General features: G+C 71.5%; 39 protein-coding genes and 1 pseudogene (1 of these 40 running past the window's edge). 19 read left to right on the top strand and 21 right to left on the bottom strand.

Annotated features, from left to right (window positions below; genetic code table 11):
- The 3 genes in view from ACQEWB_RS19570 to ACQEWB_RS19560 are tightly spaced (at most 4 nt apart) and all read right to left on the bottom strand, a layout consistent with a single transcriptional unit that may run on beyond the window.
- Positions 1 to 721: the 5' portion of a DUF4350 domain-containing protein gene (locus tag ACQEWB_RS19570; RefSeq protein ID WP_432832692.1), read on the bottom strand. Its footprint begins 476 nt before the window's first position; 721 of the gene's 1,197 nt are visible here — the first part of the coding sequence; its start codon is at positions 719 to 721; its stop codon lies off the left edge, out of view.
- Positions 718 to 1,494, bottom strand: coding sequence for a DUF4129 domain-containing protein (locus ACQEWB_RS19565; protein ID WP_432832690.1), 777 nt, complete (start codon positions 1,492 to 1,494; stop codon positions 718 to 720). Before ACQEWB_RS19565 ends, ACQEWB_RS19570 begins: the two co-directional genes overlap by 4 nt.
- A 4-nt stretch (positions 1,495 to 1,498) precedes the next feature.
- A complete protein-coding gene (locus ACQEWB_RS19560) occupies positions 1,499 to 2,827 on the bottom strand; it encodes a glycerophosphoryl diester phosphodiesterase membrane domain-containing protein (RefSeq protein ID WP_432832688.1) in 1,329 nt (442 codons plus the stop codon).
- A 140-nt stretch (positions 2,828 to 2,967) separates the two neighbouring features.
- On the opposite strand from ACQEWB_RS19560, the gene mtnA reads away from it, so the two are divergent.
- From mtnA to ACQEWB_RS19525, 7 genes are all read left to right on the top strand, one after another.
- Positions 2,968 to 4,116 carry an S-methyl-5-thioribose-1-phosphate isomerase gene (gene mtnA, locus ACQEWB_RS19555; protein WP_432832686.1) on the top strand — a complete coding sequence of 383 codons (1,149 nt, stop codon included), beginning with the start codon at positions 2,968 to 2,970 and terminating at the stop codon, positions 4,114 to 4,116.
- 177 nt (positions 4,117 to 4,293) lie between these two features.
- A complete protein-coding gene (mtrA, locus tag ACQEWB_RS19550; protein ID WP_187284748.1) occupies positions 4,294 to 4,983 on the top strand; it encodes a two-component system response regulator MtrA in 690 nt (229 codons plus the stop codon).
- Position 4,984: 1 nt separating this feature from the next.
- Complete coding sequence (mtrB, locus tag ACQEWB_RS19545) at positions 4,985 to 7,054, top strand: MtrAB system histidine kinase MtrB (protein WP_432832683.1); 2,070 nt, start codon at positions 4,985 to 4,987, stop codon at positions 7,052 to 7,054.
- Positions 7,044 to 8,873 carry an LpqB family beta-propeller domain-containing protein gene (locus ACQEWB_RS19540; protein WP_432832681.1) on the top strand — a complete coding sequence of 610 codons (1,830 nt, stop codon included), beginning with the start codon at positions 7,044 to 7,046 and terminating at the stop codon, positions 8,871 to 8,873. Before mtrB ends, ACQEWB_RS19540 begins: the two co-directional genes overlap by 11 nt.
- A gap of 226 nt (positions 8,874 to 9,099) precedes the next feature.
- Positions 9,100 to 10,041 (top strand): ComF family protein, encoded by a 942-nt coding sequence (locus ACQEWB_RS19535; RefSeq protein WP_432832679.1) that lies wholly within the window; start codon positions 9,100 to 9,102, stop codon positions 10,039 to 10,041.
- 313 nt (positions 10,042 to 10,354) lie between these two features.
- Positions 10,355 to 11,047, top strand: a complete 693-nt coding sequence (gene hpf, locus ACQEWB_RS19530) for a ribosome hibernation-promoting factor, HPF/YfiA family (RefSeq protein ID WP_432832677.1) — start codon at positions 10,355 to 10,357, stop codon at positions 11,045 to 11,047.
- A 205-nt stretch (positions 11,048 to 11,252) separates the two neighbouring features.
- Complete coding sequence (locus tag ACQEWB_RS19525; RefSeq protein WP_432832675.1) at positions 11,253 to 11,999, top strand: response regulator; 747 nt, start codon at positions 11,253 to 11,255, stop codon at positions 11,997 to 11,999.
- Here ACQEWB_RS19525 and ACQEWB_RS19520 read toward each other — a convergent pair.
- Positions 11,996 to 13,180 (bottom strand): winged helix-turn-helix domain-containing protein, encoded by a 1,185-nt coding sequence (locus ACQEWB_RS19520; RefSeq protein ID WP_432832673.1) that lies wholly within the window; start codon positions 13,178 to 13,180, stop codon positions 11,996 to 11,998. The two genes, ACQEWB_RS19525 and ACQEWB_RS19520, sit on opposite strands and share 4 nt — an antisense overlap.
- 55 nt (positions 13,181 to 13,235) lie before the next feature.
- The gene (locus ACQEWB_RS19515) at positions 13,236 to 13,817 is read right to left on the bottom strand and encodes a GNAT family N-acetyltransferase (protein ID WP_432832671.1); all 582 of its coding nucleotides are present in this window, start codon (positions 13,815 to 13,817) and stop codon (positions 13,236 to 13,238) included.
- Between the two features lie 281 nt (positions 13,818 to 14,098).
- Between ACQEWB_RS19515 and secA the strand changes: the two genes are divergently transcribed.
- On the top strand, positions 14,099 to 16,942 hold the full coding sequence (gene secA / locus ACQEWB_RS19510; RefSeq protein ID WP_432832669.1) for a preprotein translocase subunit SecA: 2,844 nt from the start codon (positions 14,099 to 14,101) through the stop codon (positions 16,940 to 16,942).
- A 119-nt stretch (positions 16,943 to 17,061) separates the two neighbouring features.
- On the opposite strand, the gene ACQEWB_RS19505 is transcribed toward secA, so the two are convergent.
- Positions 17,062 to 17,682 carry an Rv3235 family protein gene (locus tag ACQEWB_RS19505; RefSeq protein WP_432832667.1) on the bottom strand — a complete coding sequence of 207 codons (621 nt, stop codon included), beginning with the start codon at positions 17,680 to 17,682 and terminating at the stop codon, positions 17,062 to 17,064.
- A 593-nt stretch (positions 17,683 to 18,275) separates the two neighbouring features.
- Between ACQEWB_RS19505 and ACQEWB_RS19500 the strand changes: the two genes are divergently transcribed.
- Positions 18,276 to 18,791, top strand: a complete 516-nt coding sequence (locus tag ACQEWB_RS19500) for a DUF6912 family protein (protein WP_432832665.1) — start codon at positions 18,276 to 18,278, stop codon at positions 18,789 to 18,791.
- Between the two features lie 87 nt (positions 18,792 to 18,878).
- Complete coding sequence (locus tag ACQEWB_RS19495; RefSeq protein ID WP_432832663.1) at positions 18,879 to 19,544, top strand: HAD family hydrolase; 666 nt, start codon at positions 18,879 to 18,881, stop codon at positions 19,542 to 19,544.
- An 8-nt stretch (positions 19,545 to 19,552) separates the two neighbouring features.
- Here ACQEWB_RS19495 and ACQEWB_RS19490 read toward each other — a convergent pair whose 3' ends face one another.
- Entirely contained in the window at positions 19,553 to 20,119 is a 567-nt protein-coding gene (locus tag ACQEWB_RS19490) for a DJ-1/PfpI family protein (RefSeq protein ID WP_432832661.1), read from the bottom strand.
- A 535-nt stretch (positions 20,120 to 20,654) separates the two neighbouring features.
- Here ACQEWB_RS19490 and ACQEWB_RS19485 point away from each other — a divergent pair.
- Positions 20,655 to 25,594, top strand: a pseudogene (locus ACQEWB_RS19485) (NAD-glutamate dehydrogenase).
- A gap of 86 nt (positions 25,595 to 25,680) precedes the next feature.
- Here ACQEWB_RS19485 and ACQEWB_RS19480 read toward each other — a convergent pair.
- Together ACQEWB_RS19480 and ACQEWB_RS19475 are read right to left on the bottom strand one after the other, a co-directional pair.
- Positions 25,681 to 26,568 (bottom strand): ABC transporter ATP-binding protein, encoded by an 888-nt coding sequence (locus ACQEWB_RS19480; protein WP_432832659.1) that lies wholly within the window; start codon positions 26,566 to 26,568, stop codon positions 25,681 to 25,683.
- On the bottom strand, positions 26,561 to 27,478 hold the full coding sequence (locus ACQEWB_RS19475) for an ABC transporter permease (protein ID WP_432832657.1): 918 nt from the start codon (positions 27,476 to 27,478) through the stop codon (positions 26,561 to 26,563). Before ACQEWB_RS19475 ends, ACQEWB_RS19480 begins: the two co-directional genes overlap by 8 nt.
- 193 nt (positions 27,479 to 27,671) lie before the next feature.
- Between ACQEWB_RS19475 and ACQEWB_RS19470 the strand changes: the two genes are divergently transcribed.
- Positions 27,672 to 28,298, top strand: a complete 627-nt coding sequence (locus ACQEWB_RS19470) for a TetR/AcrR family transcriptional regulator (protein WP_432832655.1) — start codon at positions 27,672 to 27,674, stop codon at positions 28,296 to 28,298.
- Between the two features lie 77 nt (positions 28,299 to 28,375).
- Positions 28,376 to 29,020: a response regulator transcription factor gene (locus ACQEWB_RS19465; RefSeq protein ID WP_432832653.1), complete on the top strand. Its 645-nt coding sequence runs from the start codon at positions 28,376 to 28,378 to the stop codon at positions 29,018 to 29,020.
- A gap of 18 nt (positions 29,021 to 29,038) precedes the next feature.
- Here ACQEWB_RS19465 and ACQEWB_RS19460 read toward each other — a convergent pair whose 3' ends face one another.
- The 3 genes from ACQEWB_RS19460 to ACQEWB_RS19450 form a co-directional block, all read right to left on the bottom strand.
- A complete protein-coding gene (locus ACQEWB_RS19460) occupies positions 29,039 to 29,722 on the bottom strand; it encodes a Crp/Fnr family transcriptional regulator (RefSeq protein ID WP_432832651.1) in 684 nt (227 codons plus the stop codon).
- Between the two features lie 305 nt (positions 29,723 to 30,027).
- Positions 30,028 to 31,008: a UDP-glucose 4-epimerase GalE gene (gene galE / locus ACQEWB_RS19455; RefSeq protein WP_432832649.1), complete on the bottom strand. Its 981-nt coding sequence runs from the start codon at positions 31,006 to 31,008 to the stop codon at positions 30,028 to 30,030.
- Positions 31,009 to 31,069: 61 nt separating this feature from the next.
- Positions 31,070 to 32,323 (bottom strand): glycosyltransferase family 87 protein, encoded by a 1,254-nt coding sequence (locus ACQEWB_RS19450; RefSeq protein WP_432832647.1) that lies wholly within the window; start codon positions 32,321 to 32,323, stop codon positions 31,070 to 31,072.
- Between the two features lie 92 nt (positions 32,324 to 32,415).
- On the opposite strand from ACQEWB_RS19450, the gene ACQEWB_RS19445 reads away from it, so the two are divergent.
- Positions 32,416 to 33,972: a glycosyltransferase family 39 protein gene (locus ACQEWB_RS19445; RefSeq protein ID WP_432832645.1), complete on the top strand. Its 1,557-nt coding sequence runs from the start codon at positions 32,416 to 32,418 to the stop codon at positions 33,970 to 33,972.
- Between the two features lie 34 nt (positions 33,973 to 34,006).
- On the opposite strand, the gene ACQEWB_RS19440 is transcribed toward ACQEWB_RS19445, so the two are convergent.
- Entirely contained in the window at positions 34,007 to 34,492 is a 486-nt protein-coding gene (locus tag ACQEWB_RS19440; RefSeq protein WP_432832643.1) for a MarR family winged helix-turn-helix transcriptional regulator, read from the bottom strand.
- A 131-nt stretch (positions 34,493 to 34,623) separates the two neighbouring features.
- Here ACQEWB_RS19440 and ACQEWB_RS19435 point away from each other — a divergent pair, with 131 nt between their 5' ends.
- Positions 34,624 to 35,037 carry an organic hydroperoxide resistance protein gene (locus tag ACQEWB_RS19435; protein WP_432832641.1) on the top strand — a complete coding sequence of 138 codons (414 nt, stop codon included), beginning with the start codon at positions 34,624 to 34,626 and terminating at the stop codon, positions 35,035 to 35,037.
- A 16-nt stretch (positions 35,038 to 35,053) separates the two neighbouring features.
- Here ACQEWB_RS19435 and ACQEWB_RS19430 read toward each other — a convergent pair whose 3' ends face one another.
- On the bottom strand, positions 35,054 to 36,613 hold the full coding sequence (locus tag ACQEWB_RS19430; RefSeq protein WP_432832639.1) for a hypothetical protein: 1,560 nt from the start codon (positions 36,611 to 36,613) through the stop codon (positions 35,054 to 35,056).
- A 118-nt stretch (positions 36,614 to 36,731) separates the two neighbouring features.
- On the opposite strand from ACQEWB_RS19430, the gene ACQEWB_RS19425 reads away from it, so the two are divergent.
- Complete coding sequence (locus ACQEWB_RS19425) at positions 36,732 to 37,946, top strand: hypothetical protein (RefSeq protein WP_432832637.1); 1,215 nt, start codon at positions 36,732 to 36,734, stop codon at positions 37,944 to 37,946.
- Here ACQEWB_RS19425 and ACQEWB_RS19420 read toward each other — a convergent pair.
- From ACQEWB_RS19420 to ACQEWB_RS19390, 7 genes are all read right to left on the bottom strand, one after another.
- Positions 37,934 to 40,171: a bifunctional glycosyltransferase/CDP-glycerol:glycerophosphate glycerophosphotransferase gene (locus ACQEWB_RS19420; protein WP_432832635.1), complete on the bottom strand. Its 2,238-nt coding sequence runs from the start codon at positions 40,169 to 40,171 to the stop codon at positions 37,934 to 37,936. The two genes, ACQEWB_RS19425 and ACQEWB_RS19420, sit on opposite strands and share 13 nt — an antisense overlap.
- A gap of 1 nt (position 40,172) precedes the next feature.
- On the bottom strand, positions 40,173 to 42,374 hold the full coding sequence (locus ACQEWB_RS19415) for a CDP-glycerol glycerophosphotransferase family protein (RefSeq protein WP_432832633.1): 2,202 nt from the start codon (positions 42,372 to 42,374) through the stop codon (positions 40,173 to 40,175).
- A gap of 166 nt (positions 42,375 to 42,540) precedes the next feature.
- Positions 42,541 to 44,748 carry a bifunctional glycosyltransferase/CDP-glycerol:glycerophosphate glycerophosphotransferase gene (locus tag ACQEWB_RS19410; RefSeq protein WP_432832631.1) on the bottom strand — a complete coding sequence of 736 codons (2,208 nt, stop codon included), beginning with the start codon at positions 44,746 to 44,748 and terminating at the stop codon, positions 42,541 to 42,543.
- Between the two features lie 132 nt (positions 44,749 to 44,880).
- Complete coding sequence (locus tag ACQEWB_RS19405) at positions 44,881 to 45,762, bottom strand: carbohydrate ABC transporter permease (RefSeq protein ID WP_432832629.1); 882 nt, start codon at positions 45,760 to 45,762, stop codon at positions 44,881 to 44,883.
- The gene (locus ACQEWB_RS19400; RefSeq protein ID WP_432832627.1) at positions 45,759 to 47,111 is read right to left on the bottom strand and encodes a carbohydrate ABC transporter permease; all 1,353 of its coding nucleotides are present in this window, start codon (positions 47,109 to 47,111) and stop codon (positions 45,759 to 45,761) included. The genes ACQEWB_RS19405 and ACQEWB_RS19400 overlap by 4 nt, the downstream gene beginning before the upstream one ends.
- Positions 47,112 to 47,120: 9 nt before the next feature.
- On the bottom strand, positions 47,121 to 48,494 hold the full coding sequence (locus ACQEWB_RS19395; protein ID WP_432832625.1) for an ABC transporter substrate-binding protein: 1,374 nt from the start codon (positions 48,492 to 48,494) through the stop codon (positions 47,121 to 47,123).
- 163 nt (positions 48,495 to 48,657) lie between these two features.
- On the bottom strand, positions 48,658 to 52,755 hold the full coding sequence (locus ACQEWB_RS19390; RefSeq protein ID WP_432832623.1) for an FHA domain-containing protein: 4,098 nt from the start codon (positions 52,753 to 52,755) through the stop codon (positions 48,658 to 48,660).
- Positions 52,756 to 53,121: 366 nt separating this feature from the next.
- On the opposite strand from ACQEWB_RS19390, the gene ACQEWB_RS19385 reads away from it, so the two are divergent.
- The 3 genes from ACQEWB_RS19385 to prfB all read left to right on the top strand — a co-directional run bounded on the left by ACQEWB_RS19385 (position 53,122) and on the right by prfB (position 57,486).
- A complete protein-coding gene (locus ACQEWB_RS19385; RefSeq protein WP_432832621.1) occupies positions 53,122 to 54,792 on the top strand; it encodes a serine/threonine-protein kinase in 1,671 nt (556 codons plus the stop codon).
- Between the two features lie 197 nt (positions 54,793 to 54,989).
- The gene (locus tag ACQEWB_RS19380; protein WP_432832619.1) at positions 54,990 to 56,231 is read left to right on the top strand and encodes a serine/threonine-protein kinase; all 1,242 of its coding nucleotides are present in this window, start codon (positions 54,990 to 54,992) and stop codon (positions 56,229 to 56,231) included.
- Positions 56,232 to 56,382: 151 nt separating this feature from the next.
- Positions 56,383 to 57,486 (top strand): peptide chain release factor 2, encoded by a 1,104-nt coding sequence (gene prfB, locus ACQEWB_RS19375; RefSeq protein WP_432832617.1) that lies wholly within the window; start codon positions 56,383 to 56,385, stop codon positions 57,484 to 57,486.
- Positions 57,487 to 57,671: the final 185 nt, after the last annotated feature.

Genomic DNA, 57,671 nt, shown 5'->3' with positions numbered 1-57,671 from the left:
GGTACCAGACCAGATGGGGGCGGGAGCCGAGGAGTTGGAGGGCGAGCGAGGCGTTGCCCTGCTCGTCGAGGCGGTCGTTGAAGAGGATGTCGGGCGCGCCGAGGACGATGGTGTCGCCGTCTCCGGAGGTCTGGGGGATGCGCAGGAGGGTGGCCAGGCGCTCACTGGGGTAGCACTTGTCGGCGTCGAGGTGGGTGGTGGTGTAGCGGATGCCGCCCGTGTCGGCGGTGCCCGCGCGCTGGGCGGCCGGGAGCCGGCAGGCGGGGGCGAGCGTCGAGTCGAAGCTGGTGGCGGGGTCGGCGGTGACGCCGGGGACGAGTTTCTCGACGGACGAGCTGCCGGGGGCGACGAGGACGGTGCGTCCGCCGGAGTCGGTGATCGCGGAGTGCAGGCCGGACTGTTGACGGCTCGTCAACAGGTCGGGGACGGCCACCAGGAGGGTGGTGTCCGGGGCGGCCGCGGCGCGGGCCTCGTCCAGGGTGGTGACCACGCGCGTGGACACGCCGCGGTCGGCGAGGAGTTCGGCGACGGCACGGCTGCCGTAGGGGTCGACGGAGCGCGGGTCGAGGTCGCCGTGTCGCGTGTCGGAGCGGACCAAGGCGATGACGACGGCCGCGGCCAGCAGGAGGACGACGGCGAGGGCGATGCCTCGCGCGCGGGTCCAGACCTGGCGGGCGGTGGGCGAGGCCGAGGTGGCCGGGAGCGTGGCCTCGGCGGTCACTCGGCGGCTCCCTGGCGGGCGCTGTGGGCCGTGCTGGGGGTGCTGCTCGCGAGCTGGGGCTTGGTGCGTTCGAGGTCGCGGTCGAGTTCGGCGATGCGGTGGTACGACGTCTCGCTCGCCCTGCGGCCGCCGTATGTCACGTCGTCGAAGTCCCGGGCGGCGGTGCGCAGTCGGTCCAGGTGCGAGGGGAGCGCGCGGCCCGCTTCGGCGGCCGCCTCGTCGGCGGTGCGGCCGGGGCGGGCGTCCAGGAGGGCGCGTTCCTCCAGGGAGCGGACGATGGCGCGCATGCGTTCCTGGACGGCCTGGTTCCAGTGGCCCTGGGCGGCGTGTGCCTCGGCGGCGGCGCGGTGTTCGGCGGCGCTGCGGGGACGGTCGTCGAACAGGGCGGCGGCGGAGGAGGGTTCGTGGCGCGGGGTGCCCAGGCGCCACCACAGCGCTCCCAGCACCGCGAGGACGGCCACGATGACGACGACCAGCCCGAGTGTGCCTCCGGGCGTCGCGGAGGCGGCCGTGCCGAAGAGTTTGTCGACCCAGTCCCAGAAGGCGTTCAGGGCGCGCTGGAACAGGCTGGGGTCGTTCTCGTGGTACATGTGCTTGGACAGCTCACGCCGGGCCGCCTCCCGCGCGGGGTCGCGCGGGATCGTCACCGGCGGTTCGTCGCCGGAGCGCGCCAGTGACAGTACGGCGGTGTCGCCGACGCGCAGCAGGGTCCGTACGGCCGACTCGGCGGCGCGCGGCAGTGCCGTTGTGAGAACTCCCCCCGTGGGACTCACCGCATCAGCTCCCCGAACCGCTGTCGGTGCCGTAGTCCTGGACACCGGCGGCGCGGGCCAGGTCGAGGTCGAGGGCCTCGCGGCGGATGCGCTGGTCGATGTAGAGGAGCACGGTGACGCCGGCCGTGATCGGGAACGTGACCATGGAGCCGATCACCGATCCGACCCCGCTGATGATGAGGAAGGTCCAACCGAGGCCGCTGCTCGCGCCGTTGAAGAAGCCGACGACGCCGTCCCCGCTGAAGGCGGCGGCGATGAGCGTGAAGGGGATGACCACGATCGACGCGACGATGTTCGCGATGACCGTGGCGAGCAGCTGGATGCCGAAGATCCGCCACCAGGAGCCGCGGACCAACTTCACGGAGCGGCTCATCGACCTCGTGATGCCCTGCTTCTCCAGCATCAGGGCGGGCGAGGCGAGGGAGAAGCGGATCATCAGCCACAGGGCGACGACACCGGCTCCGAGGCCGCCCAGGACGGCGAGTGCGGCACCCGCACCGCCGGATCCGGAGAGCGCCACGAGGATGCCCGGCAGCGTGCCGCCGAGGACGATGCCGATCACGATGAACATCAGCAGGAAGATCAGGCCGAACAGCCTGAACACCTGCGGCCGGGCGTCGCGCCAGGCCTCGCCGGTGGTGACGGACTTGCCGAGGACGGCGCGGCTGGTGACGGTCGTGAGCATGGCGGTCGCGACGACCTGGCCGACGAGGGTGATGAGGGAGACGACGCCGAGGCCGACCATGGCGTCGGTGAGGGCGCGGCTCACCTCGCTGAGGCTGGCGCTCGGGTCGTTGAGGGCCTCGCTGCTGGCGCTGTCGTTGAGGACCAGGCCCTGGAGGAGGATGACGACGATTTCCGTGACGACCGCGACGGTCAGCGAGATGCCGAGGACCGTGCGCCAGTAGGTGCGCATGGTGGAGACGGCGCCGTCGAGGATCTCGCCCACGCCGAGCGGGCGGAGCGGGATCACGCCGGGCTTGGCCGCGGGCGGCGGACCGCCCCAGGCGCCGCCCCAGCCGCCTTGGGCACCGTAACCGCCGTATCCACCGGGGCCGTTGGGGCCGCCGGGAGGCCGGGTGCCCCAGCCGGGGCCGGGCGGTGGCGGCGGGGCCTGGCCGAGGCTCGCGGGGCTGGTGGGCGCGGACCACTGTCCGGCCGGCGGTTGCTCCTTGGACCAGTTCACGCCTGGGTCCTGCGGGTCCGTGCCCGGCTGGTCGGCGGGTTCCGTGGCGTCTGGACGATCGGTGGGCTCGGCGGGGCCGGACGCGCCGGGCTCCTGTCCGTCGGACGGGGCAGATCCGGGCGAGGCCCAGCCCGGAGTGTCTTTCATCGTCGCTCCTTCACGGTGCCCGTCCGCGGGCGCGGCGGCAGGTTGGCAGCCATCGTGCCATGGGGTGATGGCGGAGGTACCGGCCGCGGTATGGGCTGCACACCTTCAATTGTCCGCCGTACAAGGGGCAGACTGACCGCATGGCTGATCAGCACGCGCAAACCGGCGAGGACAGCAGGCCGACCGAGATACCGGCGATCCGTTGGGAGGAGCCACCCGAGGGCCCCGTACTGGTCCTGCTGGACCAGACGAGGCTGCCGGCCGAGGAGGTCGAACTGGTCTGTACGGACGCGTCCGCGCTGGTGGAGGCGATCCGTTCGCTCGCCGTGCGCGGGGCGCCGCTGCTCGGCATCGCGGGGGCGTACGGGGTCGCGCTCGCCGCCGCGCGTGGGTTCGACGTGGACGAGGCGGCGGCCGTGCTGGCGGGTGCCCGGCCCACCGCGGTGAATCTCGGTGTGGGGGTGCGCAGGGCACAGGCCGCGCACCGGGCCGAGTTCACCAAGAGTGGCGACGGCGGGCGGGCCGCGGCGGCGGCGCTGGAGGCGGCGCGGCGGCTGCACCTGGAGGACGCCGAGGCGAGTGGCCGGATGGCGGCGCGCGGACTGGCCCTGCTGGACGAGCTGCTGCCCGGGGGCGGGCACCGGATCCTGACGCACTGCAACACCGGGTCGCTGGTGTCGGGCGGCGAGGGGACGGCGTTCGCGGTGGCGCTGGCGGCGCACCGGGCGGGGCGGCTGCGGCGGCTGTGGGTGGACGAGACGCGGCCGTTGTTGCAGGGCGCTCGGCTGACGGCGTACGAGGCGGCGCGCAGCGGGATGGCGTACACCCTGCTCACGGACAACGCGGCGGGTTCGCTCTTCGCGGCCGGTGAGGTGGACGCGGTGCTGATCGGGGCGGATCGGATCGCGGCCGACGGGTCGGTGGCGAACAAGGTGGGGAGTTACCCGCTTGCCGTGCTGGCGCGGTACCACCATGTGCCGTTCATCGTGGTGGCGCCGGTGACGACGGTGGACCCGGACACCCCGGACGGGGCTTCGATCGAGGTCGAGCAGCGTGCTGGGCACGAGGTGACCGAGATCGTCGCGCCTCAGGTGCCGGTCGCGGGCGCGGAGGCCGGGGGCGGGATTCCGGTGGCGCCGCTGGGGACGCAGGCGTACAACCCGGCGTTCGACGTGACGCCGCCCGAGCTGGTGACCGCGATCGTCACGGAGGAGGGCGCTGTTTCGCCGGTGACGGCGGAGGCCCTGGCGGAGCTGTGCGCGCGGTCGCGTCAGGTGTCGATCGGCTGATCGGCCGGAAGCCGGTGGCCCTGTCGCATGGTCAGGGTGCGCCTACCCTGGGTAGCTGACAGCCGTTGCCGACACCGACGTCGCGGGACAGGGGCAGACAGTGACGGTCGAGTACGACTATCGTCACGGGCCAGTGACGCTGCTCACCTGCACCTTCGCCACCGTTATGAGAATGGGATGATGTCGTTTATGAAGGGACGAGTCCTTGTCGTCGACGACGACACCGCACTTGCCGAGATGCTCGGCATCGTGCTGCGTGGTGAAGGTTTTGAGCCGTCTTTCGTAGCCGACGGTGACAAGGCGTTGGCCGCATTCCGGGAGAGCAAGCCCGATCTGGTGCTGCTCGACCTGATGCTGCCCGGGCGGGACGGCATCGAGGTGTGCCGCCTGATCAGGGCCGAGTCGGGTGTGCCGATCGTGATGCTCACGGCGAAGAGCGACACCGTCGATGTGGTGGTGGGGCTGGAGAGCGGCGCCGACGACTACATCGTCAAGCCGTTCAAGCCGAAGGAGCTCGTGGCCCGGATCAGGGCGCGGCTCAGGAGGTCCGAGGAGCCGGCGCCGGAGCAGTTGGCCATCGGTGACCTCGTGATCGATGTGGCCGGGCACTCCGTGAAGCGGGACGGGCAGTCGATCGCGCTGACGCCGCTGGAGTTCGACCTGCTGGTGGCGCTCGCGCGCAAGCCGTGGCAGGTGTTCACCCGTGAGGTGCTCCTCGAGCAGGTGTGGGGTTACCGGCACGCGGCCGATACCCGGCTTGTGAATGTTCACGTGCAGCGGCTGCGTTCCAAGGTGGAGAAGGACCCGGAGCGCCCGGAGATCGTGGTGACCGTCCGCGGCGTCGGATACAAGGCAGGACCGAGCTGACATGACCGGTGACAGTGCCGCTTCGGCGTCGGGGCCGGCAGGGGCCCGCGCGGGGCGGCCTGTCGGCCGGAAGCCGGCGGGCTCGCGTTGGCAGCGTCTGCTGGAGGGCGGGCTGCTGCAGGGCGGGGTCCAGGGCAGCCCGGTGCTGCGGCTGTTCATGCGCTGGGTGCGCCGGCCGTTGCTGCCCGTCATGCGGCTGTGGCGGCGCAACATCCAGCTCAAGGTCGTCGTCACCACGCTGCTGATGTCGCTGGGCGTCGTGCTGCTGCTGGGCTTCGTCGTCATCGGGCAGGTGCGCAACGGTCTGCTGGACGCCAAGGTGAAGGCCTCCCAGAGCCAGGCCACCGGCGGGTTCGCGGTGGCCAAGCAGAAGGCCGACGAGGCGGGGGCCGGGGCCGGCACGGGTGACACCGCCGACTCGACCGACGGGCGGCAGTCGCAGAACCTCACCCCGTGGATGAGCGACCTCGTCGAGTCCCTCTCCAGCGGTGGCCAGGGCGCCTTCGACGTGGTGACGCTGCCCGCGGGCGACAACAGTGGGGGCGGGCGCGGACCGCGCGCCTCCGGCTGGGTCGACCCGACGTCCAGCGTCCCCGAGGACCTGCGCGCGCGGATCAACGAGAGCACGACGGCCGCGCAGAGCTACACGCGGATCGTCTACAAGGACAGCGACAAGGAGTCGCAGCCCGCGCTGGTCATCGGCAAGCAGGTCAACGACCCGAACGGCGACCCGTACCAGCTCTACTACCTCTTCCCGCTCACCCAGGAGGAGAAGTCGCTCAGCCTGGTCAAGGGCACGCTCGCGACCGCCGGGCTCTTCGTCGTCGTACTCCTCGGAGCCATCGCCTGGCTGGTTGTACGACAGGTCGTCACGCCCGTGCGGATGGCGGCCGGGATCGCCGAGCGGCTGTCCGCGGGCAAGCTCCAGGAGCGGATGAAGGTCACCGGCGAGGACGACATCGCGCGCCTGGGCGAGGCCTTCAACAAGATGGCGCAGAACCTGCAGTTGAAGATCCAGCAGCTGGAGGACCTGTCGCGGATGCAGCGGCGGTTCGTGTCCGACGTGTCGCACGAGCTGCGGACGCCGCTGACGACCGTACGGATGGCCGCGGACGTCATCCATGAGGCGCGCGAGGACTTCGATCCGGTGACCGCGCGGTCGGCCGAGCTGCTCGCCGACCAGCTGGACCGGTTCGAGTCGCTGCTCGCGGACCTGCTGGAGATCAGCCGGTTCGACGCGGGTGCGGCGGCCCTGGAGGCCGAGCCGATAGACCTGCGCGAGGTCGTACGGCGGGTCGTCAGCGGAGCCGAGCCGCTCGCCGAGCGCAAGGGCACGCACATACGCGTGCTGGGCGACCAGCAGCCCGTCGTCGCCGAGGCGGACGCCCGGCGCGTGGAGCGCGTTCTGCGCAACCTTGTCGTCAACGCCGTGGAGCACGGCGAGGGCAAGGACGTCGTCGTCAAGCTCGCCGCGGCGGGCGGCGCGGTCGCGGTCGCGGTGCGCGACTACGGCGTCGGGCTCAAGCCGGGCGAGGCCACGCGCGTGTTCAGCCGCTTCTGGCGGGCCGACCCGGCACGCGCGCGTACCACCGGCGGTACGGGCCTCGGGCTGTCGATCGCCCTGGAGGACGCGCGGCTGCACGGCGGCTGGCTGCAGGCCTGGGGCGAACCGGGCGGCGGCTCGCAGTTCCGGCTGACGCTGCCCAGGACGGCGGACGAACCGCTGCGGGGCTCGCCGATACCGCTGGAGCCCAAGGACTCGCGGCGCAACCGCGGACTCAACGACGCCGGGCTGCCGCGCGGAGGGGCCGACAAGCCCGCCACCGTGCCCGCACAGCCCCTCGGGGACCAGATACCGCCCATTGCACCCAGGCTGGCCGGCGTGGCCCCCACGGCCGATCCCACGGCCTTGCCGGGCAACGGCGCGCGCGTGGTGCCCGGCCCCGCCTCGGGCGCGTGGCGACAGGACGAGACGCCCCGCGCGGACGGGGCCCGGAATGAGACCGCGAGCCGTCCGGACGCCGCTGCGGAGGACTCGACGAGGCAAGGGGAGGCATTCCGTGGGCGCTGACCGCGAGGGGGGTGCCCGGCGCAGACGGGCGCGCGCGGTGGCGTACGGCGCCTGTGGCGTCGTACTGCTGGCGGGGTGTGCCTCGATGCCCGACAGCGGGGATCTGCGCGGCGTCGACTCCACGCCGCAGCAGGACACACAGGTGCGGGTCTTCGCCATGCCGCCGCAGGACAACGCGCAGCCAGTGGAGATCGTGTCGGGCTTCCTCGAGGCGCTGACCAGCGACGATCCGAACTACTCGACGGCGCGGCAGTACCTGACAGCCGAGGCCTCCAAGACCTGGCAGCCGGGGCTGTCCACCATGGTGCTCACGGACGGGCCGGGTGCCGACGTCCATCACACGAACGGTCGCGAGCAGTCCGACGAGGTGTCGTACACGCTGACCGGCACCAAGGTCGCGAGGGTGGACTCGCAGCAGTCGTACGCACCCGCGAGCGGCCACTACAGTGCGCCGCTGCACCTCGCGCTGGACAAGAAGACCAAGCAGTGGCGCATCGACTCGCTGCCCCCGGGCGTCGTCATGGGGCAGTCGGACTTCCAGCGCAACTACATGTCCGTCAACAAGTACTACTTCGCCTCGAACACCGCCGCGGGTACGACGTCGCAGCCGGCGGCGGTCGCCGATCCGGTGTACGTGCGCAGGCGTGTGGACCCCATGACGCAGATGGTGCGTTCCCTGCTCAACGGCCCCACGAACTGGCTCAACCCCGTGGTGCGGACGAGTTTCCCCACCGGTACGGCGCTGAAGAAGGGCGTCGGCTCGCTGACCCCCGACGACCAGAACAAGCTGACCGTGCCGCTGAACGCGAACGCCGCCCGGGTCGGGACCACCAAGTGCAACGAGATGGCGGCCCAGCTCCTGTTCACGCTCCAGGACCTCAGCCCCGCGGTGGAGGAGGTCGAGCTGAGCTCCGGCAGCAAGCGGCTGTGCTCGCTCGCCGAGAACCGTGAGGACGCCGTCGCCGCGCGGGGGTCGGTGGACGAGCCCGCCTACCTGTACTTCATCGACAACAAGAGCCGGCTGGTGCGGATCGCGGCCGGCAGCCCCACCACCAAGGCCGACGCGGTGCCAGGGGCGCTGGGAGAGGGCGGCAAGGCGTTGCGGTCGGTGGCCGTCTCGCGGGACGAGGACACCGCGGCCGGGGTTTCCGCGACCGGCAAGGAGCTGTACGTCGCCTCGCTGGTGTCCGGCGGTTCGCTGGGGGACCCCGTGCTGGTCAGCGGCGGCAAGACGGAGGCGGACCGGTTCACGCCGCCCAGCTGGGACGCGAACGGCGACCTGTGGGTGGCCGACCGCAACCCCGCCGACCCGCGGCTGCTCCTGCTCCAGCAGGGCAAGGGGGAGCCGCTGGTGGTACGGACGCCGGACCTGGACGGGCGGATCGAGGACGTCCGGGTGGCCGCCGACGGGGTGCGGATCGCGCTCGTGGTGGCCAAGGGCGACAAGAAGTCGCTGCTCATCGGGCGGATCGAGCGCGGCGCCGAGGGCGACCCGAAGTCCGTCTCGGTGCTCGAACTGCGCTCCGCGACGCCGGAGTTGGAGGACGTCACGGCCATGTCGTGGGCCGGGGACAGCCAGCTCGTGGTCGTCGGGCGCGAGCATGACGGCGTGCAGACCATGCGTTACGTCCAGGTCGACGGCTCCACACCGGAGGGACCGGCGCCCGCGGCGCTCACCGGGGTCAAGGAGATCACCGCGACCGAGTCCGACCAGCTGCCGCTGGTGGCGTATTCGGAGGACGGCATCGTCCGGCTGGCGTCGGGGGCCCAGTGGCAGAAGGTGGTCGCTTCCGGGACGGCGCCGGTTTATCCGGGGTGAGCCGGGCGGGTCTGCGCCGGGTGAGCCGGTAAGGGCTTCGAGGAGAGCGGTCGCTTCCGGTCGGAGGCGGCCGCTTTCGGTTTTTACGGCGAGGAGGGGCCGCTTCCTGCCTCCGCGGCGGGTGGGGAGCCCTGGCGGAGGCTCGTTTTCGGGGCTGGGCGAGTTGTCCACAGGGAGTTTTCCACAGGGGTGGCCGGGGGGCTCGGGCGTTGGCACAGTGGTGGGCATGCGGGGGTGGTGGCAGGACCTCACCGATCTGGTGCTGCCGGCCGAGTGCGGAGGCTGCGGGAGGCCTCGTACGGTGCTCTGCCCGGAGTGCCGTGCCGCCCTGAACGGGGCCGCACCGAGCCGGGTGCGACCGGTGCCGGAGCCGCCGGGGCTGCCCGTGGTGCACGCGGCCGCCCGGTACGCGGACGAGGTGCGGGCCGTGCTGTTGGCCCACAAGGAACGGGGCGCGCTGGCCCTGGCGGCACCGCTGGGGACGGCTCTGGCGGGGGCGGTGCGGGCGGGGCTCAGTGACGCGCGAGGCGTTCGCGTGGACGCCGGTCGGCCCGTGCTGCTCGTTCCCGTGCCGTCGGCGCGGGCCGCGGTGCGGGCGCGGGGGCATGATCCGGCGCGGCGGATCGCGCTTGCGGCAGCCGGTGAGCTGCGGCGGGGCGGGGTTCCGGCGCGGGTGCTCGCCGTGCTGCGGCAGCGGCGTGCCGTGGCCGACCAGTCGGGGCTCAACTCCCGGCAGCGGCTGGAGAATCTCGCCGGCGCGCTGGTCGTGGCACCCGGTGGGGCACGGCTGCTGCGCGGCGGCCGGGTCGTGCTCGTCGACGACCTGATGACGACGGGCGCGTCCCTGACGGAGGCGGCGCGTGCCGTGCACGCGGCGATGGCGGAAGGGACGGTGGAAGGGGCTACGGGGGTGTACGGCAGGACGGCGGAAGAGGGGTTCGCGGGCCTGAGGGTTCCGGGGCCGGTTTCGTACGACGGAGTGGCAACCGCCGTGTATACCGCGGCAACTCGGGAAGGCATGGGGGAACCGATGGCCGGACCGGTGGATCAAGGGGTCGGCCGCCGGCGAGCCGCGTCGGGAAAGGCAGGGACGGGAGGCGTCCGTGACGTGATCTGCGCGGCAGTGGTCGCTGCGCCGCCAGATTCTTTCGAAATAAACCGGAACTGACTGCGAACTTGCATCGTTGCAGGTAATGAGAGGGTCAATTCACCTGAACGGAGGTACGCCGCGGTAGAGGGTGACGACATCCGTCCGGGCGAGATATGTTCGGTTGTGAGAGAAAGGCGCAGGCCACACCTCTCATACGCGAATGCCGTGCTGCGGGTTTTTCACAATCACCCGCGGCGGTGGAGTGGAGATCTTGCCCGCGGGGGAGGAGGTGGAAGTCACCGAGTCCGTAGGTTCCGGAGCTCGCCGGAGCCTGGTGCAAAAGGGAGATGCTCCGCCAGTGGAGCGGAGTGATCCGGGAACGGAGTTCTGCGTGGACATCGTCGTCAAGGGCCGCAAGACCGAGGTGCCCGAGCGGTTCCGCAAGCACGTGGCCGAGAAGCTGAAGCTGGAGAAGATCCAGAAGCTCGATGGCAAGGTGATCAGCCTCGACGTCGAGGTGTCCAAGGAGCCCAACCCCCGACAGGCCGACCGCTGCGACCGAGTGGAGATCACGCTCCGCTCCCGCGGTCCGGTGATCCGGGCGGAGGCAGCGGCCAGCGACCCGTACGCGGCACTCGACCTCGCCGCGGAGAAGCTGGACGCCCGGCTGCGCAAGCAGCACGACAAGCGGTTCTCACGCCGTGGCTCGCGCCGGATCTCGGCCGCCGAGGTCCCCGACCACGTCCCGGGCGCGGCGACGCTCAACGGGAACGGCCACCCGGTCCACGAGGAAGAGTTGGACGGCGTCCCCACCAAGAAGATCGGCTCGCTCGAGGTGAAGGGCGAAGGCCCCCTCATCGTCCGCGAGAAGACCCACGTCGCCTCCCCGATGACCCTCGACCAGGCCCTCTACGAGATGGAACTGGTCGGACACGACTTCTACCTGTTCGTCGACTCCGAGACGAAGGAACCGAGTGTCGTCTACCGGCGGCACGCCTACGACTACGGCGTCATCCACCTCAGCACCGACCCGATGGTCGCCCAGGCGCAGTCTCCCGCGCCCGGCGGCACGCTGGGCGGCTGACCCGCGCGGCTGACAGCTGAGCCAGTGCCCCTGGAGCGCCCGTGCGCCCCCAGGGGCACCGGTGTGCGACCACTTCGCGACCAGCTCTGTCACCGCGTTGTCGCCCGGGCATGGAATCATGGCCGCAATGGCCCAACCGGTGGGCCGTTGCCTTGGGTTGGCGTTGGCGCAGCACCACAGGCCACAGCCTTCAGGGGGAGGAACGATGGCGGACAGCTTCGGACCGATGCATGAGGAGGATGCCGACGGCGGCGTCGCCGGCATGGGCCCGGACGCGGGCTCTCCACGCAAGGAGCCGATCAGAGTCCTTGTCGTGGACGACCACGCCCTCTTCCGCCGTGGCCTGGAGATCGTGCTCGCGGCCGAGGAGGACATCCAGGTCGTCGGAGAGGCCGGGGACGGCGCGGAGGCCGTCGACAAGGCCGCCGACCTGCTGCCCGACATCGTCCTGATGGACGTCCGGATGCCCAAGCGCGGCGGGATCGAGGCATGCACCTCCATCAAGGAGGTCGCTCCCAGCGCGAAGATCATCATGCTGACGATCAGCGACGAAGAGGCCGATCTCTACGACGCGATCAAGGCGGGCGCGACCGGTTATCTCCTCAAGGAGATCTCCACGGACGAGGTGGCCACCGCCATTCGCGCGGTGGCCGACGGGCAGTCGCAGATCAGCCCTTCCATGGCCTCGAAACTGCTCACCGAGTTCAAGTCGATGATCCAGCGCACCGACGAGCGCCGACTGGTGCCCGCGCCGCGGCTCACCGACCGCGAACTCGAGGTTCTCAAGCTCGTAGCCACCGGAATGAACAACCGGGACATCGCCAAGGAGTTGTTCATCTCCGAGAACACCGTGAAGAACCATGTGCGCAACATCCTGGAGAAGCTGCAGCTGCACTCCAGGATGGAGGCCGTGGTCTACGCGATGCGGGAGAAGATCCTCGAAATTCGCTAGCGCATCGCCGCGATCAGCGCCCGGGTCACCTCCTTGGTGAGCGGCCCGTGCAGCTCCGGGGCGTCCACGCGCTCCACTCGTACGGTGGTGCAGTTGACCCAGCTCGCCGCCTCGACCAGCGCCTCGGCCACCGCCGGGACCGCCTTCGGGCCGTCCAGGGTGACCTGCTTGGCGACCAGGGTGTCGCCCGCGCGCGCCGGGTCCACGCGGCCGACCAGCCGGCCGCCGGCCAGCACCGGCATCGCGAAGTAGCCGTACACCCGCTTGGGTTTGGGGACGTACGCCTCCAGTCGGTGTGTGAAGCCGAAGATCCGCTCCGTGCGCGCCCGTTCCCAGATCAGGGAGTCGAACGGGGACAGCAGCGTGGTGCGGTGGCGGCCGCGTGCGGGCGTGGCGAGCGCCTCCGGGTCGGCCCAGGCTGGCTTGGACCAGCCCTCGACCCTGACCGGGACCAGTCCCGAGTCGGCGATCACCGCGTCGACCTGCTCGCCCTTGAGACGGTGGTAGTCGGCGATGTCCGCGCGCGTGCCGACGCCCAGCGACTGGCCCGCAAGACGGACCAGGCGGCGCAGGCACTCCGCGTCGTCCAGCTCGTCGTGCAGCAGCGCCTCCGGGACGGCGCGCTCGGCGAGGTCGTACACCCGCTTCCAGCCGCGGCGCTGCACGCACACCACCTCGCCGTACATCAGCGCGCGCTCCACGGCGACCTTCGCGCCGGACCAGTCCCACCACTCGCTGGTGCGTTTGGCGCCGCCCAACTCGGTGGCCGTGAGCGGGCCTTCGGCGCGGAGCTGCTTGATGACCTGGTCGTACGCGCCGTCGGGGAGGTCGTGGTTCCAGTGCGGGCGGGCGCGGTAGGCGCGGCGGCGGAAGGCGAAGTGGGGCCACTCCTCGACGGGGAGGATGCACGCCGCGTGGGACCAGTACTCGAAGGCGTGCGTGTCCTTCCAGTAGGCGTCCTCGACCGTGGTACGGCCCACCCTGCCGAGGCGGGCGTACGGGATGAGCTCGTGGGAGCGGGCCAGGACGGAGATGGTGTCCAGCTGGACCGCGCCGAGGTGGCGGAGGACGCCGCGGACTCCGGCCCTGCGGTCGGGGGAGCCGAGGAAACCCTGGGCGCGCAGGGCGATTCGGCGGGCTTCGTCTGCCGAGAGCTCGGTGGTGGGGCGCGGGGTCGTCATGGTCCGCACGATAGAAGGTGGGTCTGACAATACGGGGTGACCTGCGGTTTCGCGGTCAGCCGTGCGAGGCCGGCGCCGGCAGGTAGGGCGCGGTCGACGGCAGGCCCAGGTCCGAGGGGAGCAGGGCGCCGACCCAGGCGTCGCGGCGGACGCCCTGGTGGATGATCGCGGACCTCAGGACGCCCTCGATGACGAAGCCGGTGCGCTCGGCCACCGCGCGCGAGGGGGTGTTGCCGACTTCCGCGCGCCATTCCACGCGGTCGACGGAGAGTTCGGCGAAGGCCCAGCGGGAGATCGTGGCGACGGCCTCGGTGACGTAACCGTTGCCGCGGTGCTCCTTAGTGCCCCAGAACCCGATCTCGGCCGTGCTCAGCGAACGCATGTAGAGGCCGATCATGCCCACGAGTTCCTCCCCTCCGGCGAGGAACAGACCCCAGTCGAGCATCGTGCCGTTCGCCCAGCCGTCGGGCACCATCCGCTGCGTGAAAGCCTGGGCGTGCTCGGGCAGATAGGGCGAGGGGATGGTGGTCCAGCGCTGGATCTCCGGGTCCTGCGCGGCCTTGTAGACGGCATCGGTGTCCTGCGCGCCGGGCGGGCGCAGGAGGAGACGGGCGGTCGTGAGCGTCACGGGGTCCATCGGCCGATTCTGCTCGGGGCCCGGACGAACACGCCATCTTTTTGCCGTGCGTGAGCGGGTGATCACAATTCGCGCAATTCGTCGGCGGCGGACGGCACCATCCGCGGGGCCCGCCCGTTGTCCCCTTTGAAGAAGATTTGAAGCGGTGTGCCGAGCAGTCGGCGGCCGTCGTCACGGCAGGCCTCCCGACCGGGCCGGGTCCTCGCATACGATGGCCGTTGCTCAGTAAGTCAAATGGAAACCGACCGTCCCAGGCCCGACCGGCAAGGAGACCAACCCCCGTGTCCGTCCTCTCGAAGATCATGCGTGCAGGCGAAGGCAAGATCCTGCGCAAGCTGCACCGCATCGCGGACCAGGTCAACTCCATCGAAGAGGACTTCGAAGGCCTCTCCGACGCCGAGCTGCGGGCCCTCACCGACGAGTACAAGCAGCGTTACGAAGACGGCGAGAGCCTGGACGACCTGCTCCCCGAGGCCTTCGCCACCGTGCGCGAGGCCGCCAAGCGCGTCCTCGGCCAGCGCCACTACGACGTGCAGATCATGGGCGGCGCGGCCCTCCACCTCGGCTACGTGGCCGAGATGAAGACCGGTGAGGGCAAGACGCTCGTCGGCACCCTGCCCGCGTATCTGAACGCGCTGTCGGGCAAGGGCGTCCACCTCATCACGGTCAACGACTACCTGGCCGAGCGCGACTCCGAGATGATGGGCCGCGTCCACCGGTTCCTCGGTCTCGAAGTCGGCTGCATCCTGGCCAACATGACGCCGGCCCAGCGCCGCGAGCAGTACGCGTGCGACATCACGTACGGCACGAACAACGAGTTCGGCTTCGACTACCTCCGCGACAACATGGCGTGGGCCCAGGACGAGCTGGTCCAGCGCGGGCACAACTTCGCGATCGTCGACGAGGTCGACTCCATCCTGGTCGACGAGGCCCGTACGCCGCTGATCATCTCCGGTCCTGCCGACCAGGCCACCAAGTGGTACGGCGACTTCGCCAAGCTGGTCACGCGCCTCAAGAAGGGTGAGGCGGGCAACCAGCTGAAGGGCGAGGAGGAGACCGGCGACTACGACGTCGACGAGAAGAAGCGCACGGTCGCCATCCACGAGGCCGGTGTCTCCAAGGTCGAGGACTGGCTGGGCATCGACAACCTCTACGAGTCGGTGAACACGCCTCTGGTGGGCTACCTGAACAACGCCATCAAGGCGAAGGAGCTCTTCAAGAAGGACAAGGACTACGTCGTCCTCGACGGCGAGGTCATGATCGTCGACGAGCACACCGGCCGTATCCTCGCCGGCCGCCGCTACAACGAGGGCATGCACCAGGCGATCGAGGCGAAGGAAGGGGTGGACATCAAGGACGAGAACCAGACGCTCGCCACGATCACCCTCCAGAACTTCTTCCGCCTCTACAAGCGTCACGACCAGAACGAGAAGGAACAGCCCGGTCTGTCCGGCATGACCGGTACGGCGATGACCGAGGCCGCCGAGTTCCACCAGATCTACAAGCTCGGCGTCGTCCCGATCCCGACCAACCGGCCGATGATCCGCAAGGACCAGTCGGACCTGATCTACCGCACCGAGGTCGCGAAGTTCGAGGCGGTCGTCGACGACATCGTCGAGAAGCACGAGAAGGGCCAGCCGATCCTCGTCGGTACGACGTCGGTCGAGAAGTCCGAGTACCTCTCGCAGCAGCTCTCCAAGCGCGGCGTCCAGCACGAGGTGCTGAACGCGAAGCAGCACGACCGCGAGGCGATCATCGTCGCCCAGGCCGGCCGCAAGGGCGCCGTCACCGTGGCCACCAACATGGCCGGCCGTGGTACGGACATCAAGCTCGGCGGCAACCCCGACGACCTCGCCGAGGCGGAGCTGCGGCAGCGCGGCCTCGACCCCGAGGAGCACATCGAGGAGTGGGCGCAGGCGCTGCCGGCCGCCCTGGAGCGGGCCGAGAAGGCCGTGAAGGCGGAGTTCGAGGAGGTCAAGGACCTCGGCGGGCTGTACGTCCTCGGCACCGAGCGGCACGAGTCGCGCCGTATCGACAACCAGCTGCGCGGTCGTTCCGGCCGTCAGGGCGACCCGGGCGAGTCCCGCTTCTACCTCTCCCTCGGCGACGACCTGATGCGCCTGTTCAAGGCCCAGATGGTCGAGCGCGTGATGTCGATGGCGAACGTCCCGGACGACGTGCCGATCGAGAACAAGATGGTCACGCGCGCGATCGCGTCCGCCCAGTCGCAGGTCGAGCAGCAGAACTTCGAGACTCGTAAGAACGTCCTGAAGTACGACGAGGTCCTCAACCGCCAGCGCGAGGTCATCTACGGCGAGCGCCGCCGCGTCCTGGAGGGCGAGGACCTCCAGGAGCAGGTCGGCCACTTCATGGACGACACGATCGACGCGTACGTCGGCGCGGAGACCGCCGAGGGCTTCGCCGAGGACTGGGACCTCGACCGGCTGTGGGGCGCCTTCAAGCAGCTCTACCCGGTACGGGTCACGGTCGACGAGCTGGAGGAGGCGGCCGGCGACCGGGCCGGTCTGACCGCCGAGTTCATCTCCGAGTCCATCAAGGACGACATCCGCGAGCAGTACGAGTCGCGCGAGACGCAGCTCGGCTCCGAGATCATGCGTGAGCTGGAGCGCCGGGTCGTGCTGTCGGTCCTGGACCGCAAGTGGCGCGAGCACCTCTACGAGATGGACTACCTCCAGGAGGGCATCGGCCTGCGCGCGATGGCGCAGAAGGACCCGCTGGTCGAGTACCAGCGCGAGGGCTTCGACATGTTCACCGCCATGATGGAAGGCATCAAGGAGGAGTCCGTCGGCTACCTGTTCAACCTGGAGGTCCAGGTCGAGCAGCAGGTCGAGGAGGTCCCGGTCGAGGACGCGGCGCCGGTCGACATGGAGAAGCAGGACGCGGTGCCGGCGCAGGCGGGCTCCCGGCCGGAGATCCGCGCCAAGGGACTTGACGCCCCGCAGCGCCGCAACCTCCACTTCTCCGCGCCGACCGTGGACGGCGAGGGCGGCACCATCGAGGGCGACTTCGTCGGCGACGACGAGCCGGTCCGCTCGGAGGCGGACGGCCTCACGCGCGCGGAGCGGCGCAAGCAGTCGCGCGGTGGGCGTCGCCGCAAGAAGTAGGCAGGCGGCCGCAGGACGGCAAGTGACGGTGCCCGCGGCGCCGTAGCGGCTTGGAGGGCCGGGTCACCCGAGGGTGCCCGGCCCTTCGGCGTGCGGTGGGGCAGGGAGGCGGTGGTGCTCTAGTCGTCCGCGGGCCGCGGTGGGCGGGCTCCGCCCAGCTCCACCGCCGTGCAACGCCAGCGCAGGTCGGGGCCCTGTTCCAGGCGGAAGGCCATGGCGCGCAGCTGGTCGCCGGCGCCGATGCGGGCGAAGGCCTCGATGGCGCCCGGGCGCGGGACACAGTACCCGATGTCGCGGACGACGGGGCGAGGGCCACGGGTGCGCAGCGGGCCGCGCTCGGCGAGCCAGGCGAGTTCGTCGTAGGCGCGGCCGATGGTGTGCCGGAGCATCCAGTGGACGGGCCGCTGGCCGCTCAGAACGGCGAGGAGACGGTCGGCGAAGAGGTCGGTGGGGCTGGGCTGCGGGACGGGCGCGGGGAGGGTCTGGGCGGGTCGGTTGGCGGCGGGGGAGGCGACAGCGAGGGCAGCCGGGCCGGTGGCGCTGTGCCGCGCCCCGCCGGCGGCACCGTGAGGCGCCTGAGCGTCGGCCGAGCGTGAAGGAGGGGTCTGGGCCAGAGGTGTGGCAGAGGCTGTCGGCGGAGCCGGGACGGTCGCTCCGCTCCGGGCGGCGGTCGGGCTTGTGCAGCCCGGCGCCGCGAGTCCCGCCGTCCCGGTGCTTTCGGGAGTCGCCGTTCCGGTCATTCCCGGCACCGCCGTCGCTGCCCTTCCCGTCGCCGCCCCACCGAAGCTTCCGGGAGCCGACGCTGGGCGGCCGTCCGCTGGCCTGGTGTTGCCGTAGGGCCCGTCACCGCGGGTTCCGGACGGTCGGCCGCCGCCCGGTGCCGGACGGACCGCGGATCCGCCCGGACCGCGCGGCGGGGCGCCGCCGGGGCGGCGGGAGTCGCGGCGGCCGGGAGGACGGGTGCCCGGCTGGAGCTGCGCCCTGGTCATGACCTTGTGCATCGGAGTCCCCGTTCCGTCGGCCCGGTCGATACCGGGCGGTAACTTGGCGTTGGGGATCTTGTACGGGGGGCGCGGCGGCCGCCGCAAGGAAGGCCGGGGTCGCGCCGAGGGGCCCGGGATCTTCACCTATCAGGGTGATCGGCGGGGTCCAAAGCCCGTGTCCGCAAGGGGTCGCGGGGTGAATTCCGGGACGGAGGTCGACGGCTCCGGGGCGGTGGGCGGGGACTCGAAAGGGGACACCGCACGTATCCTGAAGGCCCTCCGGGAGACGCGGGACCCGCGGCACCTGCCCGGGGCCCAGCGGAGCCTCCGACCACGAAAGCGGCCAGCCAATGCGCGTCTACGTCCCCCTGACCCTTCCCGGTCTCGCCGAGGCGTACAAGACGGGAGAGCTGGGGGCCGGGCCGTTCACCGCCTACGCCGTCACGCCCGCACTGCGCGAGTGGTACCTCTCCGACGACATCGAGGAGCTCGAGTACGCGGCGCTCAACCGCGCCGCACTCGCCTCCCTGCGACTGCTCGCCGCCGATTCCGAGGCGGCACGGCGCCGGGTCGTGGTCGCCGTCGACGTGCCCGACGGCGCTGCCTCCGCCGACCCCGACCGGGGGCTCGACCCGGCCGCGCTCGGCGAGGTGAAGGTGACCGCGAGCGTGCCGCTGGCCAAGGCGGCCGCCGTGCACCTCGACCTCGACGACGCGGAGGCGGACGTGGCTGCCGCGGCCGAGGCGCTGTCCGCGGCGGACGCCGGGGACGACGACGCGCAGTTCGTGGTGGACGGCGCCGAGGACCACGAGCTGCTCTGGTACGCCACGCAGGAGATCCCGAACCTGGTGGGGCTCGGGGACTGAGCCGTCCGTTTCTGCTGCGGCGCCCCCACTGGACCCCTTTGACCTGCTGTTCTCTTGATTGTCAGTGGCGGCGGGTACGTTTTTGGCATGGGGAAGCACACTGGGGCGCACATCGTGTGGGACTGGAACGGGACGCTGTTCCACGACAACGACGCGATCATCGGGGCGACGAACGCGGCATTCGGGGAGCTGGGCCTGGAGCCGATCACGATGGAGAGGTACCGGGCGCTGTACTGCGTGCCGGTGCCGAAGTTCTACGAGCGGTTGCTCGGGCGGCTGCCGACGGACGCCGAGTGGGAGGTCATGGACGAGACCTTCCACCGGTACTACGCCGCGCACCGGGGCAGGTGCGGGCTGACCGAGGGGGTGGCGGACCTGCTCGCCGGGTGGCGGTCGGCGGGCCGCAGCCAGTCGATCCTCAGCATGTACGTGCATGACGAACTCGTGCCGCTGGTGCGGGGGTTCGGGATAGCGGAGCACTTCGTACGCGTCGACGGGCGCACCGGGCCGTCCGGCGGGAGCAAGGCGGAGCACATGGTGCGGCACCTCGCCTCGCTCGCCGCGGTCGATCCGGCTCGTACGGTGGTCATCGGCGACGCCGCCGACGACGCCGTGGCGGCGTTGCACGTGGGAGCGCGGGCCGTGCTGTACACCGGCGGGTCGCACAGCCGGGCCAGTCTGGAAGGGGTCGGGGTGCCGGTCGTGGACAGCTTGGCCGAGGCTGTCGTGGAGGCGGAGCGGCTGGCGGCCTGAGCGGGCGGTCAGACCACCGGCGCCTTCGCCCGCAGCACCGTCAGGAACTCCCGCATCCACGCCGAATGGTCCGGCCATGCCCGGGACGAGACCAGGGTGCCGTCGACCACCGCCTCCGCGTCCTGGAAGGTGGCGCCGGCGGACTGCATGTCGGGTTCCAGGGCGGGGTACGCCGTGACGCGGCGGCCGCGCAGGCCGTCGATCGCGGCGGTGAGCAGGGGGCCGTGGCAGATCTGGGCGACCGGCTTGTCGGCGTCGAAGAAGGACTTGAGGATCTTGCGGAGTTCGGGGTCGTTACGCAGGTACTCGGGGGCCCGGCCGCCGGGGATGACGATCGCGGCGTACTCACCGGGATCGACGTCCGCGAAGGCGAGGTCGGCGGGCCAGGTGTAGCCGGGCTTCTCGGTGTAGGTGTCGAAGCCGGGCTCGAAGTCGTGGACGACGAACCGGAGCTGCTTGCGGGCGGGGGCCGCGATGTGGACCTCGTAGCCCTCCTCGCGCAGGCGCTGGTAGGGGTACAGGACCTCCAGCGACTCCGCCGCGTCCCCGGTGACGATCAGGATTTTGGCTGCCATGACGGCAACGTGCCTCCGACGGACGGCCTTGCCAAGAGGGCGTGCAGAGGAAGGAAGGGGGGCTTGTGGACGACTGCGCCCGATACGCGCCCCGCGCGCCCTTCGCCCCTGTGCAGAACGTCAAAGTTCGACCCCTGGTTTTGTACACATACGGCTCATGACGGGCCCCCTGTATGGGGGGATAGCCTTGGTGGCGTGATCAGCGCGATAGCTCGCGGGGGCACTGTTGCCCCTGCCCCGCGCCCGGTGAGCACGGACCATCTCCGTGACCGGGCGGCAGTCGCTGGTCCTCGCGGGCAGGAGGGAGCCGCAAGCGCTCCCGGGGTGCCGCACAGCAGCCGGGCCGGAGCTCCGCAGAGAGCAGCGTCACACTGCCCGGCCAGCTCAAAAGTGGCTCAATCCTTCCCGCTCATCCCACCTTGCGGCATAGCGTCGGAGCAGACCGGAGAACCCGGGCCGTGGCGAAGAGCCGCAGGGGAAGACACCGTACTTCCTTCTACGTCACGCAACGGCGCGCGACAGGAGCCAGAGGACAATGCAGACCAAGCTGGACGAAGCCAAGGCCGAGCTGCTGGAGAGGGCCGCTCGGGTAGCTGAGAACAGCCCGGTAGGGGGCATCTACCGACCGGGACGACGGACGAGGGCACACCGGACACCCCGGACAGTGAGACCGTGCTCGCGTTCCTCCAGCGCTACTACCTGCACACCGCCCCGGAGGACCTCGGCGACCGCGACCCGGTCGACGTTTTCGGTGCGGCCTTCTCCCACTACCGGCTGGCCGAGAACCGTCCGCAGGGCACGGCCAACGTGCGGGTGCACACGCCTACCGTGGAGGAGAACGGGTGGACGTGCAGCCACTCGGTCGTCGAGGTGGTCACCGACGACATGCCCTTCCTCGTCGACTCGGTCACCAACGAACTGACCCGGCAGGGACGCGGCATCCACGTCGTCATCCACCCGCAGATCGTCGTGCGCCGCGATGTCACCGGCAAGCTGATCGAGGTGCTCACCGCGCAGCCCGGCGGTGAACTGCCGCACGACGCGCACACCGAGTCCTGGATCCACGTCGAGATCGACCGCGAGACCGACCGCGGCGACCTCAAGCAGATCACCACCGACCTGCTGCGGGTCCTGTCCGACGTCCGCGAGGCCGTCGAGGACTGGGACAAGATGCGGGACGCGGCGCTGCGCATGGCCGACGAGCTGCCCACCGAACCCGTCGCCTCCGACCTGCGCGAACAGGACATCGAGGAGGCCCGCGAGCTGCTGCGCTGGCTGGCCGCCGACCACTTCACCTTCCTCGGCTACCGCGAGTACCAGCTGCGCGAGGACGACTCGCTGGCCGCCGTGCCCGGCACCGGCCTCGGCATCCTGCGCTCCGACCCGCAGCACTCCGAGGAGGAGGGCCACCCGGTCAGCCCGTCCTTCGAGCGGCTGCCCGCCGACGCCCGCGCCAAGGCCCGCGAGCACAAGCTCCTCGTCCTGACCAAGGCCAACAGCCGTGCCACCGTGCACCGGCCGTCGTACCTGGACTACATCGGCGTCAAGAAGTTCGACGCGGACGGCAACGTCGTCGGCGAGCGCCGCTTCCTCGGCCTCTTCTCCTCCGCCGCCTACACCGAGTCGGTGCGCCGGGTTCCCGTCATCCGCCGCAAGGTCGACGAGGTCCTGGAGCGCGCCGGCTTCTCGCCCAACAGCCACGACGGGCGCGACCTGCTGCAGATCCTGGAGACGTACCCGCGCGACGAGCTCTTCCAGACCCCGCCCGCCGAGCTGGAGACCATCGCCACCTCCGTCCTGTACCTCCAGGAGCGCCGGCGTCTTCGGCTCTACCTGCGCCAGGACGAGTACGGCCGCTACTACTCGGCCCTCGTCTACCTCCCGCGCGACCGCTACACCACCGGCGTGCGCCTGCGGATCATCGACATCCTCAAGGAGGAACTCGACGGCACCAGCGTCGACTTCACGGCCTGGAACACCGAGTCGATCCTCTCCCGGCTGCACTTCGTGGTCCGCGTCCCGCAGGGCACCGAGCTGCCGCAGCTGTCCGACACCGACAAGGAGCGCATCGAGGCCCGCCTGGTCGAGGCCGCCCGCTCCTGGGCCGACGGCTTCGCCGAGGCGCTGAACGCCGAGTGCGGCGAGGAGCGCGCCGCCGAGCTGCTGCGCCGCTACAACAACAGCTTCCCCGAGGGCTACAAGGCGGACCACACCCCGCGTGCCGCGGTCGCCGACCTCGTCCACCTGGAGGCGCTCACCGAGGAGCGGAACTTCGCCCTCAGCCTCTACGAGCCGGTCGGCGCCGCCCCCGAGGAGCGCCGCTTCAAGATCTACCGCAAGGGCGAGGCCGTCTCCCTGTCGGCCGTGCTCCCGGCCCTCAGCCGGCTCGGCGTCGAGGTGACCGACGAGCGGCCGTACGAGCTGCGCTGCTCGGACCGCACCACCGCCTGGATCTACGACTTCGGGCTGCGCCTGCCCAAGTCGCAGAACGGCAGCGGCGACTACCTCGGCGACGACGCCCGCGAGCGCTTCCAGGAGGCCTTCGCCGCCACCTGGACCGGCAAGGCGGAGAACGACGGCTTCAACGCCCTCGTGCTGAGCGCCGGCCTGAGCTGGCGCCAGGCGATGGTGCTGCGCGCGTACGCCAAGTACCTGCGGCAGGCGGGCTCCACGTTCTCGCAGGACTACATGGAGGACACCCTCCGCAACAACGTCCACACCACTCGGCTGCTCGTCTCCCTGTTCGAGGCGCGGATGTCGCCGGACCGCCAGCGCGCCGGGCACGAGATCGTCGACGCCCTCCTCGAAGAGGTCGACGCGGCCCTCGACCAGGTCGCGAGTCTCGACGAGGACCGGATCCTCCGCTCCTTCCTCACCGTCATCAAGGCGACCCTCCGGACGAACTTCTTCCAGGAGGCGGCGGGCGGCAGGCCGCACGAGTACGTCTCCATGAAGTTCGATCCGCAGGCCATCCCGGACCTGCCGGCGCCGCGTCCGGCGTACGAGATCTGGGTGTACTCGCCGCGCGTCGAGGGCGTACACCTGCGCTTCGGCAAGGTCGCGCGCGGTGGTCTGCGCTGGTCCGACCGGCGTGAGGACTTCCGGACCGAGATCCTCGGCCTGGTCAAGGCGCAGATGGTGAAGAACACCGTCATCGTGCCGGTCGGCGCCAAGGGCGGCTTCGTCGCCAAGCAGCTGCCCGACCCGGGTGTGGACCGGGACGCGTGGCTGGCCGAGGGCATCGCCAGCTACAAGATGTTCATCTCGGCCCTGCTCGACATCACCGACAACATGGTGGCCGGCGAGGTCGTGCCCCCGGCCGACGTCGTACGGCACGACGAGGACGACACCTACCTGGTGGTCGCGGCCGACAAGGGCACGGCGACGTTCTCGGACATCGCCAACGGGGTCGCGGAGTCGTACAACTTCTGGCTCGGCGACGCCTTCGCCTCCGGTGGCTCCGCGGGCTACGACCACAAGGGCATGGGCATCACCGCCCGCGGCGCCTGGGAGTCCGTCAAGCGGCACTTCCGCGAGCTCGGCGTGGACACGCAGAGCGAGGACTTCACGGTCGTCGGCATCGGCGACATGTCCGGTGACGTGTTCGGCAACGGCATGCTGCTCAGCGAGCACATCCGCCTGGTCGCCGCCTTCGACCACCGGCACATCTTCATCGACCCGAACCCGGTCGCCGAGACCTCGTACGCCGAGCGGCGCCGCGTCTTCGATCTCCCGCGCTCCAGCTGGGCCGACTACGACACGGAGCTGATCTCGGCCGGCGGCGGCGTGTTCCCCCGTACCGCCAAGGCCATCCAGCTCAACGCGCAGATCCGCGAGGCCCTCGGCATCGAGGGCAAGGTCGCCAAGATGACCCCGGCCGACCTGATGAAGGCGATCCTCCAGGCGCCGGTGGACCTGCTGTGGAACGGCGGCATCGGTACGTACGTCAAGTCCAGTGCGGAATCGCACGCGGACGTCGGCGACAAGGCCAACGACCCGATCCGCGTCGACGGCGCCGACCTGCGGGTCCGGGTCGTCGGCGAGGGCGGCAACCTGGGGCTGACCCAGCTCGGCCGGATCGAGTTCGCGCTGCACGGCGGCAAGATCAACACGGACGCCATCGACAACAGCGCGGGCGTGGACACCTCCGACCACGAGGTGAACATCAAGATCCTGCTCAACGGCCTGGTGGCGGACGGCGACCTGACCGTCAAGCAGCGCAACAAGGTTCTCGCCGGGATGACCGACGAGGTCGGCCACCTGGTCCTGCGCAACAACTACGCGCAGAACACGGCGATCGCCAACGCGCTGACCCAGTCCAAGGACATGCTCCACGCCCAGCAGCGCTTCATGCGCCACCTGGTCCGCGAGGGCCACCTCGACCGGGCCCTGGAGTTCCTGCCGGCCGACCGCCAGATCCGCGAACGCCTCGGCCAGGGCCAGGGACTGACCGGCCCGGAGACGGCCGTCCTGATGGCGTACACGAAGATCACGGTGGCCGACGAGCTGCTGCACACCTCGCTGCCGGACGACGCGTACCTGCGCGGCCTGCTGCACGCGTACTTCCCGACGGCGCTGCGCGAGCAGTTCCCGCAGTACATGGACAACCACCCGCTGCGTCGCGAGATCGTGACGACCGTGCTGGTCAACGACACGGTCAACACGGGTGGTACGACGTATCTGCACCGCCTCCGCGAGGAGACGGGCGCGTCGCTCGAGGAGATCGTCCGGGCGCAGACCGTGGCCCGCGCGATCTTCAGCTCGGCGCCGGTGTGGGACGCGGTGGAGGCCCTCGACAACCAGGTCGAGGCCGCCGTACAGACCCGGATCCGGCTGCACTCGCGCCGGCTCGTCGAGCGCGGCACGCGCTGGCTGCTCAACAACCGGCCGCAGCCGCTCCAGCTCGCCGAGACGGTCGACTTCTTCGCCGAGCGGGTCGAGCAGGTCTGGTCGCAGCTGACCAAGCTGCTGCGCGGCGCGGACCTGGAGTGGTGGCAGCAGATCTACGACGAGCTGACCGGGGCCGGCGTGCCGGACGAACTCGCCACGCGCGTGGCCGGGTTCTCCTCCGCCTTCCCGGCCCTCGACATCGTCTCGATCGCCGACCGCATGGGCAAGGAGCCGCTGGACGTCGCCGAGGTCTACTACGACCTCGCCGACCGGCTGCACATCACCCAGCTCATGGACCGCATCATCGAGCTGCCCCGCGCCGACCGCTGGCAGTCCATGGCCCGCGCCTCCATCCGAGAGGACCTCTACGCGGCCCACGCGGCGCTGACCGCGGACGTCCTGGCGGTGGGCAACGGCACCTCCACGCCCGAGCAGCGCTTCAAGGCGTGGAACGAGAAGAACGCGGCGATCCTGGGCCGGGCGCGCACCACACTGGACGAGATCCAGGGCTCGGAGACCTTCGATCTCGCCAACCTGTCGGTGGCGATGCGGACGATGCGCACCCTGCTGCGACAGCACTCGTAGGCCGTACGGCAGTTCTTTCAGGCGATACGACGAAGAGGGCGCCCCCCGATCGGGGGGCGCCCTCTTCGTGGGCCGAGCGGGGAGGCTCAGGCCGGTACGGCGGTCGTCGGCTTGGGCTTCGCCTTCGGCTTGGGCTTCGGCTTGTTGCCCTTGTCGCCGGTGAAGGCCTCGTACTGCTCCATGACCTCCTCGGTCGGCCCGTCCATGCGCAGCTCGCCGCGCTCCAGCCACAGCACGCGGTCGCAGGTGTCGCGGATGGACTTGGCGCTGTGGCTGACCAGGAAGACCGTGCCCGCCTGCTCGCGCAGCGCGCGGATCCGCTCCTCGGACCGGATGCGGAAGGCCGCGTCACCCGTGGCCAGCGCCTCGTCGATGAGCAGCACGTCGTGGTCCTTGGCGGCGGCGATGGAGAAGCGCAGCCGCGCCGCCATGCCGGAGGAGTACGTGCGCATCGGGAGGGTGATGAAGTCGCCCTTCTCGTTGATGCCGGAGAAGTCGACGATGCCCTCGTAGCGCTCCTTGATCTGCTCGCGGGACATGCCCATCGCGAGGCCACCGAGGTAGACGTTGCGCTCGCCGGTCAGGTCGTTCATCAGGGCCGCGTTGACGCCGAGCAGGGAGGGCTGGCCATGGGTGAAGATACGGCCGTTCTCCACCGGGAGGAGGCCCGCGATCGCCTTGAGCAGGGTCGACTTGCCGGAACCGTTGGTGCCGATCAGGCCGATCGCCTCGCCCTTGTAGGCGACGAAGGACACGTTCTTGACGGCGTGCACCTTGCGCACGCCGGCCGCCTTCTCGGCGTGCCCCCGGCGCAGCATGCGGTTGAGCGCGGCGGTCGCGGAGCCCCTGCCGGCGCCGGTGCCGTTGACCCGGTAGACGATGTCGACGCCGTCGACGACGACCGTGGGGACCTGCTCGGCGGAGGGGCGCCCGGCGGGGACGCGGTCGTTGATCTCGAAGGTGTTGTCAGCCACGGCCGTACGTCTCCTCAGCCTTCCAGAAGTAGATGAAGCCGACGACGCCGGCGAGCAGCGCCCAGCCCGTCGCGAGCGCCCACACGTGGGGCGGGAGCTGACTGGCGTGGAAGCTGTCGATCATGGCGTAGCGCATCAGGTCGATGTAGACGGCGGGCGGATTGGCCTTGAGGACGGGAGCCACCCAGCTCGGCAGGTCCTTGTGCTGGCCGGTCAGCCGCTCGATGCTCCACATGACGCCGGAGATGTACATCCAGGTGCGCAGCACGAACGGCATCAGCTGGGCGATGTCCGGTGTCTTGGCGCCGAGCCGGGCCATGATCATCGCCACGCCGGCGTTGAAGGTGAACTGCAGGACCAGTGCCGGGACCGCCAGGACCCAGGAGGCCGCCATCGGCACGCCGAAGCAGAGCAGGATGACGACCAGCGCGCACATCGAGAACAGCAGCTGCTGGAGCTGCTGGAGTGCGAACGAGATCGGCAGTGCGGCCCGCGGGAAGTGCAGCGCCCGCACCAGGCCGAGGTTGCCGGAGATGGCCCTCGTGCCCGACATGATCGAGCTCTGCGTGAACGTCCAGATGAAAACGCCCGTAACCAGGAACGGGATGTAGTCCGGCACGTTCTTCTTGGTGTCCAGCAGGACGCCGAAGATGAAGTAGTACACCGCGGCGTTCAGCAGGGGCGTCGCGACCTGCCAGACCTGGCCGAGCTTGGCCTGGCTGTACTGGGAGGTGAGCTTGGCGGTGGCGAAGGCACTGATGAAGTGGCGCCTTGCCCACAGCTGGCGGACGTACTCCGGCAGGGAGGGGCGGGCACCACTGACCGAGAGGCCGTGCCGGGCGGCCAGTGCCGCGAGGTCGTCGTCGGCCGGGGCCGGCTTCGGGGGCGGTGTGTCGAGGACCTGGCTCACATCCGCTGCTTTCGCTCGGGGGGAGGGGGGTGACGTCCGGCCCGTCGGCCGGCCGGTCCGTTGCCCCACGTTTCCTTACGCTTCTCTTCACGTTCTCTTACGTCGGGACGGGACCGTATCGTCGCAACGTGAGCGTAGGCCCAGTCGGCGTCGGAACGCAACCGTTTCGTCGCAACGCCCTATGCTGGATCGCATGACGACGAACGCCGAGGAGTCCCAGACGCGTCCGCGCCGCCGCACTCCCGCCGGAGCGGCCGTTCTCCGCGAGGATGTGACGGAAGCCATTCGCGCGGCCGTCTTCGAGGAGCTCGCGGCCGTCGGCTACGCGCGGATGTCCATCGAGGGGATCGCGCGCCGGGCGGGCGTCGGCAAGACCGCCGTCTACCGCCGCTGGAAGTCCAAGCTGCACCTCGTCCTCGACGTCGTCTCGGCCATCGCCGTCATGGGCCTGCCGACACCCGACACCGGGTCCCTGGAGGGCGACCTGCGCATGCTCTACGAGGTGACCTCCCGGGCCCTGCGTCACCCGGTGGCCTCGCAGATCATCCCCGACCTCCAGGCCGAGGCGGCCCGCAACCCCGAGATCGCCGAGGCCATGCAGAAGACGCTGCGGGAGGGCCAGGAAGGCGTGGCCCTGAAGATCCTCGTGGCGGCCGAGCAACGGGGCGAGATCCGTGCCGGGTTCGATGACGAGATCGCCCTCGACCTGATCTCCGGCCCCCTGTACTGGCGTTCGGTGGTGATCCGCAGCCCGAAGCTGCCCAAGGGATACCTCGAGGTGCTGACGAGGGCCACCGCGGAGGCTCTGAAGGCTCTGTGAGTATGCTGCGGTCCCCGGCCGCCGGTGGCCGAAGGACCGTCGCCGCGTTCGGTGACCGGAGTTGAGGCGGAACAGCCGTGAGAGTCGTGATCGCCGAGGACAACGCCCTGTTGCGAGAGGGGCTGGTCCTGCTGCTGACGTCCGCCGGACACGAGGTCGTGGCCGTCGCCGGTACCGGGCCCGAGACCCTTCCCGCGCTGCTGGAGCACCGGCCCGACGCCGCCGTCCTCGATGTGCGCATGCCGCCCGGCTTCCGTGACGAGGGGCTGCGGGCGGCGCTGGAGGCCCGCAAGGAGATCCCCGGGCTGCCGGTGCTGGTGCTCTCGCAGTACGTCGAGGAGTCGTACGCAGCGGAGTTGCTGACCGGCGGGGCGAACGGGCTCGGCTACCTCCTCAAGGACCGCGTCGGCCGGGTCGACGAGTTCCTGGACGCGCTGGAGCGGGTCGCCGCCGGTGGTACGGCGCTCGACCCCGAGGTCGTCACGGAGCTCCTCACCCGCCGCAAGAACTCCCCCCTGGACTCCCTCACGCCGCGCGAGCGCGAGGTGCTGAAGCTGATGGCCGAGGGCCACGACAACGCGACGATCGCCAAGACGCTCGTCGTCACGGAACGCGCGGTCCACAAGCACATCGGCAACGTCTTCCTGAAACTGAGCCTGCCACCGAGCGACAGCGGGCACCGCCGGGTGCTGGCGGTACTGACGTACCTGAACAACCAGTAGCCGACGCCGAGTTCGAGGTCAGGGGGCGTCCGGCGCGGCGCGCAGGGCGAGCAGTTCCGGGGCGAGCACCTCGATACGGCCGTCGGCGGTCCGCCCGATCAGGCCGTCGTGGCGGAGACGGGACAGGGCCCGGTTGACGGTGACGCGGGTGACGCCGAGCAGATCGGCGAGTTCCCGTTGTCCGCCCGGCAGGGACGCGGGTCCGTCCGTGGCGGACGCTTCCAGCAGCCAGGCGGCGAGCCGCGCCTGGCACGGCAGCGTCACCGCGTCCGTCAGCCGCTGCTGCTGGGCACGGGCCTGCGCGGCGAGAAGGCGCAGTACGTGCGCGCGTGCGGCGGCCGAGTCGTCGAGCAGCGCCAGGAAACGCGCTCGCGGTACGGCCCGTACGGCACACGGCGTGAGCGCGGTGAAGGTCGCCGTATGGCCACCGCGGTCGAGCAGCGCCACCTTGTCCAGCGCGCACGGCCCGTCCCACGCGCCGAACCGGACCTCGCGTCCGCCGACCGTGACGGCCGACGTCGCCGCGCGCCCATCCAGGAGGACGAGCAGGTGATCCGCGGTGGCGCCCTGGGAGCCCAGCAGCTCCCCGGTGTCGTAGCGGCGTGGTAGGGACTCTTCCCACAGGCGTCGCACTCCGGTGTCCGGCAGGACCGCGAAGAGCGGCACTTCCCGGAGCCGACGCCAGTCCGACCCCTTGCCCATGCCCGCGCCCCCCGTCGGCCGAGAGCGCCCGACCGGCTGTATCACGCGATACAGCCCTGGCCGCCGTCCCGACCCCAACCTCGCCGTGTCACCCGAGCGGAGCCGACGGAAGGACCCCCGTGCTGGTCGTGGAACTCGCCTTCACCCCCGCCCCCGAACGCCTCACCGCCCGCCCGGCCCACCGCGAATTCCTCGCCGCCCTCCACACGGCCGGTGAACTGGCCGCCGCAGGCCCCTGGGCGGACGACACGGGCGCCCTCCTGCTGTTCCCGATGGACGCCGGTCGTGGGAGCGTCCCCGCCCCGCTAACCCCGCGCCGCCCCCGGATACAGCCGCACCCATCCCTCCCAGGCCGAGGCGATCATGTCCTGGACGTCGTGCTTGGCCTTCCAGGTCAGTTCCGTGGCCGCTCGGTCGGCGGAGGCGACCACTCGGGGTGGGTCGCCGGGGCGGCGGGGGGTGACCGTCGGGGGGCGGTCGTAGCCGGTGATCGCGTTGATGCGGTCGATCATCTCGCGGACCGAGACGCCCTCGCCACGGCCGATGTTGAGGGTCAGGTCGCGGCCGGGGGCGGACCGGAGGGCGCGGGCCGTGGCCACATGGGCCTCGGCCAGGTCGACCACGTGGATGTAGTCGCGTACGCAGGTGCCGTCGGGGGTCGGGTAGTCGTCGCCGAAGACGCGGGGCGGGGCGTTCTCCGTGAGCTTCTCGAAGACCATGGGGATCAGGTTGAAGACGCCGACGTCGGCCAGTTCCGGGGTCGCCGCGCCCGCCACGTTGAAGTAGCGGAGGGAGGCCGTGGCGAGGCCCGTTGCCCGGCCCGTGGCGCGGACCAGCCATTCGCCCGCGAGTTTCGTCTCGCCGTACGGCGACATGGGGACGCACGGCGTCTCCTCCGTCACCAGGTCCACGTCCGGCATGCCGTACACCGCCGCGGAGGAGGAGAAGACGAAGGAGGGGACGGCGGCCGTCGTCACCGCCTCCAGGAGGACGCGCAGGCCCTCGACGTTCTCGCGGTAGTAGTGGAGCGGGAGGTCCACCGACTCGCCCACCTGCTTCTTCGCCGCCAGGTGGACGACCCCGGTGACCCGGTGCTCGGCCAGCGCGCGGGTCACCCGCTCGCCGTCCAGCGTCGAGCCGACCACCAGCGGCACCCCGTCCGGCACGCGCTCGGCGATGCCCGTCGACAGGTCGTCGTAGACCACCGTCCGCTCGCCCGCCTCGGCCATCGCCCGTACGACGTGCGCCCCGATGTAGCCGGCACCGCCGGTGATCAGCCAGGTCATGTGCGGCCGTCCCCTTCGTCAGTTGGCCCTCTCCCGCGTAACAGTGAAGCAGGCGGGTCTGTCACACGGGCACGGCGGCGGTGGCTCCCTGTGGATCCAGCGGCGCCCGGGGTGTCCGGACGAGCGGCCGGGCCGCCGTCGAGCGCCACAGGCGGGTGAAGGACAGGACGGCGGCGGTCGCGAGCAGGCCGTTGCGTACGAGCATCAGGGCGCAGCCCGTCCAGGTGCAGGCCATGACCTGGCCGTACAGGACCGGATACGCGAGGGCGCTGACCGCGGTCGCCGCCAGCACGAGGACCGCGACCGGGCGCTGCACGGTGTGGCGCGAGCTCAGGCACACGGCGGCCAGGCCCAGCAGCCAGATCATGTACTGGGGGCTGATGACCCGGCTGGTGACCGTGAACAGCAGCACCGCGCCGAGCGCCGCGTCGTACGGCGTCGCCGGCGTCCAGTGCCGGGCCCGCAGCCGCCACGCGAGCAGCAGGGCGAAGGCGAGCGCCGTGAGCGCCAGGGACACGTGCGCGACGGTACGCACGTGTGGTCCCGTGAACTCGAAGGCGCCGTACTGGTAGTGGACCCGGCCCGGCCAGCCGGCGTGCGTCGCGAAGGCGAGCACCGTGCCGCCCAGCGACTCGATCTGCACGCCCCGGCCGCCCTGTTGGCGCAGGAAGTCGAAGGGGTGGGTGAACAGGGCCGCGAGGACGGCCAGGGTGCCGGAGCCGGTGACCGCGGCCCAGCCCCACGCCGAGCGCGTCGCGCGCCCCCGCGGGACGCCCAGGAGCACCAGCAGTGGCCAGACCTTCACCAGGGCGCCCATCGCCGCGAACACCCCGCACGCGCGCGTGGAGCGCGACAACGTCAACAGGGAGATGACGGCCAGGGCGGTGACCTGCACGTCGTAGCGGGCGAGTGGGACGTTCAGGAGGAGGGGGAGGCCGCCGACCCAGAGGGCGGCGCCGAGGCGGGTGCGGCCGGGGCGCCCGCCCGCGCGGGTCAGCGCCAGCGTGATCGCCGCGTCGCAGGCGAGGGTGAGGGCGACGAACGCCTGGAAGTACGTCAGGCCCGGCAGCAGCGCGGGCGACAGCAGGACGGGGCCGGCGCCCGGCGGGTACTGCCACAACGGGTCGTGCGCCGGGAATGCGCCGTGCGAGAGGACGACGTACCAGTGGTGGTACAGCCGCCACACCTCCCGGGCGACCCAGCCGTCGCCCAGCCGGGGCAGGGCGTCGTGTGCGAGCAGCCACAGCATCAGGGCGCGGGTGGCGAGCCAGGCGGTGGTGAGGGCGAGGCGCGGGTGGTTCCGGACGGCGTTCATCGCGGTGGATCGTAAGCCGGGCGAATGGCGTGTGCGTGCTAATACACCGTCAATCGTCGGTAAGAGCTTGCTAATAGCACAAAATCTGCTCCGTGAAGAGTGCGGGCGAGGGGCGGCCGGGCCGCCGGTGGGTACGGGCCGACACGGTGGCCGTGGCGGTGCCGACGGTCGTCATGTTCGCGCTCGGGCTGTGGGGGCTCGACCGCGGCGGCATGTGGGGCGACGAGAGCGTCACGTACCTGGTCGGGCGGCGCACGGTGCCGCAGATCTGGCAGCTGCTGCACACCGTGGACGCGGTGCACGGCCTGTACTACCTGTTCATGCACGTCGTCCTGACCGCACACCCGGGCGAGGTCGTGCTCCGCCTCCCGTCCGTGTGCGGGGCGGCGGCGACCGCGGGCCTGGTCGCGGCCCTCGGCACCCGACTGGCCCGCCCACGGGTCGGGTTGTGGGCCGGCCTGCTGTACGCGATCACACCGATGACCGGCCACTACGCGCAGGAGGGACGGTCGTACGCCATCGTCGCGGCGGGCGCGGAGGGGGCGACACTGCTGCTGGTGCGGGCCGCCGAGGGGCGGTCGGCGCGGCGCTGGTCGGCCTACGGCTGTGTCCTCGCGGCGACCTGTCTGCTGCACGAGCTGGCGGTCCTGGTGCTCTGCGCGCACGCGGCGACGCTGGCGCTCACGCGGGTGCCGAGGGCGGTGTGGGCCGGGTGGGCGCGGGCGGCCGGGGCGGCGGGGCTGGTGCTGCTGCCGTTGGTGTGGGTGTCCCAGGCGCAGTCGGGACAGGTGGCCTGGCTGCGGACGCCGGGGTGGGCCAACGTCGAGGGACTCGCGCGGTGCTTCGCGGTCGGCCGGACGGGGGCGGTCTTCTGGGCGTACGTCCTCCTCGTGGCCGTCGGCATCGGCGCCGGGCGTCTCGCGTCGGTCGCGCTGCCGCTGCTGGTGCTGCCGCCGACGGTCCTGATGCTCGCGTCCCAGTTGCAGCCGCTCTACGACGACCGGTACGTGCTGTACGCCCTCGCGGGTGCGCCACTGCTGGCGGCGGCGGGGGCGGACCGGGTGGTGACGGTCGCGGGGCGGCTGTGGCGGAGGGGGCCGCAGGTGTCGTATCGCCAACAGGCTGGGATCGGCGGGCGTTTGCGGGGGAGGGCGCCGCGACTGTCGTACCCCCACCCCGTCACCCTCACCGGCGTCCTCGTGATCGCGGTCGTCTTCCTCACCTGCCTACCCCTGCAGTTCAAGAACCGTTCCGCCGACCACCGCCCCGAGAACCTCGCCGCCGTCTCCGCCGTGGTCGCCCGGCAGGCCCGCCCCGGTGACGCGGTGCTGTTTCTGCCGTCGACGTGGCGGGTCGGGGCGTTGGCGTATCCGCGGGGGTTCCGGGAGGCCCGGGATGTCGCGCTGGCGGAGTCCGGGTCGCGTTCCGGGACGCTGAGCGGGCTGGAGACCTCGCCGGGGGTGCTGCGACGCAGGCTCGCCTCCGTGCACCGGGTCTGGGTCGTCGCCCCGGGCTACGTCCTCAACTCCCGCCGGTCCCCGGCCAACCCCACCGAGCGCCTCAAACTCGCCGTCGTGGAGCGCCACTTCAGACCGGTCGAGGACTTCGCGAGCGGCCGCATCACCCTGGGGCTCTACGTCCGCCGCTAGGCGTCACGCCCCCTGGCGCCTCCCCGCACGCCTCCTACGCCCCGCCGCGCGCCTCGGTCTCCGCAGCCGCGTCCAGTGCGACCGTGAGCTCGTCCAGGCGGGCCCTCAGCGTGCGGATCTCGTCCACGTCGAAGCTCGTCGCCGACACGATGCGCCGCGGTACCTCCAGCGCGCGCTCGCGCAGGGCCGTGCCCTCGGCGGTGAGGTGGACCTCGACCGAGCGTTCGTCACGGGCGCTGCGTTCGCGGCGTACCAGGCCGGCCGTCTCCAGGCGCTTGAGCAGGGGGGAGAGGGTGCCGGAGTCGAGTCGCAGGTGTTCGCCCAGCTTCTTGACCGGCAGACCGCCGTGCTCCCACAGCACCAGCATCACCAGGTACTGCGGATAGGTGAGCCCGAGGTCCTTGAGGATCACGCGGTAGACGCCGCCGAAGGCGCGCGAGGCGGCGTTCAGGGAGAAGCAGATCTGCTGGTCCAGGCGGAGCCAGTCGGTGGTGGGTGTCGGGGTCGGCGTCGTACTCATGCGTCCAGGATAGCTCTTGCGGGCCATTTAGTTGTGCACGATTGAATTGTGTGCTCTACTTGTGGTCGTGAGGCGGCCGCCAGTAGAGCCGCCGGAGCATGACTGACCTGACTCGAGAGGGATGGTTCCCCATGGACGCGCTCTACACCGCTGTCGCCACCGCCACCCACGGCCGCGACGGTCGCGCCTTCACCAACGACGGCAAGATCGACGTCAAGCTGGCCCCGCCGGCCGAGCTGGGCGGCAACGGCGAGGGCACGAACCCGGAGCAGCTCTTCGCCGCCGGTTACGCCGCCTGCTTCGGCAGCGCCCTCGGTCTCGTCGGCCGCCAGGCCAAGGTCGACGTCAGCGACGCGGCCGTCACCGCCGAGGTCGGCATAGGCAAGCAGGGCGAGGGCTTCGGCCTCAAGGTGACGCTGCGCGTCGAGCTGCCGGACACGGTGGACCAGGAGACCGGCCGCAAGCTCGTCGAGACCGCCCACCAGGTCTGCCCCTACTCCAACGCCACCCGCGGCAACATCGAGGTCGACCTCGTCATCGAGTAAGCACCACCGAGACGGCTCACCCGACCCGCGCCAGCACTTCGCCCGTCCGCCGGCTGAACGCCACCACCACCGCTTCCTCGGGCACCTGGTGCCACCGCGTCAGCAGCAGCCAGCGGACGTGGTAGCGGCGGACCACGGCGTTCCGCTGGGCGCGGGTCGAGTCCGGGGCGAGGTAGGCGCGGACGTCGGCGGACATGCGGTGCCGCCGTGTCTCCTCCAGGGCCGGGTCGGGCCAGATGGGCGCGGCGAGGTTCGGCCCGTACCCGGCGATCATGTGGGCCGCGCTGTAGCCGTCGGTGATCACCACCTCGCCGGGCCTGATGTACCGCGCGGCCCAGTCGTACGTCGGCCAGCGTGGCGGCTGCTGGAGCCCCACCGGATCCAGCGCCCGCGGCACCACGGCCCCGCCCTGCACGGTGCAGAACCCGACGCACGCCCACACCGCGGCCACCGCCCCCAGCGACTTGCGGAACGTCCCCCAGGGCCGCGGCGCCGCCAGCTCCACCGCGAGCGCGAACTGCAGCGGCACCAGCACCGCCCACAGCACGCGCGCGTACGTGTAGTGCCCGCTCGCCCAGCCGTACGCCACCACCAGGCTCTCCAGCACGAACATCAGCAGCAGCGGATCGCGCCCTGACGACCCCCGCGCCCGCCACCACAGCGCGGGCAGCCCGACCAGCGCGAGCCAGGAGTTCCCGGCCAGGTGCTCGTACAGCCGCCGGTGCATCCAGTCCATCGCGGTGTCGCCGCCGAGCGAGAAGACGTCGTAGTACGGCCATACGGCGGCCGTCATCAGCGCGGCCGCCCCGGCCGCCGCCCACCGGGCCACCACCGGCCGGCGCCAGCCGCGCTGCCGTGCGGCCACGATCGCCACCGCGCCGACCGCCGCCGACACGGCCGTCACCGGATGGACCAGCAGGATCAGGCCGTACAGGGCGCCGGTCCCGGCGTACCCCCACCAGCCCTCCAGGCCGCTCGGGCCGACGAACCGCACGGCCCGTTCGCGCTCGCACGCGCGCGTGGCCGTCAGGGCCCACGCCCAGAAGGTCAGCCCGATCGCGAACGACGACGGATAGCTGATGTTCGTCGTCATCGACATCAGCCCGAGGTAGCCGCTCCACAGGATCCGCTCGTCGCCCCACAGCAGCGTCATGAAGGGCAGCGCGAGCACCGGCGCCCACCGACGGTCCGTCAGCGTCCGTACGAAGCGTCCGATCCCGGTCAGCAGCACGATCAGGTGCAGCGGCCCCGCGAGCCGCAGCACACCCCAGCCGGACAGCCCGGTCAGCCGCGCGAACACGGCCTGCGCGACCGCGTACGGCCCGTAGTACGGGCTGCCCGCGCCCGGCAGGTCCGCCATCGAGTGGGCCGGATGCAGCAGGTTCGCCTTGAGGCGTTGGATCACGGCCGCGTGCTGACCGGCGTCGCAGCACAGCGGGATCCGCCAGAAGGCCAGCGTCATCACCAGCCAGAACAGAAAGCCGAAGAGCTGATACGGCGTCGGCCGCCAGGTGCCGCCGGCGCGGAGCGCCGTGGCACCGTGCACGATACGGCGGACGAGGACGTCGGCGCTCACATTCTCTCCCTTTGTCGTGATATGTCATTCCATCATGTGGAGGCTCCCTTTCTGGTTCGCTGTCATCGCCCTGGTATTCGTCGGCGCCCAATCGGCGGAAATCCAGGGGCGCGCCCGCATGGACACCCGCCAATACGTCGCCCACGCCTACATGTTGCAGGGCGTCGGCCGTGAAGAGGCCTCACGGCGGGCGCTGGAGTACTACTGCGACAGCGCGCGTGTCGCGGCCGCGCGGCGGGCGAACGCGGACCTCGCGACATACCGGAACGGCGACGGCGGAAACTCCGCGTACCGAAAGTGTGTTGCGGCCATGGAACACACCGTCGAGGCCAACTCGCAACGCACCGATGTCACCGGCTACATGGCCCTGTTCAGCGATCCGCGCATCTCCGGGATCTTCGCGACCAGACCCGCCTACCCTGCCTTCACGATCCCCTTCGTCCGCGCGTTCGGCCTGGTCCGGGGCCTGTGGGCGGCGGGCGTCGCGGTGACCGTCCTGGCCGGCGGACTCGTGGTGCTGACCCTTCGCCGACTGGGCGTCTCCGTCCCGCTCGCGCTGCTCGGACAGGTCCTCTACTACGCGCTGCCGACGGGCACGGACTCGATGCAGCCCATGTGCGAGGGACTGCTGCTGTGCGTCCTGCTCGGCGGTGTTCTCGGATGCGTCCGGATCCTTCAGGGACGAATTCCGTCGGGGGTGGCGATCTCCCTTGCCGCATTCGGCGCAGCGGCCTGCGTCAAATACGCGCAGACCCTGCTGGCGGTCGCCGGAATCGCGGGCATGACCGCGCTGTTCGTCTTCGTGCGGTGGGTACGGCGACGGGAGTTCCCGCGGCCGGAATGGGTACTCCTCGCCACGACCGCCGCATTCGTGATCGCGCTGCAACTCGTGATCGTCACCCTTGGACTGCCGAGTACCCGGGCCAGCGTCCAGGAGTTGATGTCCGTCCACTACAACAAGGCGGTTCCCCCGCATCTCCTGCACGAATTCCTGCGCCTGAACCTCGCGTTCTGGCGGGAGTGGCTGCGCGACGCCCTCGTACAACCGCTGGGACTGCTCCTGCTCGCGGCCGGCGCCTGGGGAGCCCTCCGCCACCACCGCTCGTTCGGGTTCCTGATCGTCGGGATCGCGGCGGCCGGGTTCGTGAACCAGGCCGGACACCCCGAAGTCGCCATGGGACCACGCCTGTTGGTGATGGCGTCGCTGCTGCCGGTGTGCGGGATCCCGCTGCTGATCGAGAGCCGTACCGGGCGCCAGGACGGAAAGAGGGGGCAGGCCCTCAAGGTCCTGCCCCCTCGCGGGCTGCCCGCGCCCGAACGTCAGCTGTACTGAGGCAGCCTCGCCGAGCCGTCGGCGGCCCGCGGGATGCTCACCACCGCTCCCTCGCCGCCCGGCGCCTCACCCAACAGCAGCTGCCGTACGACCCGTTCGGCGGCGCGACCGTCGTCGAACTCGCAGAACCGCTCCCGGAACCCGGCCCGCAGCCCCGTCGCCTCCTCGTCCCGCCAGGTCCCGGAGGCGAACAGCCACGCCAACTCCCGGTAGGAGCGCGACACATGACCCGGCGTTTCGGCGGTGATGTCGAAGTAGGCACCCCGGCTGGCCGTGTACGCGCCCCAGTCGTCGGCGTGGATGACGATCGGCCGCTCCAGGTTGGCGTAGTCGAACATCAGGGACGAGTAGTCGGTGACCAGTACGTCCGAGGCGAGCATCAGGTCCTCGACGTGCGGTTCGTCCGTCGCGTCGACCAGGACGCCCCGCGCGTGCAGATCGGCGAGGCCGAGACCGCGCGCGGGGCCGGTGGCGAGGGTCGGGTGCAGGCGTACGACGAGGGTGTGGCCCGCGCCGAGGTCGGCGGCGAACCGGGCCAGGTCGATCCGGTCGACGTGCCCGCCGCGCCGGTACTCGCGGCGGGTCGGCGCGTACAGCACCACGGTGTGGTCGGCGGGGATGCCGAGCCGCTCGCGGACTGAAGTCCCGTGCCCGGCGGGGGCGTTGACGAGAACGTCGTTGCGCGGGCTGCCCGTGCGCACCGACTCGAAGTGACAGGGGTACGCCCGCTCCCACACCAGCTCCGAGTGCCGGTTGGCGACCAGGCTCAGGTCCCAGCGGTCGGCGCGGTGCAGCAGCTTCGGCACGCTGTAGCCGTGCCGGGCGCCGGGCTTGGCCAGCAGGTCGGCGCCCATGTACTTGAGCGGGGTGCCCTCGTGGGTGTGCAGCTGGACCTGACCGGGGCGTTTGACCACCGTGCCGGGCCAGTTGACGTTGTTCACCCAGTACTTGGCCCGCGCCATGACCGAGTGGTAGCGCCGCGAGCCGGGCGTCACGTGGTCGATCCCGGGCGGCAGCGCGTCCACCGCGTCCTCCCGCACCACCCACACCCCGCGCAACTGCGGTGCGATCTCCAGGGCTTTGGCGTGGATCGCGGCCGGATCACCGGACACGCCGGCATGGTGGGACGCCGAGTACACGACGAGCCCGGGATCGAGGGGGAGCCTCGACTGGGCCGAGTACCAGGCAGCTTGGCCCGCCTTCGACACCTTCGCCGTCGTACGACGCCTGCCCGCGCCGGCGATCCTGCGCAGGCCGCGCGCGCCACGCAGGGCCGCGTACGAGGCGTACGGCGATGAGGCGAGCAGCCGCATCTCGGTGCCGCGGGCGCCGTCCGGCGGGGTGAAGCCCTCCGGGCAGTGGCGGCGGTGGAAGGCGCGGATCTCGCGGTGGAAGTCGGCGCGGTCGGACGGGGTGACCCGGTCCTCGCGGGCGATCACGTACAGCATGTGGTCCATGGCCCGCTCGAACAGCAGCGGCCGCGCCCACGCGAGGTCGTCCCGCTCCGCCAGGAACGCGAACAGGCCCTCGTACTGCGGAAAGATGTCGAAGTGCCGGCGCCCGGGCGTCCTGGTGATCGCCCCCTGCCGCCGCTGCCGGTACTCGACGCCGATGCGGTTGAGGCAGGCGATGCGGTCGGCCAGGACCATCGAGCGGTAGGTGACCGGCGCGTCCTCGTACAGGCCCGGCGCGTACTGGAGGCCGTGCTCCTGGAAGAAGTCCCTGCGGTACGCCTTGTTCCAGGCGACCAGGAACAGGTGGACGTACTCGGGGTTCTCGCGGAGGCTGAAGACGTCCTGGCCGGCGCGGGCCAGCAGGGCGGAGGCGTCGCTCGGGCCGCCGCGGCCCCACCAGTGGGTGCGGATGTGGTCGAAGACCAGGATGTCCGGGTCCGCGGCCGACTTCAGCCGGTCGGCGACGGCGGCCAGCAGGCCGGGCGTGTAGAAGTCGTCGCTGTCCAGGAAGAGGACGTAGTCGCCGCGTGCCTGCGCGAGGCCGGCGTTGCGGGCGCCGCCGAGGCCGACGTTCTCGGGCAGGTGCAGCACCCGCACCCGCTCGTCGCGGGCCGCGAACTCGTCGAGGATCGCGCCGCAGCCGTCGGGGGAGCGGTCGTCGACGGCGATGACTTCGAGGTCCGGGTACGACTGTCCGAGCACCGAGTCGAGGCACTCGTGCAGGAAGCCCTGCACCTTGAAGACGGGGACGACGATGCTGAAGCGAGGCATGTCAGCGGCTCCTGACGAGAGTGGCGGCGGGGGCCGGGACGCGCTCGGCGAGGGGGAGCACGGGCGGGATCGACTCGGGCGGCTCGCCCAGCAGTACCCGGCGTACGACGCGCTCGGCGGCGCGTCCGTCGTCGAACCCGCAGAAGCGCTCGCGGAATTCGGCCCGCGCGGCGGCGGACTCCGGCCCCGCCCAGGAGCCGTCGCGGAAGATCCGGGCCAGCTCCCCGGGCGTGCGGGCCACCGGGCCCGGCGGGTGTTCCATCAGGTCGAAGTAGACGCCCCGGGTCTCCCGGTAGACGTCCCAGTCGTCGGCGTACACGACGACCGGCCGGTCCAGGTTGGCGTAGTCGAACATGATGGACGAGTAGTCGGTGATCAGCGCGTCGGCGGCCAGGCACACGTCCTCGGAGGAGCGGTGCGCGGTCACGTCGATGATCCGGCCGGTGCTGTTCGCGGCGCCCTTGTCGTAGAAGTAGTGGGCGCGCAGCAGGACCACGACGTCCTCGCCGGCCTCCGCGCAGAAGGCCTCCAGGTCCAGGCCGGTCTCGAAGCCGGTGTGGTAGTCGCGGTGGGTGGGGGCGTAGAGGACGGCCGTCTTCCCCTCCGGGATGCCCAACTCCCGTCTGATCCGGGCCACGTCGTCGGCGGTCGCCGTGTAGTAGACGTCGTTGCGCGGATAGCCGTATTCGAGGGTCTCGTGCGCGGCGGGGAAGGCGCGCTCCCACATCTGGGTCGAGTGGGCGTTGGAGGTGAGGTTGTAGTCCCAGCGGTCGACGCGGGCCAGCAGCTTGGTGAAGCTGCCGGTCGCGGCGGCGACCACGGGGTACGTCGCCTGGTCGACGCCCATCTTCTTCAGCGGGGTGCCGTGCTGCGTGGAGAGGTGCACGCTGCCGGGCCGCTTGACCACGGCGTCCGCGAAGTTGGCGTTGTTGACCAGGTACTTGGCGCGGGCCAGGACGTCCCAGTACTTCGCGGTGCCGATCACCGCGTACTCGATGTCCTTCGGCACGGTGTGCGCCTGGTCCGGCTCGACCAGGAACACCGCGCGGATGTGCGGGGCGAGTTCGCGGGCCTTGGCATGGATCGCGGCCGGGCTGCACGCGTAGCCGCGGCCCCAATACGCGCAGTACACGGCGAGGTTGGGGTCGAGCGGGCGGCGAAGCGCACGCCGGTATCGAAGGCGGGTGCGCAGGCCGCGCGGGCGGGGCAGGACCTCCAGCGCCCGCGCCGCCGACTGGTTGGCGCCGCGCAGGGCCCGGAAGGCCGCGTACGAACCCCTTGCCAGCAGCCGGTGCTGTACGCCGAGACTGCCGCCCGGGGTGTGGAAACCGGCCGGGCGGTGGCGGCGGTAGAGCGTGCTCGCCCGCCGGAAGAAGGCGCGGCGGCCGGTGCGGAGGCGGCGGGGGTGGGCGGCCGTCTTCAGGACGGCGGCGAAGAGGTGGTCGAAGAGGGGGACCAAGCGCTCGTCGTGCAGGCCGAGTTCGGCGGCCCGGGTCAGCACCAGGTCGGTCTGGTCGAGCAGTTCGAGGTGGTGCGCGCCCGGCAGGCTCAGCCGGTTGCCCTGCCGACGCGCGAGATGCCGGACCACGACCTGGCGCAGCACCGCCGCCTTCTCGGCCCGCAGCGCGACCAGGCCGCCGAAGCCGACGTCGGTGAAGTGACCGTCGGGGAAGGCGAGTTGATGGGCGGCGAGGAAGGCCTTGCGGTAGACCGCGCTCCAGGCCGGGAGCTGGACGCCGGTCAGCTGCGGGACCTGGTCCAGGGCGAAGGGGCCGGCCGGGGTCTTCGGCAGGAGCAGCTCGGCCGGGTTCGTCGGCTCGCCGTCCCACCAGGGGACGCGCTCGTGCTCGACGTACAGGACGTCCACGTCACCGGTCTCGGCGAGGCGGGCGTCCAGCGCGGTCAGCGCGCCCGGGGCCAGGGTGTCGTCGCCGTCGAGGAACAGCAGGAACGCGCCGGTCGCCGCCCGCATCCCGGCGTTGCGCGCCCCGGCCAGACCGGCCGACGGGGGTGAGTGCACCGGGGCCACCCGGGAGTCCCGCTCGGCGTACCAGGCGGCGACGTCCGCCGCGGGGGCGTCGGGGGCGTCGCAGACCGGGATCAGCTCGATGTCGCCGAAGGACTGGGCGAGGACCGAGTCCAGCGCCTGGGACAGCCGCCCGGCCACCCCATGGGACGGGACGATGATGCTGAAGCGGGGCATTCTGCTCTTTCTCTCAAGGTTCGTGCGGGCGGAGGTACGGGCGCCGTCAGCGCCCCGGCCGCCCCGCGGGACGCCAGGTGGGCGGCCGGCTCGGGGTGGGCCGGGAGGGGCTGGAGGGCATGTGAACTCCCCTTGGTGGGTGAACTCCCCGTGGTGGGAACGGCGTTCAGAGGCTGTCGGTGACGGCCAGCGGGCCGCCGGGTTGGGGCACGGTGGCCTGCGGGGAGCGCGCGAGGCCCGCGGCCGCCGACGGCACCGGGTGGCGCTCGGCGAGCGGGATCACCGGCAGCGGGTCGGTCTCCCCGAGCACGACATGGCGTACGACCCGCTCGGCGGCGCGGCCGTCGTCGTACGGGCAGAAGCGCTCCCGGAAGGCGGCGCGCAGCTGGGCGGAGCGGGAGCCGCGCCAGTGGCCGGTGGCGAAGATGTCGATCAGCTCGTCCTCGCTGCGCGCGACCGCGCCCGGCGGGAAGGCGCGCAGGTCGAAGTAGGTGCCGCGGGCCGCCCGGTAGGCCGCCCAGTCGTCGTCGGCCGCGTGGACGACGATCGGCCGGTCCAGGTTGGCGTAGTCGAACATCAGGGACGCGTAGTCGGTGACCAACACGTCCGAGGCGAGGGCGAGTTGTCCGACGTCCGGGTGTCCGGTGACGTCGACGATCCGTGAGCTGTGCGGGACGGGGCCGTGGGCGCGGGCCAGGACGACGTAGCGGGGGCCGAGGCGGCGCAGGACGCGCTCCAGGTCGAGGGGGGAGCGCTGGGTGCGGCGGAAGTCGCGGTGGGTGGGGGCGTAGAGGATCGCGACGGTGTCGGCCGGGATGCCGAGGGACTCGCGGATCCGGGTCACGTCCGCCGAAGTGGCCTTCTGGAAAACGTCGTTGCGGGGGAGGCCGTATTCGAGGGTGGTGTACGCGCCCGGGTGGACGCGTTCCCAGGTGAGGGTGGAGTGGCGGTTCGCGGAGAGGACGTAGTCCCACTTGTCGACGCCGTTCAGGAGCCGCTCGAAGTCCAGGTCCGCTGCCGCTGCCGGGCGTTCCTGGAGGTCGAGGCCCATGTGGCCCAGCGGGGTGCCCTGGTGGGTCTGGATCAGGATCTGGCCGGGGCGCTTGACCAGGCGGGGCTCGAACTCGGCGTTGGAGACGAGGTACTTGGAGCGGGCCAGGGCGGTCCAGCGGGCGGCCGTGTCCGGGCGCGGCAGCCAGGCCGTGCGGATGTGCGGGGCGTGGGCGCGGAAGGCCTCCTCCAGGGCGCCAGGGTTGCAGGTGCGCGCGCGGCCGTCGTGCGTGGTGAAGACGGCGCGGTCGGCGCGCAGGGGCAGGCGGAGCTGGACGCGGTAGTGGAGGCGGAGGGCCGACGCCCTTGCCGCGCGCAGGAGTTTGACCGTGAGCTTGGTGGTGCGGCGGCGCCCGGCCGCGGCCGACTGGAGGGTGCGGTACGTGCGGTGCAGGCCCCAGCGGATCAGGGTGTGGTGGAGCCGGGAGGCCAGCGGGACGGGCGCGCCCGGGACGCGGTAACGGCGGTAGTGGGCGCGGGCCCTGCGCAGGAACTCGGCGCGCGAACCCCGCGGGAGGCGGTCGCGGCGGGCGAAGACCTTCGTCAGGTGGTCGACCATGCGGCGGAACAACACCGGCCGCCAGCGCGCGAGTTCGGGGCGCGCGTCGAGGAACGCGAAGACGCGGTCGTACTGTTCGAAGATGTCGAAGTGCCGGCGGCTGGTGGTGGAGAGGATGTTGCCCTGGCGGCGCTGGCGGTAGTGGACGCAGACCCGGTCGAGGGTGGTGATCGACTCGGCCGACAGCAGGACCGGGAAGGTCCACGGGGTGTCCTCGTAGTAGCCCGGCGGGAAGGCGAAGCCCTCGCGCTGGACGAACTCCCGGCGGTACGCCTTGTTCCAGGCCACCATCAGCAGGTGCAGCAGGCCCGGGCGGTCCTCCAGGCGGAAGGGCGCCGGACCCTGTTCGGTGAGCTGGACGGAGACGATGTTGCGGACGGTCTCGCCGGTCCAGAAGGTGCGCGCGTAGTCGTAGACCAGGACGTCCGGCTCGCCGGTCTCCTTCAGGCGGTCGGCGATCGAGCGCAGGGCGTGCGGGGTGAGGGTGTCGTCGCCGTCCAGGAAGACCAGGTAGTCACCGGTGGCCTGGGCGAGGCCGGCGTTGCGGGCGCCGCCCAGGCCCTGGTTCTCGGGCAGACGCAGGGGGCGCACGCGCGGATCGCGGGCCGCGAACTCGTCGATGACCGCGCCGGATCCGTCCGGGGAGCAGTCGTCGACCGCGATCAGCTCCAGATCGGGATACGACTGCGACAGCACCGATTCCAGGCATTCGGGCAGGTACGCCTGAACCTTGTACGCGGGGACGATGACACTGAACCTGGGCAAGGCACATCCATGGGGTCGGCGCGGACGACGGGGCCTTGCCCGGGAACGGCCGATGGAGTGACTTGGTTACGGTTTCGTACGGCATAAGGGGGACACCGGGTGAACGGAGTCCCCCTTTCAGCTTGCGCGCGGCTACTTGACCGCGCCCGCCATGACGCCGGAGACGAACTGCCGCTGGAACGCGAAGAACACGGCCAGCGGGATCACCATCGAGATGAACGCGCCGGGCGCCAGGACGTCGATGTTGTTGCCGAACTGCCGTACCTGCTGCTGGAGTGCGACCGTCAGCGGCTGCGACTGCGAGTCGGAGAACACCAGCGCGACCAGCATGTCGTTCCACACCCACAGGAACTGGAAGATCCCCAGGGACGCGATCGCCGGGGCGCCCAGCGGCAGCACGACCGTGAAGAACAGCCGGGTCTCGCCGGCGCCGTCCAGGCGTGCCGCCTCCAGGAGTTCACGCGGGATCTCCGCGAAGAAGTTGCGCAACAGGAAGATGGCGAACGGCAGTCCGAAGCCGACGTGGAAGAGCACCACGCCGATGATGTCGCCGAAGATCCCGATCTTCCCGAAGAGATCGGCCAGCGGGATCAGGGCCACCTGCACCGGTACGACCAGCAGCGCCACCACGACCAGGAACCACCAGTCGCGGCCCTTGAAGTCCATCCACGCGAAGGCGTATCCGGCCATCGCGCCCAGGAGCACCACTAGCAGGGTGGCCGGGACCGTGATCCAGATGGTGTTGAACAGCGAGTGGGTGACCGCGTCGTTCTCCAGGAGCGACTTGTAGCTCTTGGCGGTCAGTTGACCGGGTGCCGTGAAGACCTTCCACCAGCCCGAGGCGGCGATGTCCGTCGGGTCGCGGAACGACGAGACCAGCAGCCCGAAGGTGGGCACGAGCCAGAATACGGCGACCAGGATCAGGAAGACCCGCATCACCCCGCCCGCAGCACCGCTCGCCACCCGCGAGGCCACGGAACGCCTGCCGCGCACGGCCGTGTCGAGAGTGGTCATCGTTGACGCTCCCTCCTCAGCCGGCGGATGTTCACGAACATCACCGGCAGCACGAGCAGCAGCAGGATGACGCCGATCGCGCTGCCGACGCCCTCGTTGCCGCCCCCGCCGAAGGACGACAGGAACAGCTGCAGGGCAAGGACGTTGGCATCGGGCTGACTCGGCTGCGGGGCGATGATGTAGACCAGGTCGAACACTTTCATCACGTTGATCATCAGCGTGATGAGGACGACGACCAGGACGGGCGCGAGGAGGGGGACGGTGACCCTTCGGAAGACCTGCCACTCGTTGGCGCCGTCGACGCGGGCCGCTTCCAGGAGGTTGCGGTCGACTCCCGCGAGTCCCGCCGCGATCAGCACCATCGCGAAGCCCGCCCACATCCACGCGTACGCCCCGATGATCGCGGGCGTCACCAGCGTCGGGCCGAGCCAGTCGATCCCGTTGTACGGCGCCGAGAAGTTCGAGGCCGGCAGCCGCAGTCGGGCCCCGTCGGCCGACGCGGGCAGCGTGAAGGTGCCGTCCGCGCCGCTCTTGGCGGAGGCGACCACCTTGCCGCCCTTCACCGCCTCCACCTTGACGCCCTTCAGCGCCTTCTCACCCGGGTCGACCTTGCCCTTCGTACCGCCGCCGCCCAGCTTGAAGTCCAGCCAGACGGTGCCGGAGATGCCGGACCCGCTCGCCGACTTCGCGTTCTCCGGGCTGCCGGGCAGCTTGTTGGGCGCGATGCCGACCAGGGGGAGCAGCGCCGGAGTGCCCGCGTGCACCGTGCCGGTCGTGGTGAACGAGCCGCCGCCGGAGGGCTTGAGGTCGCTCGCCGTCGCGTTCGGCCGGGCGCCCGGATAGACCGAGGAGGAGACGAAGGTGTCGTGGATCGACTTGGCCACCGCGTTGGCGGCGCCCAGGTTCGGGTCCTGCTCGTAGACGAGCCGGAAGATGATGCCGGCCGCGAGCATCGAGATCGCCATCGGCATGAAGACGATCAGCTTGAACGCCGTACCCCAGCGCACCCGTTCGGTCAGCACCGCGAAGATCAGCCCCAGCGCGGTGACGATCGCCGGCGCCACCGCGACCCAGATCGCCGTGTTGCGTACGGCGGTCAGCGTGGCGTCGTTGGAGAAGATGTCGCCGTAGTTCTTCAGCCCCACGAAGCCCGAGCCGTCGGCGTCGTAGAGACTGCGCCAGATCGAGTACCCGATCGGGTAGACCACGAGCGCCCCGAGGAGCACGAACGCGGGCAGCAGGAAGAGCACCGCAACCCACAGCCGCGTCCCCATGACGCTCTTGCCCGGTCCCGCGGCGGGCGTCGGCACTGCGCCGGCGCCCCCCGCCGAGTTCGCCACCGATGTCATCTCGGGCCGTCAGCCGGAGCCGTAGGCCTTGGCCGCGTCGGCCTCCAGCTGCTGCTGGGTGCCCGCGATGTCCTTCGGGTTGCGCAGGAAGTCCTGGAGGTCCTTCCACTCGCCGACGCCGGCCGTGCCGCCGAAGGCCGCAGGGGCCTGGTCGGACATGTCGAAGCGGAAGTTGTCACCGGCCGCGATCAGCTGCTTGGCGATCTGACCGGTGATCGCGTCCTTGTACTTCGACTGGTCCATCTCCTTGTTCGGGGACAGGATGCCGCCCTGCGCCGCCCAGATGTCGGCCGCGTCGGTGGAGGCCAGGAAGGTCAGCAGCGCCTGCGCGCCCTTGCCGTCCTTCAGCGCCACCGCCACGTCACCGCCGCTGACCACCGGCGACTCGCTGCCGACCGCCGGGAACGGGAACACCTTCGCGTCCGTGCCCAGCTTCGCCTTGGTGTCCGCGTTGATGTTCGCCGTGACGAAGTCGCCCTCGAAGACCATCGCGGCCGGGCTGTCACCGGAGAAAGTCTGGGTGACCGACTTCGGGAACTCCGTGTTCAGCGCGCCCTTGTTGCCGCCCGCGATCAGCTCGTTCTTGCCCCACAGCTGGGCGAGCGTGGTGAGTGCCTGGGTGACCGACGGATCGGTCCACTTGATCTTGTGGGCGGCCAACTGGTCGTACTTCTCGGGGCCCGCCTGGGAGAGATAGACGTTCTCGAACCAGTCGGTGAGCGTCCAGCCGTCCGCGCCGGCGATCGACACGGCGGGGGAGCCCGCGTCCGACAGGGTCTGCGCGGTGGCCAGGAAGTCCTTCCAGGTCTTCGGGGCGGCGGTGATGCCGGCCGCGTCGAAGGCCGCGGTGTTGTACCAGACCAGCGACTTGTTGGCGGCCTTCGCGTAGACGCCGTACTGGGTGCCCTTCCAGGCGCCCAGGTCGACCCAGCCCTTGGAGAAGTTCTTGGTGAGCTGGGCCTTGGCGTCCGCGCCGAGCGGCTTCAGCCAGCCCTTGTCCGCGAACTGGTGCAGCACGCCGACCTGGGGCAGGAACGCGACGTCCGGCGGCTTGCCGCCCTGGATCTTGGTACCGAGGAAGGTGGACGTGTTGTTGCCGGTCGGCACGAAGTCGACCTTGGCGCCGGTGCGCTTCTTGAACTCGTCCATCACCTTCATGAAGTTGTCCTGCTCGGCGCCGGTCCAGACCGCGGCGACCTCCAGGGTCTGGCCGCTGAGACTCGGGAGCTTGAGGCCGCTGCTGCTCTCCGAGCTGCCTCCGCCCGAGCTGTTGTCCTTGTTGTCGCTGCCGCCGCAGGCCGTGAGAGCGAGGGCTCCCGTGAGGAGGGCGGCCGTTACCGTGGCGGCCCCTCGTGTCCGGTTCTTGCTGCTCGTGGTGCGCATCACTGCCCCGTTCTTCGTTCGTCGTCGAACGTCGAGCGCTGTCCCGTGTGATCTGGTCTACGCCCGCGGGAATGGGTCGGCAAGTACGCGTCCTGTGTCAACCGGGGGATCGTGACCCCCTCGTGACCGCGCACCTCCGGATGAGCTGAACTGCCGACCGGTGCTACAGAAGTGACGGCACCTCCGACGCCGAGACCTCCCGGGCCGCTCGCTCCAACGCGCTTGCCAGCAGCGCCAGGTCCGTCGGGCCGTTGCCCAACTCCCTTACCGGTCGGCGGGTCGGCGGGTCGCCCATGCGTTGCCAGTCCAGGGGGACCACCGTGGGGCGGAGGGTCGCGGTGCGGGGGATACGGCCCGTCACCCGGCCGCCCTGGAAGGGGGTGGTCCGGGTGTCGGGGGTGGTCAGCCGGCCGCGGCCCGGGGTGGGGGCGTCCGGAGAAGGGTCGGGGGCGTCCAGGGTCACGCGGAGGGTGGACCTGCGGGCGGGTTCGGTTTCCGCCGTACGGCCGTCCGGGCCCGTCGCGGCCACCAGGTGGACGCCGAGGCGCTCGCCCTCCCTCGCCACCGCCTCCAGCGCCCGCATCACGGAACCCGCGGCCGGGCGGCCGGGGGAGCCGAGGGCGGGGGAGACCAGCGCGTCCAGGTCGTCCACGATCACCACCAGGCGGGGCAACGGCGGTGCCGCCTCCGTCCGGCGGCTCGCCGCGCCGGGGCGCAGCCGGATCGTCGAACTGGGCGGTGAGTCCAGGTCGCCGGCCCCGGCCGAGACGGGCCGCTGGGTGACCATACGGCCCGACAGCTCACGGCCCGTGTGCCACTCGGCGAAGTCGGAACGGCCCAGCAGCTCGGCCCGGCGCTTCAGCTCGGCGCTCAGGGACTGGGCGAACTCCCGCATGCGGACCGGGTCGTTGGCGGTCAGATGGGTCGTCACATGCGGGACGTCCGTGCACACGCGCAGTCCGTCGCCGTGGCCCGCCCCCGTGCTCACGCTGTCCCGGCCGTCCATCAGGACGATGCCCAGTCGGTCGGGGCGCTCGGCGGCGGCGAGCGAGGCGACCACGGCCCGCAGCAGCTCCGTACGGCCGCTGCCCGCCGGGCCCTCGATCAGGAGATGCGGTCCGTCGGCGGCGAGGTCCGCGCAGACCGGGCCGCGCGGTCCGGCGCCGAGCACCGCCCGGGCGCGTCCGCCGAGCGACTCCGTGTCGTCCGCCGCGTCCGCCCAACGCGCCATCAACGACGCCGGGGTGGCCCGCGCCAGCCCCAACTCGTCCAGCAGCCGCGCCGTCTGAGGCAACGGCACGGACACGCGCGCCAGCCGCTCGGCCGAGGTGCCGTCGAGCCGCAGGGGCGCGAGCGCCCGCGCGAAACGCTCGGCCCAGGGCAGGGACACGGCGTCGACCCGGGCGACTGTTCCGGGGGCTATGGGGCCGGGGTGGGGGCCGGAGGCGGTGGCTGTGTGGGGGCCGGCTGCCGTGCTTCGGCCCGTGGGGGTGCTCGCGTGCGGCGGGTGGGCCGCCGTGTCCCGGCTCGTACTGTCGCCCGGGTGAGCAGGGTGCGCCGCCGTGCCGGGGGCTGCCGGAACGCGTGATGTGACGGTGGTGTCGTTACGAGGGTGTGCCGCGGCGGACGTCGAACCGGCCCTGCCCGTGCCGGTGGACGAGGCGTCGGCGAGGCGGGCGTCGTCGCCGGGGGCCGTCGGGCCGGGGGAGCCTGCGCGGCCCGCCCTGTCCACGAGGCCTCCGACGCCGGTCGATCCGGTGGATCCCGGCGCTTCCGCCGTACCCGCACCGAGTGTGCCGTCCCTCGCCACCCGCATCAGCCGCAGCGCCGTCGACACGTCGCCGCTCAGCAGCGCGACCGCGCCGCACTCCCGGAACACCGGTGCCACCGCGCAGGCCGCCTCGTACGTCTCCGTCACCGGCGAGGCGGGCGACGCGGACGCCGTCTCGGCGAGGCACACGACGTGTATGCCGACGGTCGGCCCCTCCAGCGCCAGCCGCGCCACCGCCTGGCGCACGTCGGCACCACCGGGATCACCGTCCACGACGACCACGGTGTGGGGCCCGGCGAAGGTGTCGTCCAAGTCGTCGTCCCGGGCCCAGGAGGGGCGCCGGGCGGCACCGCGGGGCGAGGTGTGGACGCCCGAGAGGCCGGAGTCGGCCGGACCACCCGGGGTGGCCCCGCGCGCGGGATCAGCCGGATCGGCGGGACCAGCGGGACGCGAGGGAGCCGCGCGGCCCGCGGCCGTGGCGGCGCCGCCCGCCGTGGAGCCAGGCCCGCCCGCGTACGGCGCCGAAGCCGGCCTGGGGATCCTGGCCGCCCCTGCCCTCGCCGCCCCTGTCCGCCGCTCCGCCTGCTGGTCCTCCAGCCGCCGCAGCAGCTCCTCCGTGCGGGCCGTCGCCTGTTCGCGGTCGTAGGCCAGCAGGAGTCGGCAGTCCTGGCCGTGGCCGGGGCGCAGGTGCGGGAGCCAGCCCAGCCAGGACCACTCCGCCGTGCGCTCCTCCAGCGGGCGGGCACGGTCCGCGCTGATCAGGACGATTTCCAGGGTCTCGGGGGAGTGCAGCGCGGTGAGCTGGGCCAGTACCGCGCGGGCCAGTCCGGAGAGCCGGGCGCGGGGGCCGGCCAGGCCCAGCGCGCCGGCCTCGCGCAGATCCGCGGTCACCGGCACGGCGGGCAGCAGCCCGGTGCCGTCGGGCGCCGCGCGATCCGCAGTGCCGAGCCGCACGGTGAGCGCCTCCGGGTGCCCGGGCCCGCGCTCCCACAGCCGCGGCCCCGGTCCGAGCGCCGTCAGCAGCAGCGCCGCCGGGTCCGGCCAGGTGTCCGGGAGTTGAGGTCCGGTGACGGGAGCGGGGCCGGCCGTGCTGACGGGGCCGTCTGCGTCGTCGTGTCCGCCGCGCTCGTCCGGGTCCTGCTCACCGCGGCCCCCGGCCAGCCGCCGGGCCCATGCCGAGAGCCCGCCACGCTTGCGCACGCCCGCCGGGATGTCGGTGCCACGGAGGGGTGTGCCCTTGTGTTGGCCGGGTCCCGGGGGTTCGGGGGCTTCGGGATGGCCCGCTCCCCGCGGTGCCCCTGGGGATGTCCCGTGAGCTGCCGTGCCGTGGGCCGGTGTGGAGTCGGACGCGCTCTCCTGGCCGTCACCGTTCGGCGTCTCCCACGCGAACACGCCGAACCGACCGGCGTGCGTGTCCCCGCCGTCGGCCGGGATGCTCCCGGAACGGCCCGCCCCGCCGCTCTCGATCCGCGGTGCCCCGCCCTGCCCGGGCACCACCGGCGGCTCGGCGGACGCGTGTCCCCGGGTGTCTGTCGCTCCCCGTGAGGCCCTGGCCGCCGTATCGCTGCCGTCCGCCACGCGCGCGTGCGGCATCGGCGTCGACCCGCCCCTGTCTCCGTCCGGCCCACGTCGGCCGGGGCCACCGTCCGCTGCTCGCTCCCCGGCACCCGCCCCGGACGGCAGGCTCTCCGCCCGCGCCGCGCCCCCGAAGCCACTCCCCGACCCGTCCGATCGTGCCGCCCCGGCCGGTCCGTTCCCGGAGTCACCGCCGGAGGACACCCGGACGTGCCCTTCGCCGTCCGGCGTAGTGGCCACCCGCGCCCTCGGCCCGCCGGACGGGGCGACCCGCAGGGCCGACTCGCCGATCCGCAGAAGGGCGCCCGGCGTGAGCCGGACCGGGCGCGTGTGCACGCGCGTGCCGTCCAGGGTCGTGCCGTTCGTGGAGCCCAGGTCGGTCACCGCGACGCGGCCGTCGGTCGCGACCGTTATGGCGCAGTGGAAGCGGGAGACGTCCGGGTCGTCGAGCGGGACGTCGGCGTCCGCCGAGCGGCCGATGCGGATCTCGCCGCCGTGCAGGAGGTGGACGCCGCCCGCGTCGGGGCCCGCCACCACGTGCAGCTGGGTCGGGGCGTCGTCCAGCTCGGGGTGGGGCTCGGGCTCGGCCGGGGCGCCCAGGGAGAGCACCGCGCCGTCGATCAGCGGGGGCTCGCCGAGGGTGCAGCGGCGGTCGTCGAGGCGCTCCGCGCCCGCGTACAGCACCACCGGGCCGCCGCTCTCCCGAGCGCGCTCGGTCTGCGCACCCCCGCCACCGCGGCCGCGCTCGGCCCGGTCCGTGCCCCCGTCGCCGGAGACCGCCGAGGACAGTGCCGAGACCACCGCTGCGAGGGCCGTGCCGGCGGGCGCCGTGACCAGCACGTCGCAGCTCGCGGTGCGTCCCCGGGCCCGCTCGGGCGGCCCCAGCGGGTCTACGACGGTCAGCCGGATCTGCATCGCCGTCAGCGGTCCCTTCTGCGCGGGTCTGCGCGGGCGCGGACTACCCCCCACCCCACACGAGCACGTCGGCCAAGTACTGCACGCATCCTCGCACCTGCCACTGACAATGCACCCACGGTCCCGGCAGAAGTGATCTTGATTGGTCGGCTCTGCCCTCAAAAGTGCCTGATCAGTAGTTCACTGGCGACCGCTTGAGATCGGTCACGTCCGGGTCGGGCAACCGGCTGGACCGAGTCGAGCGTCTTTCCTTCGAACATGTACGACAACCGGTACGTAAGACGCACAGAAGGATGAGAACCCGGTCCGGCGACCCACGGCACTACAGTGGGTCGGAACGCAGACAATCAGCAGGGAGCGCATGACGTGCGGCCGGTAGGCAGCAAGTACCTGCTCGAGGAGCCGCTCGGGCGCGGCGCCACGGGCACCGTCTGGCGAGCCCGCCAGCGTGAGACCGCCGGGGCCGAGGCGGCCGTGGCCGGTCAGCCCGGCGAGATGGTCGCGATCAAGGTCCTCAAGGAAGAGCTCGCGAGCGACCCCGACATCGTGATGCGGTTCCTGCGCGAGCGCTCCGTCCTGCTCCGGCTGACCCACCCGAACATCGTGCGGGTGCGCGACCTGGTCGTCGAGGGCGATCTGCTGGCGCTGGTCATGGACCTCGTCGAGGGCCCCGACCTGCACCGCTACCTGCGCGAGAGCGGCTCCTTCAGCCCCGTCGGCGCGGCCCTGCTCACCGCCCAGATCGCCGACGCGCTCGCCGTCAGCCACGCCGACGGCGTCGTGCACCGCGACCTGAAGCCGGCCAACGTCCTGCTCGCCCAGCAGGGCGGCCAGATGCACCCGATGCTCACCGACTTCGGCATCGCGCGCCTGGCCGACTCCCCGGGCCTGACCCGCACCCACGAGTTCGTCGGCACGCCCGCGTACATCGCGCCGGAGTCGGCCGAGGGTCGCCCGCAGACCTCCGCCGTCGACATCTACGGCGCCGGAATCCTGCTGTACGAGCTGCTGACCGGCCGTCCGCCGTTCTCCGGCGGCTCGGCCCTGGAGGTCCTCCACCAGCATCTCAGCGCCGAGCCGCGCCGCCCGTCCACGGTCCCGGACCCGCTGTGGACGGTCATCGAGCGCTGCCTGAGCAAGAACCCGGACCACCGGCCCAGCGCCGAGAACCTCGCCCGCGCCCTGCGGGTCGTCGCCGAGGGCGTCGGTGTGCACGCGAACAGCGCGCAGATCGCCGCGGCGGAGGCGGTCGGCGCACTGCTCGGCCCCGACCTCGCCCCGGCCGCGGTCCCCGGCTCCGCCGACCCCACCCAGGTCCTGCCGCACAGCGGCGTCGGCGCCTACGACCCGAACGCCGCGACCAACGTCATGCCGCACACCGGCAGGCCCGGCCCGGTCGGCGCCGCCGACCCCACCGCCGTACTCCCGAACACCGGAGCGGCCGACCCGACCGCCGTCATGCCGCCCATGCCGCAGGGGCAGCCGGGACAGCAGCCCGAGCAGCCGCACCCCTGGCAGAACCAGCTGCGCGCCGCCCGCGACCGGAACGAGCAGACGCAGGTCCAGTACCTCGACCCGAACGAGGACCCGCTGCGCCGCCGCCCGCAGCGCCAGGTCGCCCGGCCGCAGCAGCCGCCGCAGCGCCCGCAGCAGCAGCGCCAGCCCCAGCAGCAGCGACCGCAGCAGGGACCGCCGCAGGGTTACGGCTATCCGCAGCAGCAACAGCCGCAGCAGTACGCCCCGCCGCAGCACCAGCAGCCGCAGCGGTACGCGCCCCCGCCGGAGCAGCAGCGGCCGGTCCGGGAGCCGCGTCAGCCGCGGCAGTCCAGCCCCAACCGGATGAAGATCCCGGGGCTCGGCTGCCTGAAGGGCTGTCTCTTCACGATCGTCATCCTGTTCGTGGCCGGGTGGCTGGTCTGGGAGTTCAGTCCGCTGCAGGACTGGATCGGCACCACCAAGAGCTACTGGCAGCAGCTGACCGACATGTTCGACACCGTCACCGGATGGATCGGCGACCTCGGCAACGCCACGAAATAGCGCTCCACCGCCCTGAAATAGCGCCGGGTTTGGGGATTTGTCGACATCCGGCGGGTGATTTCCGTCTCCGCGGTGAAGGTTGGCTCGTCCGACGCGTAGTTTTATCGGCTGGGGATTCTGGTCTCTGTCGGCTGGGGGTCCGGGGGTTGTCCCCCGGAATGGCGCAGCGTCGGCAACACGCGTCGGTAGGAGCAGTCTTGGGACGGAAGATCGGCAGCCGGTACACCGCGAACCAGATCCTGGGGCGGGGCAGCGCCGGCACGGTGTGGCTCGGCGAGGGGCCGGACGGGCCCGTCGCCGTCAAGCTGCTGCGCGAGGACCTCGCGTCCGACCAGGAACTCGTCGGACGTTTCGTACAGGAGCGCACGGCGCTGCTGGGCCTCGAGCACCCGAACGTCGTCTCCGTCCGCGACCTGGTGGTGGACGGCAACGACCTGGCGCTCGTCATGGACCTGGTCCGCGGCACCGACCTGCGCACCCGCCTCGACCGTGACCGGCGGCTGGCGCCGGAGGCGGCGGTGGCGATCGTCGCGGACGTGGCGGACGGACTGGCGGCCGCCCACGCCGCCGGGGTCGTGCACCGGGACGTGAAGCCGGAGAACATACTCCTCGACATGCAGGGCCCGCTGGGCCCCGGCGGCTCCCACCCGGCCCTGCTGACCGACTTCGGCGTCGCCAAGCTGATCGACTCCCCGCGCCGCACCCGGGCCACGAAGATCATCGGCACGCCGGACTACCTGGCACCGGAGATCGTGGAAGGCCTCCCGCCGCGAGCCGCGGTCGACATCTACGCCCTCGCGACCGTCCTCTACGAGCTCCTCGCCGGCTTCACGCCCTTCGGCGGCGGGCACCCGGGCGCGGTCCTGCGCCGCCACGTCACGGAGACGGTCGCCCCCCTCCCCGGCATCCCGGACGAGCTGTGGCAGCTGATCATCCAGTGCCTGGCCAAGGCCCCGGCCTCCCGGCTGCGCGCCTCCGAGCTGGGTGTACGGCTCCGGGAGCTGCTGCCGCTGATCGCGGGCATGCCGCCGCTGGACGTCGACGAGCCGGACGCGGAGCCGGAGGAGGCCGAGGAGGCGTACGGCGAGGCGACGGTGCCGTCCGGGGAGCCGGTACGGCGCCGGGGCGCGGTCCCGCTGGTGCCGGGCGCGAAGCCGGCCGACTCCAACCGCGACACGCATACGTCGATGAGGGTGCCGGGGCCCGATGAGCTGGCGGGCGGGGCCCGGGGTACGGCACGGGTGCCGAGGCCCGCGGGTGCGCGGCGGCCGGGGTCGGCGCGGAACAAGGCGGTGACGCGGCGTCGGCGGATCGTGCTGGGCGGAGCTGCGGTGGTCCTGGTCGCCGCGGTGGGGGTCGGCACGTGGTGGGCGACGTCGGGGGACGACGCGGGGGCGACACCGGGAGGCACGTCGAGTTCGGCACCGGCGTCTCCGTGAACGTCCCAGGGGGCTCCGCCCCCTGGACCCCCGGACCTATGCCCACCCACCGCCCGACTCGGTCGGCTGAAAAGTCAGCTGAAAAGCGGAAAAAGAGACCCCAGCCGGTACCCGGCGCTCCTCCCTTGCCGCAGCCGTTAGGCTGGAGGGCGTGGCAGTCGTCGACGTATCCGAAGAGCTCAAGTCCCTCTCCTCGACCATGGAGTCGATCGAGGCCGTTCTGGACCTCGACAAGCTGAGGGCAGACATCGCCGTGCTCGAGGAGCAGGCGGCCGCGCCGTCCCTGTGGGACAACCCGGACGAGGCGCAGAAGATCACCAGCAAGCTGTCCCACCTCCAGGCGGAGGTGCGGAAGGCCGAGGCCCTCCGCGGTCGTATCGACGACCTCGGCGTCCTCTTCGAGATGGCCGAGGAGGAGGACGACCCGGACACCCGTGCCGAGGCCGAGACCGAGCTCGCCGCCGTCAAGAAGGCGCTGGACGAGATGGAGGTCCGGACGCTGCTGAGCGGTGAGTACGACTCCCGGGAGGCGCTCGTCAACATCCGCGCGGAGGCCGGTGGCGTGGACGCCGCCGACTTCGCCGAGAAGCTTCAGCGGATGTACCTGCGCTGGGCGGAGCAGAAGGGCTACAAGACCGAGGTCTACGAGACGTCGTACGCCGAGGAGGCCGGCATCAAGTCGACCACCTTCGCCGTGCAGGTGCCGTACGCCTACGGGACGCTCTCCGTGGAGCAGGGCACCCACCGGCTCGTCCGTATCTCGCCCTTCGACAACCAGGGCCGCCGCCAGACCTCCTTCGCGGGCGTCGAGATCCTGCCCGTGGTCGAGCAGACCGACCACATCGAGATCGACGAGTCCGAGCTGCGGGTCGATGTGTACCGGTCCTCCGGGCCCGGCGGACAGGGCGTCAACACCACCGACTCCGCGGTGCGGCTGACCCACCTGCCCACCGGCATCGTCGTCTCCTGCCAGAACGAGCGGTCGCAGATCCAGAACAAGGCGACCGCCATGAACGTGCTCCAGGCGAAGCTGCTGGAGCGGCAGCGCCAGGAGGAGCGGGCCAAGATGGACGCCCTCAAGGACGGCGGCAGCTCCTGGGGCAACCAGATGCGTTCGTACGTCCTGCACCCGTACCAGATGGTCAAGGACCTGCGGACCGAGTTCGAGGTCGGCAACCCGGAGGCCGTGTTCAACGGCGAGATCGACGGGTTCCTGGAGGCCGGGATTCGCTGGCGCAAGCAGCAGGAGAAGTAACCGACAGGAGTTACTTTGTCGACATGACAACTGCCGCCCCGAGGGCGGCAGTTGTCGTTTGTCTGGGTTTTACATCACACTCACAGGTTCCAACTCCCAGTAAAAAAGACGCAACTGGACATTGCGCACGCAACGGCCTTGACGTTGCTTTGAAAAATGGGAAGGGTTAAGCGTGGCATGCGTAT

The sequence above is a fragment of the Streptomyces sp. CA-249302 genome (assembly GCF_050936785.1).
Lineage (GTDB): Bacteria > Actinomycetota > Actinomycetes > Streptomycetales > Streptomycetaceae > Streptomyces.
The sequence above is the reverse complement of the archived record's forward strand: the minus strand, read 5'-3'. Positions and strand labels throughout refer to the sequence as shown.

Bases quoted from the DNA above. Each gene is read 5' to 3' on its own strand.
- ACQEWB_RS19415 (WP_432832633.1), bottom strand. From the start codon at position 42,374: ATGCCCCGCTTCAGCATCATCGTCCCGTCCCATGGGGTGGCCGGGCGG.
- ACQEWB_RS19440 (WP_432832643.1), bottom strand. From the start codon at position 34,492: ATGAGTACGACGCCGACCCCGACACCCACCACCGACTGGCTCCGCCTG.
- mtnA (WP_432832686.1), top strand. From the start codon at position 2,968: ATGGCTGATCAGCACGCGCAAACCGGCGAGGACAGCAGGCCGACCGAG.
- ACQEWB_RS19500 (WP_432832665.1), top strand. From the start codon at position 18,276: ATGCGCGTCTACGTCCCCCTGACCCTTCCCGGTCTCGCCGAGGCGTAC.
- ACQEWB_RS19405 (WP_432832629.1), bottom strand. From the start codon at position 45,762: ATGACCACTCTCGACACGGCCGTGCGCGGCAGGCGTTCCGTGGCCTCG.
- ACQEWB_RS19390 (WP_432832623.1), bottom strand. From the start codon at position 52,755: ATGCAGATCCGGCTGACCGTCGTAGACCCGCTGGGGCCGCCCGAGCGG.
- ACQEWB_RS19525 (WP_432832675.1), top strand. From the start codon at position 11,253: ATGGCGGACAGCTTCGGACCGATGCATGAGGAGGATGCCGACGGCGGC.
- ACQEWB_RS19535 (WP_432832679.1), top strand. From the start codon at position 9,100: ATGCGGGGGTGGTGGCAGGACCTCACCGATCTGGTGCTGCCGGCCGAG.
- ACQEWB_RS19395 (WP_432832625.1), bottom strand. From the start codon at position 48,494: ATGCGCACCACGAGCAGCAAGAACCGGACACGAGGGGCCGCCACGGTA.
- ACQEWB_RS19505 (WP_432832667.1), bottom strand. From the start codon at position 17,682: ATGACCGGAACGGCGACTCCCGAAAGCACCGGGACGGCGGGACTCGCG.
- ACQEWB_RS19560 (WP_432832688.1), bottom strand. From the start codon at position 2,827: ATGAAAGACACTCCGGGCTGGGCCTCGCCCGGATCTGCCCCGTCCGAC.
- ACQEWB_RS19470 (WP_432832655.1), top strand. From the start codon at position 27,672: ATGACGACGAACGCCGAGGAGTCCCAGACGCGTCCGCGCCGCCGCACT.
- ACQEWB_RS19435 (WP_432832641.1), top strand. From the start codon at position 34,624: ATGGACGCGCTCTACACCGCTGTCGCCACCGCCACCCACGGCCGCGAC.
- ACQEWB_RS19495 (WP_432832663.1), top strand. From the start codon at position 18,879: ATGGGGAAGCACACTGGGGCGCACATCGTGTGGGACTGGAACGGGACG.
- ACQEWB_RS19420 (WP_432832635.1), bottom strand. From the start codon at position 40,171: ATGCCTCGCTTCAGCATCGTCGTCCCCGTCTTCAAGGTGCAGGGCTTC.
- ACQEWB_RS19520 (WP_432832673.1), bottom strand. From the start codon at position 13,180: ATGACGACCCCGCGCCCCACCACCGAGCTCTCGGCAGACGAAGCCCGC.
- ACQEWB_RS19400 (WP_432832627.1), bottom strand. From the start codon at position 47,111: ATGACATCGGTGGCGAACTCGGCGGGGGGCGCCGGCGCAGTGCCGACG.
- ACQEWB_RS19460 (WP_432832651.1), bottom strand. From the start codon at position 29,722: ATGGGCAAGGGGTCGGACTGGCGTCGGCTCCGGGAAGTGCCGCTCTTC.
- ACQEWB_RS19515 (WP_432832671.1), bottom strand. From the start codon at position 13,817: ATGGACCCCGTGACGCTCACGACCGCCCGTCTCCTCCTGCGCCCGCCC.
- mtrA (WP_187284748.1), top strand. From the start codon at position 4,294: ATGATGTCGTTTATGAAGGGACGAGTCCTTGTCGTCGACGACGACACC.
- galE (WP_432832649.1), bottom strand. From the start codon at position 31,008: ATGACCTGGCTGATCACCGGCGGTGCCGGCTACATCGGGGCGCACGTC.
- mtrB (WP_432832683.1), top strand. From the start codon at position 4,985: ATGACCGGTGACAGTGCCGCTTCGGCGTCGGGGCCGGCAGGGGCCCGC.
- ACQEWB_RS19490 (WP_432832661.1), bottom strand. From the start codon at position 20,119: ATGGCAGCCAAAATCCTGATCGTCACCGGGGACGCGGCGGAGTCGCTG.
- ACQEWB_RS19425 (WP_432832637.1), top strand. From the start codon at position 36,732: ATGGACACCCGCCAATACGTCGCCCACGCCTACATGTTGCAGGGCGTC.
- ACQEWB_RS19450 (WP_432832647.1), bottom strand. From the start codon at position 32,323: ATGAACGCCGTCCGGAACCACCCGCGCCTCGCCCTCACCACCGCCTGG.